The organism is Verrucomicrobiia bacterium, from assembly GCA_036268055.1.
GTDB lineage: Bacteria > Verrucomicrobiota > Verrucomicrobiia > Limisphaerales > Pedosphaeraceae > DATAUW01.
In genome coordinates this window covers 57,672-100,028 of record DATAUW010000004.1, presented here as the reverse complement: position 1 = coordinate 100,028, position 42,357 = coordinate 57,672, and the positions used below count along the sequence as shown (strand labels likewise).

General features: G+C 55.3%; 36 protein-coding genes and 1 tRNA gene (1 of these 37 cut by a window edge). 14 read left to right on the top strand and 23 right to left on the bottom strand.

Features of this window, described 5'->3' with window-relative positions; all coding sequences use genetic code 11:
- The 3 genes from VH413_02070 to VH413_02060 form a co-directional block, all read left to right on the top strand.
- A partial coding sequence (locus tag VH413_02070; protein HEX3797460.1) for a hypothetical protein occupies window positions 1-264 on the top strand: 264 nt, incomplete at its 5' end.
- Window positions 265-965: 701 nt separating this feature from the next.
- The gene (locus tag VH413_02065) at window positions 966-4,901 is read left to right on the top strand and encodes a hypothetical protein (protein ID HEX3797459.1); all 3,936 of its coding nucleotides are present in this window, start codon (window positions 966-968) and stop codon (window positions 4,899-4,901) included.
- Window positions 4,902-5,324: 423 nt separating this feature from the next.
- Window positions 5,325-7,607, top strand: coding sequence for a GH92 family glycosyl hydrolase (locus VH413_02060; GenBank protein ID HEX3797458.1), 2,283 nt, complete (start codon window positions 5,325-5,327; stop codon window positions 7,605-7,607).
- Window positions 7,608-7,722: 115 nt separating this feature from the next.
- Here VH413_02060 and VH413_02055 read toward each other — a convergent pair whose 3' ends face one another.
- The 8 genes from VH413_02055 to VH413_02020 all read right to left on the bottom strand — a co-directional run bounded on the left by VH413_02055 (window position 7,723) and on the right by VH413_02020 (window position 17,368).
- Window positions 7,723-9,885, bottom strand: coding sequence for a choice-of-anchor tandem repeat GloVer-containing protein (locus VH413_02055; protein ID HEX3797457.1), 2,163 nt, complete (start codon window positions 9,883-9,885; stop codon window positions 7,723-7,725).
- A tRNA-Gly gene (locus VH413_02050) sits at window positions 9,849-9,925 on the bottom strand. Before VH413_02050 ends, VH413_02055 begins: the two co-directional genes overlap by 37 nt.
- Window positions 9,926-10,181: 256 nt before the next feature.
- Window positions 10,182-11,801 (bottom strand): hypothetical protein, encoded by a 1,620-nt coding sequence (locus tag VH413_02045; protein HEX3797456.1) that lies wholly within the window; start codon window positions 11,799-11,801, stop codon window positions 10,182-10,184.
- A complete protein-coding gene (locus VH413_02040; protein HEX3797455.1) occupies window positions 11,753-12,946 on the bottom strand; it encodes a hypothetical protein in 1,194 nt (397 codons plus the stop codon). Before VH413_02040 ends, VH413_02045 begins: the two co-directional genes overlap by 49 nt.
- Before the next feature lie 161 nt (window positions 12,947-13,107).
- A complete protein-coding gene (locus VH413_02035; protein ID HEX3797454.1) occupies window positions 13,108-14,820 on the bottom strand; it encodes an SMP-30/gluconolactonase/LRE family protein in 1,713 nt (570 codons plus the stop codon).
- Window positions 14,821-14,856: 36 nt separating this feature from the next.
- Window positions 14,857-15,738, bottom strand: a complete 882-nt coding sequence (locus VH413_02030; protein HEX3797453.1) for a ThuA domain-containing protein — start codon at window positions 15,736-15,738, stop codon at window positions 14,857-14,859.
- A 9-nt stretch (window positions 15,739-15,747) separates the two neighbouring features.
- Complete coding sequence (locus VH413_02025; GenBank protein ID HEX3797452.1) at window positions 15,748-16,476, bottom strand: DUF1080 domain-containing protein; 729 nt, start codon at window positions 16,474-16,476, stop codon at window positions 15,748-15,750.
- 46 nt (window positions 16,477-16,522) lie between these two features.
- The gene (locus VH413_02020) at window positions 16,523-17,368 is read right to left on the bottom strand and encodes a sugar phosphate isomerase/epimerase (GenBank protein HEX3797451.1); all 846 of its coding nucleotides are present in this window, start codon (window positions 17,366-17,368) and stop codon (window positions 16,523-16,525) included.
- Window positions 17,369-17,474: 106 nt separating this feature from the next.
- On the opposite strand from VH413_02020, the gene VH413_02015 reads away from it, so the two are divergent.
- From VH413_02015 to VH413_02005, 3 genes are all read left to right on the top strand, one after another.
- A complete protein-coding gene (locus VH413_02015; GenBank protein ID HEX3797450.1) occupies window positions 17,475-17,747 on the top strand; it encodes an AbrB/MazE/SpoVT family DNA-binding domain-containing protein in 273 nt (90 codons plus the stop codon).
- Between the two features lie 205 nt (window positions 17,748-17,952).
- Window positions 17,953-21,453: a pyruvate carboxylase gene (locus tag VH413_02010; GenBank protein ID HEX3797449.1), complete on the top strand. Its 3,501-nt coding sequence runs from the start codon at window positions 17,953-17,955 to the stop codon at window positions 21,451-21,453.
- 213 nt (window positions 21,454-21,666) lie between these two features.
- Complete coding sequence (locus tag VH413_02005) at window positions 21,667-22,134, top strand: hypothetical protein (protein ID HEX3797448.1); 468 nt, start codon at window positions 21,667-21,669, stop codon at window positions 22,132-22,134.
- A gap of 58 nt (window positions 22,135-22,192) precedes the next feature.
- Here the strand turns inward: VH413_02005 and VH413_02000 are convergent, their stop codons facing one another.
- Together VH413_02000 and VH413_01995 are read right to left on the bottom strand one after the other, a co-directional pair.
- Window positions 22,193-23,056: a S1-like domain-containing RNA-binding protein gene (locus tag VH413_02000; protein ID HEX3797447.1), complete on the bottom strand. Its 864-nt coding sequence runs from the start codon at window positions 23,054-23,056 to the stop codon at window positions 22,193-22,195.
- 60 nt (window positions 23,057-23,116) lie between these two features.
- A complete protein-coding gene (locus VH413_01995; protein HEX3797446.1) occupies window positions 23,117-24,640 on the bottom strand; it encodes a methyltransferase in 1,524 nt (507 codons plus the stop codon).
- A 253-nt stretch (window positions 24,641-24,893) separates the two neighbouring features.
- On the opposite strand from VH413_01995, the gene VH413_01990 reads away from it, so the two are divergent.
- Window positions 24,894-25,718 (top strand): ThuA domain-containing protein, encoded by an 825-nt coding sequence (locus VH413_01990; GenBank protein HEX3797445.1) that lies wholly within the window; start codon window positions 24,894-24,896, stop codon window positions 25,716-25,718.
- Here the strand turns inward: VH413_01990 and VH413_01985 are convergent.
- The 3 genes from VH413_01985 to VH413_01975 are packed head-to-tail and all read right to left on the bottom strand — an operon-like array spanning window position 25,715 to window position 27,249.
- Window positions 25,715-26,035 carry a YhbY family RNA-binding protein gene (locus tag VH413_01985; protein ID HEX3797444.1) on the bottom strand — a complete coding sequence of 107 codons (321 nt, stop codon included), beginning with the start codon at window positions 26,033-26,035 and terminating at the stop codon, window positions 25,715-25,717. The genes VH413_01990 and VH413_01985 overlap by 4 nt on opposite strands.
- Before the next feature lie 7 nt (window positions 26,036-26,042).
- A complete protein-coding gene (locus VH413_01980) occupies window positions 26,043-26,438 on the bottom strand; it encodes a translation initiation factor (GenBank protein ID HEX3797443.1) in 396 nt (131 codons plus the stop codon).
- A gap of 1 nt (window position 26,439) precedes the next feature.
- A complete protein-coding gene (locus VH413_01975; GenBank protein HEX3797442.1) occupies window positions 26,440-27,249 on the bottom strand; it encodes a hypothetical protein in 810 nt (269 codons plus the stop codon).
- A 297-nt stretch (window positions 27,250-27,546) separates the two neighbouring features.
- Here VH413_01975 and VH413_01970 point away from each other — a divergent pair, with 297 nt between their 5' ends.
- Both VH413_01970 and VH413_01965 read left to right on the top strand, forming a co-directional pair.
- On the top strand, window positions 27,547-27,798 hold the full coding sequence (locus tag VH413_01970; protein HEX3797441.1) for a hypothetical protein: 252 nt from the start codon (window positions 27,547-27,549) through the stop codon (window positions 27,796-27,798).
- Window positions 27,782-28,174 carry a PIN domain-containing protein gene (locus VH413_01965; GenBank protein ID HEX3797440.1) on the top strand — a complete coding sequence of 131 codons (393 nt, stop codon included), beginning with the start codon at window positions 27,782-27,784 and terminating at the stop codon, window positions 28,172-28,174. The genes VH413_01970 and VH413_01965 overlap by 17 nt, the downstream gene beginning before the upstream one ends.
- 28 nt (window positions 28,175-28,202) lie before the next feature.
- Here VH413_01965 and VH413_01960 read toward each other — a convergent pair whose 3' ends face one another.
- Entirely contained in the window at window positions 28,203-28,937 is a 735-nt protein-coding gene (locus tag VH413_01960) for a DUF1080 domain-containing protein (GenBank protein ID HEX3797439.1), read from the bottom strand.
- A gap of 51 nt (window positions 28,938-28,988) precedes the next feature.
- Here VH413_01960 and VH413_01955 point away from each other — a divergent pair, with 51 nt between their 5' ends.
- Window positions 28,989-30,116, top strand: coding sequence for a C39 family peptidase (locus VH413_01955; GenBank protein HEX3797438.1), 1,128 nt, complete (start codon window positions 28,989-28,991; stop codon window positions 30,114-30,116).
- 67 nt (window positions 30,117-30,183) lie between these two features.
- On the opposite strand, the gene VH413_01950 is transcribed toward VH413_01955, so the two are convergent.
- Window positions 30,184-30,879 carry a hypothetical protein gene (locus tag VH413_01950; GenBank protein ID HEX3797437.1) on the bottom strand — a complete coding sequence of 232 codons (696 nt, stop codon included), beginning with the start codon at window positions 30,877-30,879 and terminating at the stop codon, window positions 30,184-30,186.
- A 266-nt stretch (window positions 30,880-31,145) separates the two neighbouring features.
- Between VH413_01950 and VH413_01945 the strand changes: the two genes are divergently transcribed.
- Window positions 31,146-31,445 (top strand): Dabb family protein, encoded by a 300-nt coding sequence (locus VH413_01945; protein ID HEX3797436.1) that lies wholly within the window; start codon window positions 31,146-31,148, stop codon window positions 31,443-31,445.
- Between the two features lie 126 nt (window positions 31,446-31,571).
- Here the strand turns inward: VH413_01945 and VH413_01940 are convergent, their stop codons facing one another.
- From VH413_01940 to VH413_01910, 7 genes are all read right to left on the bottom strand, one after another.
- Window positions 31,572-32,507: a hypothetical protein gene (locus VH413_01940; protein ID HEX3797435.1), complete on the bottom strand. Its 936-nt coding sequence runs from the start codon at window positions 32,505-32,507 to the stop codon at window positions 31,572-31,574.
- Window positions 32,504-33,541 (bottom strand): VWA domain-containing protein, encoded by a 1,038-nt coding sequence (locus VH413_01935; GenBank protein HEX3797434.1) that lies wholly within the window; start codon window positions 33,539-33,541, stop codon window positions 32,504-32,506. The genes VH413_01940 and VH413_01935 overlap by 4 nt, the downstream gene beginning before the upstream one ends.
- A 4-nt stretch (window positions 33,542-33,545) precedes the next feature.
- Window positions 33,546-34,589, bottom strand: coding sequence for a VWA domain-containing protein (locus VH413_01930; GenBank protein HEX3797433.1), 1,044 nt, complete (start codon window positions 34,587-34,589; stop codon window positions 33,546-33,548).
- A gap of 16 nt (window positions 34,590-34,605) precedes the next feature.
- Window positions 34,606-35,184 (bottom strand): DUF4381 family protein, encoded by a 579-nt coding sequence (locus VH413_01925; protein HEX3797432.1) that lies wholly within the window; start codon window positions 35,182-35,184, stop codon window positions 34,606-34,608.
- Window positions 35,181-36,098 carry a DUF58 domain-containing protein gene (locus VH413_01920; GenBank protein ID HEX3797431.1) on the bottom strand — a complete coding sequence of 306 codons (918 nt, stop codon included), beginning with the start codon at window positions 36,096-36,098 and terminating at the stop codon, window positions 35,181-35,183. Before VH413_01920 ends, VH413_01925 begins: the two co-directional genes overlap by 4 nt.
- Complete coding sequence (locus VH413_01915) at window positions 36,095-37,084, bottom strand: MoxR family ATPase (GenBank protein HEX3797430.1); 990 nt, start codon at window positions 37,082-37,084, stop codon at window positions 36,095-36,097. The genes VH413_01920 and VH413_01915 overlap by 4 nt, the downstream gene beginning before the upstream one ends.
- Before the next feature lie 65 nt (window positions 37,085-37,149).
- On the bottom strand, window positions 37,150-37,743 hold the full coding sequence (locus tag VH413_01910) for a hypothetical protein (GenBank protein ID HEX3797429.1): 594 nt from the start codon (window positions 37,741-37,743) through the stop codon (window positions 37,150-37,152).
- A 94-nt stretch (window positions 37,744-37,837) separates the two neighbouring features.
- Between VH413_01910 and VH413_01905 the strand changes: the two genes are divergently transcribed.
- Entirely contained in the window at window positions 37,838-38,803 is a 966-nt protein-coding gene (locus VH413_01905; protein HEX3797428.1) for a tyrosine recombinase, read from the top strand.
- Window positions 38,804-39,062: 259 nt separating this feature from the next.
- Complete coding sequence (locus VH413_01900) at window positions 39,063-40,298, top strand: hypothetical protein (GenBank protein ID HEX3797427.1); 1,236 nt, start codon at window positions 39,063-39,065, stop codon at window positions 40,296-40,298.
- Here the strand turns inward: VH413_01900 and VH413_01895 are convergent, their stop codons facing one another.
- Window positions 40,299-40,667, bottom strand: a complete 369-nt coding sequence (locus tag VH413_01895; GenBank protein HEX3797426.1) for a CoA-binding protein — start codon at window positions 40,665-40,667, stop codon at window positions 40,299-40,301.
- A 308-nt stretch (window positions 40,668-40,975) separates the two neighbouring features.
- Between VH413_01895 and VH413_01890 the strand changes: the two genes are divergently transcribed.
- Window positions 40,976-42,357 carry the 5' portion of a hypothetical protein gene (locus VH413_01890; protein ID HEX3797425.1) on the top strand. The gene runs 985 nt beyond the window's last position, so 1,382 of the gene's 2,367 nt are visible here — the first part of the coding sequence; it begins with the start codon at window positions 40,976-40,978; the stop codon falls past the right edge of the window.

Genomic DNA, 42,357 nt, shown 5'->3' with positions numbered 1-42,357 from the left:
CGAAAGAATTTTCCTCTTGGAACCACCGCTCACGCACTCGCCCGCCGCTTCTCATTAACCCCCAACTTTAGTTGGGGGAACACATCTTCCCAAAAACAAACTCTCTATCGAGCGAAGCGAGGCGAGCCCAGGCGAGCATCATCCTATCACCCGCGCGAGTTCACCCCCCGTCAAACGCCAACCCTCATCCATTTGAAATCTATTCAGACGGCGGTTCGTTTTTATCGCGGTAAATTGCCAGCGACGCCAAACCCGATCCTATAACTATCGCTATAATGCCATAGCCTCGCGCGCCGGTTGTGCCAATGACTTCCACGTAATTTCCATTATTAAAACCACGCGGGCCATTGGTCGGGTGAACTAAAACCCCTGCTTGTGGCCATATCACTGAATACAACCCGGCAAAGAAAAGCAGCGCTGCAAGTATCAACAGACTGACCTGAAGTGGTTTCATGGAAATACCTCCCAATGCCTAAAAGCTCCACCTTGCCAGCCAGGAAATCAAACTATAAATTTTACCAGCTCGTGAAAGCAAAGCTACTGCTTCACTTCGTCATCCAATCGGTTTCGCCCATGCCGAAACCCACTTGACATCCCGCGCCCCAGGGATTGGATTATCCACAAGAGCCAAGTCCATTCTGATACTCCACTAGCGCCAACCGCGCCCTAAAATGGGAGGGCGAGCGTACCCGCGAGCCGTAACTAAACTCCGCTCACGAATGAAAAAACTGCCTAAAAGCTAAGCTCTCGCATTGCAAAACGCTTTCCACATTCCTCAAATCGCCCCTGGCAAAAAATCCTCCATTTCCCGCCGCAATAAATTGCCTTTAACCCGCCCACGGTGTAGAGTCTGGATTGGCTTGCAGAAAATATCCTGCATAAATATAGGCATCCACTTCATCCGCATCGGCGTATGATAAAGAATGATGGCTTCCGGGCTTAAATATTTTTCGGAGAAACAAAATATGCGTGCTGTACCATCAAATTCACCGGGCAATCGCGCCGCCAAAATAGTTCGCGCGAACCATATTATAATTGCGATTGCGCTCGCCTTCCTCGCCGCGCTCCCCGCCTTGGCGCAATCCAACCAGGTAGCCGCTTTTACCTGGACCACCTTCGTGGGTAAATCCGGTCGCGGCAGCGTAGACGGCATCGGCAGTGCCGCCCAATTCGGCGGTCCCGCCGGCGTGGTGCTCGACACCAATGGAAATATTTACGCGACGGACAACCCCGACAACGAGATCCGCATGATCACCCCGGCGGGCGTCGTCACGACCATCGCTGGCTACTCGGACACGCAAGGCACCAACGACGGCCTCGGCAGCAACGCCCGTTTCAACAGTCCCTTTGGCATCACCATTGATTCCGCCGGCAACCTGTACGTCGCCGACAGTTATAATTTTGCCATCCGAAAACTTTCTCTGAGCGGAACAAATTGGAGCGTCACCACCATCGCCGGTTTGCCCGGCGTTCAGGGATCAGCCGATGGCATGAATAGCAGCGCGAGATTTGTTCAACCCCGCGGCATTCATAGCGATAGCACCGGCGCGCTCTACGTGACCGACGCCGGTTACTCGGTGCGCAAACTCACGCCCTCCGGCACCAACTGGATCGTGACCACCATCGCGGGCTTATACAATAAATATGGCAACTCCGATGGCGTCGGCACCAACGCGAGTTTTAGCGAGTTGCTCGACGTGACCGTGGACACGGCTGGAACAATTTATGTCTCCGACGGGCTGGACATCCGCCGCGTCAGTCCGGTCGGTGCGAACTATCAGGTGACCACCATCAGTGCGATCGGTTTCGGTTTTGAAGGCATTTACGGCCTGGCCGCCGACGGTGTGGATACGATGGCCGTATCGTCGAGCGAAGCCATCATGCACTTCACCGTTTCCGGCACAACCGGCACGATCACCATCCTCGCCGGCCAAACCAATAACGCCGGTTACGCCGACGGCACCGGAACCACCGCCCAATTTTCCGGAAACCAGGGCATCGCCGTGGACAGCGCGCACAATATTTACGTCGCTGATTTTGGTAATCAATGTATCCGCAAAAGCACATCGGCGGGCGTTGTCCACACGCTTGCGGGATTGGTGTTGTTGCCCGGCAACGATGTGGATGCCACCGGCGGCGATGCTCGCCTGAATTTTCCAAATGCGGTCGCCGTGGACGGCTCGGGAACCGTTTATTTTACCGAAGGCCAGGGCAACAATACCATCCGCGAAATTTCCTCCGCGGGCATCGTCAGCACCGTCGCCGGACAGGACCAGACCACCGGCTCAACCGACGCCACCGGCAATAACGCGCGCTTCGCCAATCCCACCGGCATCGCCGTTACCAATGGCGTCATTTACGTCGTGGATGCCGGCAACGCAACCATTCGTGAAATCACCGCCGCCGGTAGTGTGTCCACCATTTCCGGTTCGGCAGGTCTCTTGGGCACCAACGACGGTCTCGGCAGCGCAGCTCGATACAGCAACCCCTCGGACATCGCCCTCGACCTCAGCGGAAATATTTACATCTCCGACCGCGGCAACCGCACCATCCGGCGCTTAAAGCCCGACATCGTGAGATTCCTTTTTTTCGGCTGGATTTCAACCACGATTGCGGGCATGCCCGGTTCGGGAGGAATTGTTTTCGTTGACGGCACAAACAGCGCCGCGCGTTTCGTCAGTCCTCAAGGCATGGCCATTGATGCAAATACCAACATTTACATGGTAGATGACGATTCCATGGTCAGAAGGATTAGCCCCGTCGGCACGAATTGGGTCGTCACCTCGCTCGCCAGTTTGCCCAACCCCTCGCGCGGTCACGCCAGCATCGCCTTGGACGGCTCGGGAAATCTTTACGTCTCCCGGCCTGACGCAGCCTCGATTATCGAGCTTTCCCCCTCCGGCACTAACTGGGTGACCAACACCATCGGCGGCATCGGCGATGGAACTACCGGCAGCCGTGACGGCGCCGGCATGGTCGCCCAATTCGACTCTCCGTCCGACCTCGCGCTGGACGGCAGCGGCAATCTCTTCGTGGCTGACAGCCAGAACAACACCATCCGCAAAGGCATTTTCACCGCCTTCAATTCCGCCAATTCCCTGGACTACGTCCATCCGCCGCCCAGCGGTTCGTTGACTATAACTTTGACTCCGCCCGAGGCGAACGGCCAATGGCGTTTCCCATGGGAACTTTCATGGCGCAACAGCGGACAAACCGCCAGCAACCTCATGACCGGAAATTATTCCGTCGAATTTCGTTCATTGCCTGGATGGATCGCGCTGCCGCCCAGCCTGACCCTCGCCATCTCCAACAACGTATTTTTGACGAATCAATATCTCCCCACGTCCGTAATTCCCGATACCAACACCGCCGGCACTCTCACCATCACGCTCGGACCGAACCCGCCTTCCGGCGCCGGTTGGCGTTTCCTCGGCGATACCACCGCATTTTACCCCTCCGGCTTCAGCACCAATCTCGTGGCGGGCACATACCTCATCGAGTTCTCTTCCGTCGCCGGCCGCACCAAACCGCCGAACAGCTCCGTGCAAATCTTCCCGGGTCAACCCACGCTCCTGGAGGAAAATTATTTGCTCGCCACCACGCCGCCCGCGATGGTGCAACTTCCTTTCCCCGTTCCGACGAACCAAATCAACGACGTTGTAAATCATCCGTTCGGTTTTGACGGCCAGTTGCAATCCGACACCGGCTACGGCAGCGGCGTCGCCGTCGAGGCCAACGTCGTCCTCACCGCCGCGCACGTCGTGTTCAATGATCAAACACTCTCCTACGTCAGCCAGGCCTACTGGTATTTCCAGCAGGAGGCGGGACTGTTCTCGCCCGAACCCCAGGCGGCGCGCGGCTTTTATTTGCTGAGCGGCTACGCGGCGCAACGCACCAATGATTTGCAAATCTATTCGCCCGACACTTCCACCCCGCAATCACGCAACCTCGACGTCGCCGCGCTTTACTTCCTCTCGCCCGTCGCTGGCGGCGGTTTCGGCGGTTACCTCCCGTCCGACCAGTCGCCCAATCAATGGCTCTCGGGCAGCGCTCTGAAAATGCTCGTCGGTTATCCGGTGGACGGCTCGATCTTCGGCAACGCCAGCATCGTGCCCGGCTTGATGTATCAAACCCTGCCGCAACCGTACCCGCTGACCATCGCCAGCGACCCCGTCGCCAACCAGCGTGTCTATACCGCGCCGTGGTTCCTCAGTTACCCCGGCAACAGCGGCGGCCCGGTCTATGCCCAGTTCAACGGCTACTATTATCCCGCCGGAGTTTATCTCGGAACTTTGTTCAACGGCTCGCAACCCTACGCGTCGCTCGTCCTCGGCATTGACAGCGCCGTCGTGAACCTCATTACGAATGCTTCCTTGCTCGGCGATAACGGCACGAACTTCACCGGCGGCGGCGTCGTGACTGTCATCCCCAACCCGAACGTAAGCCTCGCCAATCCTGGTTATATGCAATGGCATCTCGGACCCTCCTCCGCGGTCCTTGACGGTGCCGGATGGAAACTCCAGGGCGATGCGAATTTCTCCACCGCCACCAATTACACCCGCGTGATCACCACCACAAATCCCGTCGTCGTCCAATTCAAGTCCGTCCCCGGCTGGAACCTGCCCGCGAACCAATCCGTCAGCGTCTCACCCGGAGCCGTGACGACTTACAGCGGGAGTTACACCGTGAGTAATCCCACGATGATCGCGACCAGTTCCGGAATCGGCATCAGCGGCGCCGTCAACACCACCTACCGCATAGACCAGACCACATCGCCCGCCAGCGGCATTTGGACACCCGTGAGTACGAACATGATTACCAACAGCGGATTTAATCTATTCATTCCCGCCCCCGGAACCAACCAACCCGCCACGTACTACCGCGCCGTTTTGATGCAGTGATCACCGTTTCCACCAACCGGGAGGGCGAACGTACCCGCGAGCCGTAACTAAATAAATTCGGCAAGTTAGTTAAAAATTCTGCTGGGAAAAATTCCTTTGGCCGGCTCATTGGAACATCAATGGCAAGACGAAACTGTGAAACCTCCACCACCGTCCCGCAGGGGACGGCAGATCTTAGCCCGGCAATTTATTGCTGGGTTCCCATCCGTCGCAAACCAAGTCCCGCAGGGACGAAAGAAATTCTCGACCTAACCAACGTGCCCCTTCGCCATTACGCCCCACCAACCTAACGCACTCCATCCCTCTCTCCCCACGACCACGTGGGGAGAGAGCCGGAGAGAGGGGCGGCTGATGCTCGAATCCCCATCCCGCCCATTGACGTTAATATTTACTTGCACTCCCATCCCGGTCTAAAATCCCCGCATGACTCGCCATCTTCCACTCAAGCACCTCGCCATTTCTATCCTGCTCTGCGCGCTCGCGGAAAATTCCTTCGCCCAAAAAACTCCCGTCGAATACGCCAACCCCCTCGTCGGCACCGCCTCCCTCGACGACCCCGCGCTGCTCGGCAATGCGCCGCCGCCCGGTGAAGAGACCTACTCCGGTTTCACCTATCCCGGCCCCGCGCTGCCGCATCACGATATTATTCTCGGCCCCATCAACAAAGACCTGACCGAAGCCGCGGGCAATCACGGCATCATTTATCCCTACGTCTATGCGCGCCGCACCATGCTCGGATTTTCCTCGCCCATGCCGCGCCTGACCATCATGCCCGTCGTCGGTGATTGGAATGTGCCGCCCGACCGCGCCTACGCTTCGCCGTACGACAAGACCTCCGAAAAAGCCTCGCCGGGATATTACTCCGTGTTTTTCCCCGACAGCGGCGTCCGCACCGAATTGACCACCAGCGAACGCACCGGCTTTTATCGTTTTACGTTTCCGAAATCCGAACGCGGCACCATGCTCATTGACCTTGGCGCGGGCGAAAGTGAAATTGAAATCACCGGCGACCACACCGTGCGCGGACGCGGACGCCGCGATGGCCGCGGCTTCGTCGCCGAATTTTCCAAACCCTTTAAAAGCTTCGGCGTCTTCCGCCAAAACCGCCCGCAACTCGAAGGCTCGCGCGTCCGTCGCGATGATTTTGTGAACCCCGGCGCGCGCTCCATTTCTGGCAGCTACGCCGGAACCTATCTCGAATTTTCCACGACCGAAGGTGAACAAATTCTCGTGCGCATCACCACCGGTCGCACCTACGAAGCCGCGCAGCAACAACTCGACACCGAATCCCACAACTTCGACGAAGTCCATCAACGCGCCAGGGATGCCTGGAGCGAGAAATTAAATTTGATCCAGGTCGAAGGCGGCTCCGAAAAAGAGCGCGGACTTTTTTATTCCACCCTTTATAATTCCCTCCTCACTCCCCGGCTCATCGTCAAAAAAGGCGACCGCATGCGCGGCGGCGATACCCAAAATATCGCCGAGTACGATCGTTACAGTCCCATCGCTTTCTGGGACACCGGCCGCAATCAAATCGTCTTGCTCACCTTGCTCGAGCCGGATGTGAAGACCAATATCCTCCGCACCCACCTCGAGATGGCCCGCGAATCCGGCTGGATGCACACCTCATTCTACGGCGACCACGCCGTGTTCATGTATCTCGGCGATTGGGAGCGCGGCCTGCCCTTCGATTACGCTTCCGTCTATGAATACCTTCGCAAAAACGCCATGGACCCCGCCGGCCCCCGCGGCGACCTTGCCGAATACCTCAAGAACGGCTGGGTCCACGACGACTTCCAGGAACATCCCAGCCCGCCCTACGCCGGAGGCCACGCCGGTGTGGACAAAACTTTGGAATATAGCTGGGACGATTACGCAATGGCCCTGTTCGCCAAAAAACTCGGCAAGGACGACGACTACAAAATGTTCCTCGCCCGTGCGCATAATTATACCAACGTGTTCGATCCCTCCACCGGCTTCATGCGCGGAAAAAATCCCGACGGCACCTGGATTTCTCCCTACGACCCCAACGAACCCTATTACAACTACATGACCAAGGAAGCCAGCGGTTGGCAAAATTTCTGGCTTGTGCCGCACGACGTTCAGGGCCTCATCAACCTCGTCGGTGGCCGCGAAAATTTCCTCAAGAAACTCGATGCGTTTTTCAACACCCCGTACCACCCGCAAGGCATCGCCCGCGACGTCACCGGCATGATCGGCCTGTACTGCCAGGGCAACCAGCCCGACCAGCAAACCGCCTACTACTACGACTACGCCGGCCAGCCGTGGAAAACCCAGGAACTCGCCCGCAAAATCCTCCGCCTCATGTACGGTAGCGATAAATCCGGCAACGCCTACCCCGGCATGGATGACCAGGGCTCCACCTCATCCTGGTACGTCTTCAGCGCCATGGGATTTTACACCGTTGACCCCTCCAGCCCCAACTACACCATCGGCTCCCCCATCTTCGACAAAGTCACCCTGCGCCTGGGCAACGGCAAAACCCTCGTCATCGAGACAAAAAACAACTCCGAAAAAAACCTCTACATCCAATCCGCCACCCTCAACGGAAAACCCTGGAACAAACCCTGGTTCGCCCACACCGACATCGCCAACGGCGGCCACTTCATCTTCGAAATGGGCCCCCAACCCAACACAAACTGGGGCACCGCCCCGGACGCCGCACCGCCGTCAATGTCTAACTAAAACAGGAAAAATTTGACAAAGTATAAAAACCAAATGGCTTGGTGCTACAACTTTTCATGATATGACGTTAGCGGTGGACAGTGGTGAAGATCATTTGCAGTAATGAATCAAATTGTTAGCGAAGCTGAAGATCATAATATTGTTTTGGAGTAAGTGGACTCATTGGGTTAGTTAAGACAATGGTAAATGCTCCGCTCGTGTTCAAAGTGTTTGTCGCAACCCTCGCCCATTGGCTTAAAGGAAGCGCCAAATTTGTGCTGTTCAAGACATAATAACTCGCGCCGGAAAATCCATTGGCTCCATTAACGATGAGATTGGTGCCAGACAAGCTGATTCCAACAATGTTTGGATGGATTGACACAACACTGATATTATCCAGATAGAAAGGATAACTACCTTGTTCAATCCCAAACTGGAGAAGAGTATTGCTACTGGTCGCTGTTACCTCGAACTGGACATTTGTCCATGCATAGGTAGCGGGATATGTTTGATTAAAGGTGATATTTCCATCCCATACCACAGAAAAGGCACGAGGGCCAAAATCAAAGTCATTTAGCCAAAAAGATATCAAATAGGTTGATCCTGCTTTAGTAGCTAGCGTTTGATAAAGGTATCCTGGCGACGTAGTTGTTCCCAAAAATGCTGAATAGTTGCCTGAGTAGGGCTTGCCTCCCAGGGAACCATCATCAACCACAGAATAGCCGGCATTAGAAAGCGTCCAATTTGAATAACTTCCTGTTTCAAAGTCACCGTTGAGAACTAGGTTTGAGGATACTTCTGTATCAATAAGCGGAGAAATCCCCGCTACATTGATTCCGAGATTATTAATTGCAGCAAGGCGAGTTGCAAAAATTCCGGTAGTTTTGTAAATGTGCACCGGATTTCGTTCGCCGCTGGTGGATCCATCTCCAAAATCCCAGTTCCAGCTAACAAGTGGGATTCCTGTGTCATCGGTGCTTGAAGAAGTGAATTGTATAGTTAGCGGAGCTAAACCATTTGTGGTATTAACATTAACTTTCGCAGACGGTTCCACATAGATACTAAAAATAGTGCTTACGCCTAAACCAGTTGTGCCATATAAAGTATTTCCAGAGCAAACTAGGCTGCCCGGCGAAGCCCCATCGCTGCCATTCGTAAAATCGTGAATATTTACGAAATGAGTGCCATCTGTATTAACGCTAAATATTGTGCCATAACCCGAGGTGCCGCCAGCTGACGTCGTTCCGTAAAGAGTATTGCCTAATAAAACCAATGAAGAATTAGGGTATTCACCATCACTATTAGTGCCATAAGGGCCGCCTATGCCTGAAAGTGTAGAAAAACTATATATATAGCGATAACTATTAGTCTCAATTCCAATGGAAAAGACATCTGCTGGATAACGATTGTCCGTGCCATACAAGGTATTTCCCGATAAGGTGAAGCTGTTTTCGGATCCAAAACCAGTAGGAGTAAAAAGGTTGGTATATTCTGAGCCATCCGTTTTCATTGCAAAAAGAGTTCCGACACCTTCTCCACCAAATTTAGTTGAGCCAAACAGGGTATCTCCGGATAAAACGAGTCCAGCAACTGGATACGATCCGTCATCGTTGAAGTAAGCTCCATCTGTTTGACCAAAAACATGGAGATTTGTAAAACCGGTGCCGTCAATGTTAATTGCAAATATAGTACCAGAGGAATTTGGTAAATCTGGAAGATTTCCCGGTGTTGTTCCATAGAGTGTATTACCAGACAAAACCACGCCACCCAGTGGGGAAGACTCTCCGTTGACTCCCAAGACAAAAGAATGCAGATTTGTGAAGGCTGTGCCATCGGTATTTACTCTGAATACCGTTCCGAAGCTACTGCCCTCCTCTCCGGTCGTGCCGTATATGGTATTTCCCGATATAGTCAGCTGGCCTTGTGGATTACTTCCACCAGTGCCATGTAAGTTGGTATATCCAGATCCGTCAATGTTCAATCTATATATACCGCCTACTGTTGTTCCATATATGTTATTTTCATATATAGTTAAGCCGACCCCTGGCTCTAAAGAATCGGGTGGACCATTTGACCCTCCGAATGTGAACAAAGTTTTGAAAGTCTGGGAACGGACTGGCAAGCTCAAGCTCAAACTGATCGCAAAGGGCATCAAAAAGACCAATTTTCTAAAATGAAATCTCATTGATTTTTTTATTTTAATTTGAACGAACAACAAAGAATCTGGGCATGTTTTAACTGCGGCTGCAACGATTAGAAAAATGGAGCGAGCGAAGGGATTCGAACCCTCGACACTCACGTTGGCAACGTGATGCTCTACCAGGCTGAGCTACGCTCGCTTCCTATGAAGCGACGGAAAATCTAATGGAATCACCCGAAATTGCAAGCACTCATTTTCTTTTTATAAGCGTCTGAGTTGCATCCGAAATTGCGGTCAATTTGCCCAAGCGGGAACGGCTGCCAGTTTTGTCCCGGGGAGCGCACGCGCCCTCGCGTGCAGTGGCTGGCGCCCTCGCCGGCCACATCTTTCCAATCATTTTACTTCAGATCCACACTGAGCAGCAAAATTTTGACCGCAATTCCCTCCGCAAACCATCACGGCGCGACACTTGCATCAAACACCGCAGTTTGCACTTGCCCGCCAGTCTTGAACTGCACCCACACACGGTAATCCCCCGCGCTCGGAAATTCATACGGCAGCGAAATCAGCGCCACCCCATCCTTCGTCAAGTGCGGCATCGCGTGGTGCATTTTGGAATGGTCCATCCCCGCCATGTTCATGCCCTCCATGCCGGGCATCCCGGCCATGCCGTCGCCGGAAGTTTTGTCACCCGATTCGCGGTTCATCTTCGCCTGAAAAAATCCCTGCGCCGCCATCGAAAAATTTCCTGACGGATGCAAATGCGCGAACACCGAGCCATCGCGGCGAAGAACCGCGGCGTGGCTGACCATGCCCATGTAAGGCTCAAGGCTCGCCGCGTGCCCGTCGGCGTCCCAAATTTCAAATTGCAAACCCGCGTCCTGATGAACCCGCAACGGCGGATGCGCGCGCCACACCACGCGTCCGCCGCTCGGCAAATTATAAATCAGATTCGTGCCGTTGCCCTGTTTCACGCTCGCGGCCGGATAAACGGCCCACGAATCATCCGGGTCCGGCGCGAGCGTGATATTAGTCGCGGTAGTTTCCGGCGCGGCGGGAATCTCCACCGTATCCGCGGCGGTGAAACTCAAACCTGTGCGTTCAAAAGTCAGATCGCAGAACATCCGATAACGCCCGGCGGGCAGCGGCGGCACCGCGACCGCAAAAGTCTTCCCACCCGTCCGCACCGGATGAATATGCGCAAACGCATCTTCATCATCCTCGCGAATAAGAAAAAAATGCAGCAGCTTGCCGTGATCCGGCAACAGCGAGAGCGAATAATCCGGTTCAAACGCCTTGTTGCCGATGGCGAGGTCGAGCACGCGCTGAGGCCCGTCCATGCGGACTTTTCCAGTGATGTCAGGATACGCCCCGCCGCGAAGATGTTTGCGAAAATCTTTTTCCTCCGATTTCCACCACGCATTTCCGCCCACAATCATGACCACAAAAACCAGCGTCGTGACCGAACCAGCGATCCAACCCTTGCGCCGGTCCCGCGGCGTTGGTGTGGCGCCGGGTTCAACCGTGGCCTCGCGCGCCGCCCCGACTATCACCGCAATGCCGCCAATGACCAGCACCAACGCCAGCGCAATTAAAATTTTGCCGAGATAGCCGGGGAGGGGAAGCTGGCTGGTGGCGAGAGAATTAACGGGAATCTCAATCGAACCCGAGCCCGCCGCGCCGTGAATTTGCACCTGAATGCTATACGCGCCAAACGTCATCAACCAAAGTTCGCCGCTATAATAATTCGTCTCGCCCAGGATCGGCACGCCCGCATCCGGCGGCGGCGCATTGGACACCGCCGTCTGCGAAAAAACCGGCAGAAACGAAACTTCGACCGGTTGGTCCGCGTCCACATGCACACTGATCTCCGCGCGCCCCGGCACCACCGTCGGCATCCGAATCGTGATATGCGCCGGATACGGCCCGACATTCCCCTCAAAAAAAACATCCGGACTGCCAACGTGCGCGTGAGCCGCGAACGGCGCAAAAATCAAAATCGCAATCAACCAGCGTGTCAGGCGATTCATCGTTTCACCTTTTTCATCCAGCCGCCCCACAGCAAACCCAGCCACGCCGAAAACGTCGCGAACAACAAACTCCATCCGAGCCCGCGCATATTGAGCGGATCAGAATTTTCATCACCGGGATTCACGTGCCAGAATTCGGAACGCCAATGCCCGCGCCCCGAGGCGAAACTCCAAAAACGGTTGCCCGCAAAAAACCAATTATTCGCATGCGGCGTGAGCATGAATTCGGAGAAGAACCATTGCACCGCGACCAGAATCAAAAGAAAAGCCACCCCCAGCGCGACCGCGATGCCAACGCGCCGCCATCCCTGATCGCGCTCGCCCGTCTTGCGCAAAATCAGATCAATTCCCAGCGCCGGAAAAACCACCAGCGCCGGAAACGACGGCGGAACCATGTGAGTGATCGGATTGAAGATCGGCGCAAGCTTCGGCCGCGCGGGAAAGAGCGGCAGTATCCAAATCATCAGGCACATGATGAGCAAATACACCAGCGCCGTGCGCGTCGCGGGCCAGCTCATGCGCCCCGCGCGGCCCATCGCCACCAGCCGTATCACGAATTGCAGGCAGCACACTTCATAAAACCGCGACGTATGCTGCAAATTCGGAAACGTATATTCCATGATGAACAAACCGCTGAGCGTGAGAAAAATTCCGCCGGCAAAAACGAACATCGCGCCGCCCAGGCTTTCCGGCTCCTGATTTTGCCACGACACCGCCAGCAGCAACGCCGCCACGCTGATGCCGAACATTCCCAGCCCCAACACCGCGTGCGGCGGGCTGATGATGCGCACGTCCAGCCCGTAAGCGTTGTGCCACCAATCATCGAACGGCGCGGAAGTGATCATGGCAATCGCCCCCCAGATCGCGACCCACGCACCCAACGGCGCGCGCGTGCCAAACACTTCCACCGAATGTTCCCGTTCCTGCGGCGTCGGGAAAAAAGTATGTTTGATCGCGAGCCAGCCGCCGGTGAACCCGCTCAGGACGCCGCCAAGATAAATCGCCATGTGCGCGGGCGTCCAAAAAGTATCGCGGCCAATGCTCGAGTGCCACGAAATGTCCCAGATGATGCCGATGGTGATGCTCGTCGCGGCCAGCACGAGCAGCAATTCCGGCGCACAACTTCGCGTGCGCGCATGCGCGGCGGACGGCGCTGATAGAATCGTGGCGGCGTGAGAATCTCCATTCATACAATCACGTTTATTACGTTTAAACGCGAAACCGTCCAGCGGAAAAGAGTTACTCGATTGTAACTCAGTGAGAAATTCTTCCGCAAATTAATAACGAACCACTTTCCCAAAACCCGTGTTTCTTCCGTGTTCCATCCGTGGCAAAAAAATAGCCCGCGAAATTACAACTTCGGCTGCGTCGGTTTGACGGCTTCTTCAAAACTCAACACTCCCGTGGTCTTGGTCTTGCGCTTGAAAAGTTTATCACCGCAAGCGACATAAAGTTCATTCCGATTCGCGCCGCCGAAAGCGACCGCCGTGAGCGGCCCGCGCTGCGGCTTGGGGATGATGCCTTGCACTCGCCCCGCCTGATCGCAAATCTGCACCCCCAAATCACTCGTGACATACAGCCGGCCTTCCGTATCCACCGTCATGCCATCGGCGGAACTTTGCATATTACCATCGGCAAGATGCAGGTCGAAATAGCGTTGCTTATTCGTGAGCGAACCGTTGGGCAGAATTTGAAATGAGTAAACGAATTGCCCTTTGTAATCGGCCACGAGCAGGAGACTTTGATCCGGCGTCAAGCGCACGCCGTTGGGATAAGCGATGCCTTCGTCCACAACCCGGCGCTGGCGGTTGGCATCAATGAACCAAACTTTTTTGCTGGCATCATCGGTGTAATAAATCTCGTCGCCGTGAGTGACAGCCAGATCGTTGCACCCCGCATTATCGAATAATACCTCACGTTTGCCGCTGGGATCGTAAGCCGTGATTTTATTTCCGTCGCGTTCGCACGCGTAAAGTTTTCCATCGGGACCGAAAGCAAGTCCGCTGGCCGATTGCCCTTCGACAAAAATCGTCTCCTTGCCATCAAGCCCAATTTTCTTGATGCGCTTGTTCGGGCTGTCATTGAAGAAAATTTCCCCGGCAGTATTCGCAGTGGGACCATCGGTAAATTTATTTCCGTCGCTCGCGATTTCCCAGCTATCGCCAGGAATCAAAATCTCCATAAGCGGCTGCTTCGAGCCCTTGCCCGCAATAACCGGCGTGGGATAATCCTTCCACAACCAGCGCAACGCATCGGGAAAAATCGCCGTCGCCTGCTTGCCGTTATGCGCGCCGTCGCCCCAGATGTGGTTGACTTCGTAACCGGAAAATTCCAGCGCCGAGAGCATTTCCTCATTCGCGAGATGCCAATCGCCGCCGTAAATATTCAAGTCCGCCGTGCCGTCCTGCAAAAAAACTCGCAACGGTTTCGGCTCTGTCTTGCGAATCAGCGTCGGATAAATATTCCCGCCGCGCAAACCGACATACGTGCCGATGGAACTGAAAACGCGATGAAAAGCCTCGGGCCGTTCCCACGCGGCGGTAAAGGCCGCAATCGCTCCTGAACTGCTGCCCGCAATCGCGCGGTCATTGGGATCGGTGCTCAAATTATATTTCTGCGCAACCTCCGGCAGCAATTCATTCAACAGAAAACGCGCATAATTATCACCCAGCCCGTCGTACTCATAACTGCGATTGTAACGGCTGAGCGAGTTCGTCTCAAACGCCTTGACCACGCCCGGCTGAATGAAGATGCCGATCATCACCGGGATTTCTTTGCGCGCGATGAGGTTGTCGAAAACATTCGTCGCCGCCCACGACAAACCGTCCTGAAAAATCATCACGCAAGTGGGTTTGGTGGCGTCGTATTGCTTCGGAACATACACCCAGTAATTCCGCGTGGTGCCGGGAAAAATTTTGCTGTGATCAAAAGTGTAGCGCGTGGTCTCGCCGTGCGGAACTTCCGCCACGAATTTTGAATCAGGCCCGGGAACATAATCATCCGCCGCGCGGGCAGTGAAAGCCACCGTGATGACCAGACTGAGTGCGAGAAAAAATACGCGCATAAATAATCGGAACGGCGATAACAAAAATGACCGCGTTTACTTTCTGGCCGGCTTGGGATCGAGATTTTGTTCGAGCTGTTCCGGCGTGACCGTGGATTGAATTCCATCGGCGGGGACATCACCCTTCGCAATCCAAACGATGGCGTTCAAGACAACCTTGCGAAAATTATCGTTACCCCAATTTTTGTTATAGTGCGCGCCCGTCAGGCCAAAACCGCGCCCGCCGTCGGGACGCTCATACGCCCACGCCACGTCTTCCGACATCCCCTTGCGCGCGCGGACGAACTGATTGCCGCCGTGGGCTTCGTCCGGTTTCTCGCGCGTGCTGTCCGGCGGAACCGCGCTAAGAATCGGCGTGACGCCCGAATCCTGGAAGCGCATGTGATAATACCATTCATCGCGAATCGTGAAAGGCTTCACGCCGCGCGCGATCGGGTGGTCGGGCAATTTTTTGAAGTCCGCCTCCCAAATCGGATTGACCGACCAATAAGTTTCGAAAAATCCGCCGATCCAATTCAGCCATTCCTTGCCGCCCTTGTCCTTGGGAACCTCGACCGCGTAATGCAAACACGCCAGCCCCGCGCCATGACGGATCGCATCGCCCAACTGCGCGAGATGCCCATCCTGAATGGCCGGATGATTATCGCCGCCATCCATATATAACACGATCGCATCCGCGCCCTTAAAAGCATCCGGGTCCTGCGGCCAGCCATTTGTGAACGCGAAAACTCGCAAGCCATCCACTTTATCGAGACAACTTTTCAACAACAACACGCCCGAGTTAAACTCATGTTCGCCGGGACCGTGACTCGGCTTGCCCGCGACCAGCACAATTTTTTTGTCAGCAGCGTGAATGTTCGTGGCTGCGCATAAACTCGTCGCAACCAACAACCACAAGGCGAATTTTAAAATGCGCATGAGTATAATTTATTCGAGTGTTTTAATCCGAATATTTTTGAACTGCGCCATCATCGGATGACCCGCATGGATTTGCAGCGCGACAATCCCCGACTTCGCCGCCGCAGCTTCATCCTCGTCCGTGACATCCACCGTCACGTGGCCGTTCACCGTTTGCACGATATGATTGCCCTTGGCCGTGATGATATAATCGTTCCATCCACTCTTGTTCAGCGAGCCCTCAATCGTCGCCGCGTCGCCGACCGACCCCACCACTTCTTTTTTTGCGCCCGGATGAATGATCACCTTTTCGCCGCGTGTGGCGAGAATGCCGCGCGCTTTTTCCTCATAAAGAATGCCCGTATAAGTCGGGCCCGCTTCCATGTCCGCCTGGTAACCCGACACTACCCAATAACTCGGCTTCACGACTCGGCTGCGATATTGCACACCCGAATTGGCAAAACCGGCGCTATCGCCCGGCGTCAACTTGAACTGGCAGCGCAATTCAAAATCGCTCACCACGCCATTCGTCCAAATGAGAAACGTATTCTCCTTGGCCGGATGTTCGACCGTCGTCTGCCCGGTGATCGCGCCCTCCCTCACCGACCACAACTCCGGGCTGCCGTCCCAACCGGTCAAATCCTTGCCGTTGAAAATGGAATGAAAACCCGGCTCCATCGCATCATCGGCAAAAGCCGAAAGCGATTGCACACAACACACCGCGCCCAAAACCAGGGCGGCAAATAATTTATTTTTCATGATCATGGGGATTTTAATTTAAGCATTGGACACAAAATTCTCGTCATCACTTCAAAATCTTTTTCAAAAATTTCAAGCCCTTCACCGCGATCTCATCACGCGTCGGTTCCATGCGACGCCAAATCGCCGCGGCTTTCGCGATCATCTTGACATCCTGGGTAAACGACTCGATCACCACGTCGCCCTGATAATGGATCGCCTTGAGCGCCGCCGCAATCTCGCCCCAGTTGGTGTGGTCGTTGCCGGGAGTGCCGCGGTCGCTGCCGCACGCGTGAAAATGGCCGAGCGCCTTGCCCGCTTTACGAATCGCCGCGCCGAGATGTTTTTCTTCGATGTTCATGTGGAACGTATCGAGATGAATCTTGAGCGCTGGACTTCGCACCGCGCGAATCATTTTCAACGCCTGATCGCAGGTATTGATAAAATCAGTTTCAAAACGATTGAGCGGTTCGAGGCAGATTTGGCGGCCGCGTTTCTCGGCGTATTTTGCGAGCGTGCGTAGATGTCGGACAACCGTTTTCCATTGCTCACGATATTCTTCCGAAGGCACCGCACCGGCGCGTCCCACCACGGAATAAACCGGACCGATGATGGACGGGCATTCGAGCGCGACCGCCTGATCAATGAGATTGAGAATATATTGAAGCGCGACTTTTTGATCCTCCGATGAACCGCGCAAATCCCGTCCCGGCCCCAACGCCGCACAGAGCGAACCGCAAACCAGCCCGTGCCGGTCGAGTTCACGTTTCACATGCGCGGGATCAATGTGCGAAGGGTCTTCCACCGCGATTTCGACCGAATCAAATCCCCAGCGCTTGAACTTAGCGAACAACTTCGTGCTGTCATTCGTAAACGGTGAGACGAACAAAAAGGTGTTGATGCCAAATCTCATACGGTGTGGAACAAGGCTAGAGCAATGAAAGGCGGAGTCAAAGATATTTGAAGCGGCGTCGGTTGAGTTTTTGCGGACTTGTTTAGGGAAAAAAGAAGCGTAGATTATGGCCATGACGACTACTGTGGGAGATAGCAATCAAGTCAGTATCCCGCCTGATATTGCGCAGAAGTGCGATATTCATCCAGGCACGCAGTTGGAGTGGGTAATGGCGGCTGACGGATCGATCATGGTAAAGCCTCTGCGCAGCCGGGGTGAATTAGCTCGGCAACTTTTGGGCGCGGGCAGGCACTGGCTCAAGCCCGGCGCAGACCCCATCGGTGACTTCATCCAAGACCGTCAGGAGGACGATAAGTTGGATCGCGCTGACGAACAATGACTCACTTGCTGGACACGTCATACATTATTTTCGCGACCCACATTTCACCGCCATTCAGCCGTCTTTTTTAAAGCAGGAAGTCCTTCCTTCAAAATAGTCTGGAACCTGAAATCCAGATTTTACCATCCACGAATCGCTCTTCCGAAAAGCGCATCATTTCTTTGCGTTCCAACCCCCGGTCGTCTATAAAATCGCCCCACAAGATATGACTTTAAGCAAAGCAAAAACGACCGACGCCACCGCCAGCGCTCCGCCCATTCTCGCCGCAAAAAAATTGCTCGTCGCCAACCGCAGTGAAATCGCCATCCGCGTCTTTCGCGCGGCGACGGAACTTGGCTTGCGCACCGTCGCGATTTACGCGCAGGAAGACCGCCTGACCGTTCATCGTTTCAAGGCGGATGAAGCGTATCTCGTCGGCGAAGGCAAAGGCCCCGTCGGCGCGTATCTGGACATTCCCGGCATCGTCGCGCTCGCTAAAGAACACGGCGCGGACCTGATCCATCCGGGCTACGGTTTTCTTTCCGAGAACGGCGACTTCGCGCAAGCGTGCGCCGATGCGGGCATCACGTTCGTCGGGCCGCGCCCGGAACTGTTGCGGTTGATGGGCGATAAAGTGGCCGCGCGCGCCCTGGCGCAAAAAGTCGGCGTGCCCACCTTGCCCGGCACGGAAGAACCCATCGAGGACCGCACCGAGGCGCTGCGCATCGCAAAAGAAATCGGTTTTCCGCTCATCATCAAGGCGGCGTTTGGCGGTGGCGGGCGCGGCATGCGCGTCGTGACCAAAGCCGCCGACCTGGCCGACCTGCTCGATGAAGCGCGCAACGAAGCTGGCCGCGCGTTCGGCAACTCCGCCGTCTTCCTCGAAAAATATATTCCCCGCGCGAAACACATCGAAGTGCAGGTGCTGGGTGATCGCCACGGAAATCTGCTGCATCTCCACGAACGCGATTGCTCGGTGCAACGCCGCCATCAGAAAGTCGTTGAGATCGCGCCGTCCGTCGGCCTTGACCCGCAAGTGCGCCAGGAACTTTGCGATGCCGCCGTCAAGATCGGCAAGGCGATCAAATACGACAACGCCGGCACCGTGGAGTTCCTCCTCGATCTCGATACGAACCAATGGTTCTTCATCGAGATGAATCCGCGCATCCAGGTCGAGCATACCGTGACCGAAGTCATCACCAACATTGACCTCGTGCGCGCTCAAATTCTCGTCGCGCAAGGTTACTCGCTCTTTGCGCCCGAAGTGGATTTGCCGCCGCAAGCCGAAGTGCCGCGCAACGGCTTCGCGATTCAATGCCGCGTCACGACCGAAGACCCCGAAAATAAATTCACGCCGGATTACGGCCGCATATTGACCTACCGTTCAGCGGGCGGTTTCGGTTTGCGCCTCGATGGCGGCATGGGCACGGCGGGCAGCGTCATCACGCCATTTTACGATTCGCTGCTCGTGAAAGTCACGGCATCCGGCCGCAACTTTGACGTCGCATTGCAACGCATGGACCGTGCGCTGCGCGAATTCCGCATCCGCGGCGTGAAGACGAACATTCCGTTTCTCGAAAACGTCATTCACAACCCGACCTTCCGCGCCGGCGGCGCGACCACCACGCTCATTGACACCACGCCTGAACTGTTTCAGTTCAAGCCCCGCCGCGATCGCGCGACCAAATTGCTCGCGTTCCTCGGCGATGTCATCATCAACGGCAATCCGCAGACCAAAGGCTACGTGCCGCGCGCGCCTTTCGCCACGCCCGTTTCGCCCGCGTACGATCGCAAGCAAACACCTCCGCCGGGAACCCGCCAATTATTATTGGAACTCGGTCCGAAAGGTTTCGCCAAGTGGGCATTGAAACAAAAACGCCTGTTGATCACCGACACGACTTTTCGCGACGCGCATCAATCGCTGTTCGCCACGCGCGTGCGCACCTTCGACATGCTCGCGGCGGCGAACGCCGTGGCCGTACGCACACCGAAATTGTTCAGCCTCGAAATGTGGGGCGGCGCGACCTTCGACACCGCCATGCGTTTTCTGCACGAAGACCCGTGGCTGCGCCTGCGCCAGTTGCGCGAGAAGATCCCGAATATTTGTTTCCAGATGTTGTTCCGCGGCTCGAACGCCGTGGGTTATTCCAATTATCCCGACAACGTCGTCGCCGGTTTCATCAAGCACGCCGCCGCGAACGGCATGGATATTTTCCGCGTGTTCGATTCCCTCAATTACACCCCGAACCTCGAAGTCGCGATGGCCGCGGTGCAGGAAACGCACGCCGTTTGCGAAGCGGCGATTTGTTATACCGGCGACATCCTCGATCCCAAGCGCAACAAATACACGCTCAAGTATTATGTGAAGCTCGCGAAGGAACTCGAGAAAATGGGCGCGCATTTTCTCGCGATCAAAGACATGGCGGGCTTGTGCCGTCCGTATGCGGCGTATCAGTTGGTGAAGGCGCTCAAGGAAGAGATCGGCATCCCCATCCATTTCCATACGCACGATACCAGCGGCGTCGCCGCCGCGTCCGTGCTCGAAGCGAACGACGCGCAGGTGGACATCGTGGACCTCGCCATCGCCTCCATGTCCGGTTCCACGAGCCAGCCGAACCTCAATTCCATCGTCGCCGCGCTCCAAAACGGCCCGCGCGATACCATGCTCGACTTGAATGCGCTCAACCAATTTTCCGATTATTGGGAACACGTGCGCACCATCTATGCGCCGTTCGACACCGCGCCCAAGGCGGGTTCGGCGGAAGTTTATCTTCACGAAATGCCCGGCGGGCAATACACGAATTTGAAGGAGCAGGCCGCGAGCATGGGCCTGGGAAATCGCTGGCCGGAAATCGCGCGCACTTACGCCGAGGTCAACCAGCTTTTTGGCGACATCGTCAAAGTCACGCCGAGCAGCAAGGTAGTCGGCGACATGACCATGTTTCTCATCACGCGCGGCATCAAGCCGGCGGATGTGCTGAATCTCGAACCGGGCGCGACGCCTTTTCCCGAGTCGGTCATTGACATGCTCGCGGGCGGCTTGGGCCAACCGGTCGGCGGCTGGCCGAAAAAAGTGCAGGAAGTCGTGCTCGGCAAACGCAAAGCCATCACCGTGCGCCCGGGCAAGGATTTGCCGCCGCTCAATTTCAAAAAGACCAAGGCCGAACTCACGGTGAAATTGAAACGCGAAGCGACGGATGACGATCTCTACAGTTACTTGATGTATCCCGAAGTCTTCGCCGAGTTTGCCAAATACGTCCGCGATTACAGCGATGTTTCCGTGCTGCCGACGCCCGCATTTTTCTACGGCCTCAAACCCGGCGAGGAAGTTTCCGTCGCGATTGAAGAAGGCAAGACGCTCTTCATCCGCCTCATCAACATCGGCGCGGTGGACGTGGATGGACGCCGTACCGTGCTCTTTGAATTAAACGGCATGTCGCGACAAACCACCGTGACCGACCGCTCGGTCCAGGCAAAGGTGAAAGCGCGCATCAAAGCCGACCCGGGAATTCCCGCGCAAGTCGGCGCACCGATCCCCGGATTGATCACATCATTGTCAGTGGGCGTCGGCACAAAAGTCACCAAGGGCGACAAACTCCTCACGCTCGAAGCAATGAAAATGCAGACGACGATTTACGCTCCCTGCGACGGAACCGTCGCCGAAGTCAACGCCAAGATCGGCGATACCGTCGAGAGCAAAGATTTGATCGTGCTGATCAAGGAGTGAAATTTCAGCAATCGGTGGTGAGCGCAAAGAAATGAACCTTTTGTGCCGCTCCTAACGGCGCTTTCGGATTAACAATTGGCTTGTTGGAAGCTCCGTTAGGAGCGCCATGTTTATAAAATGGTTCCGTTAATTCTTTAAGCTCCGTAGGAGCGGCATGAGCCGGAAATTCGCTCCTTAAAAATCCGTACGATTGTCGGCTAAAAAAATAATTAAATGGAAATCTATTTCAGGAAAATGACACTCTCATGGCTTCTGGCAACGGTGCCATTTTTGGGCTTTTTATTATTGGTTGGTTACTGCTCCGTCACCTCAATAAGTTTGCCACCCAATCCGACCATTTCGCACTACATTCTCCTGGCATTTTGCATACTTATATATGTGTCGGCCTGGTGGTTTTGTATCGCGAATTTATGGACGAGCGTTAAACATGAATTTAACGACAAAGTGATCACTCGATATTCTTTTCTTGGATTTTCCCGGACTCGAGTTAGATCGCGAGACGACGTGAAAGAAACAAAAATCATTGAAACTAGCTCGGCTCCTTTTGCCTCCAGAGGCTTTTTTTTGCAGATTGTATTTAAAGATGGCGCAAAAGAGCCGGTATTTTCCGACAAAAATTTTGATAAAGTCCAAGCAATACAGCATCAAATAGAAGCGTATTTAACTGAGGGCAATGGGTAGAAGGTTGCAGTTTGCTAACAGGAATGCTTCACGAGTTTACCAACTCGACTTGCCCAAATCACTTCCCGCTCGGCGACCAGTTACTATTATCCACCAGTTCAATGCCCGGTTTGGTAAACCGGATGCGCCGCGCTTTATAGAGCGTGCCCAATGCTTGCTTGAAAGCTTTTTTACTGACGCCGAAAGTGTCGCGGATCGCGTCGGGTGAACTGTCGTCGTCAAAGGTCAGCCGGCCACCGGCGCGCTCGAGCATTTGCACGATGCGCATGGCCACCGGCCCCGCACGGCGATGCCCCGTTTGTTCGAGGCTCAAATCAATCTTGCCATCCGGCCGCACCGCGCGCACGAAGCCCTTCAATTTTTGCCCGATGGAAATCGGCGCGGAAATCCCCTCGTGATACAGCATGCCGGAATGCGCGTCCTCAACCACCGCCTTATAGCCGAGCGGCGTTTTTTCCGTGATGATAAATTCGACCGGCTGCCCGGAACGAAAACTCGGCGGCACGACATTAAACGCATTCTTCAATTTCATCGAGGCGGCGACGCGCTGGGTTTTTTCATCCAGATAAATCCGCACCACGACTTCCTGCCCCACGCGCACCGGCCCAACCTGCTCGCGAAACGGCAGCAACAAATCCTTGCCCAACCCCCAATCCAGAAACACGCCGACGTTGCGATTGACGTTGACGACCTTGAGCGTCGCGACTTCGCCGACCGTGGCATAAGGAATCTCCGTGGTCGCCACCAGCCGATCCTCGGAATCGCGATAAACAAAAACCTCAAGGCGATCACCCCGCTCGAACTTGCGCGGCACATAACGATTAGGCATGAGAATTTCCCCATGCGAACCCGCATCAAGGTAAATCCCCACCGTGGAATCTCGAACGATCGTCAATATATTGCGTTTGCCGATTTCGGCCATACCGATACGCTACACCAGAGGATTGCCAAAACGAAGCGTGCAAATGGCTTCGATGCCATTCTAACTTTTCCGAAAAATAAAAATATTCCCCGGCAAACGTCCACTGGCATCAAGGCGGATGGTGGTCTCGATGAAAGCGAGTTCGTCAAAATTGTTTTTTGCGCAGGAACGAACATATTCCACAGCGTGGGCGAATCGTCCTGACGGTTGCAACCGGTAGCCGGTGTTGCTGCCCGATTCCGTGCTGACGGCGAGGATGCCACCACTCCGCAAGGCGCTCGCCGCACCGGAAAAAATCGGCGCAAGATCGCCAAAATAAATCAAAACATCCGCAGCCACGATCAAATCGAATTGGCTTTCTGAGCGCCTGAGAAACGCCGTCAATTCTTCGCACGCCACCGCGTCATAAACCGCTCGGCGGCGCGCCATTTCCAGCATCTTCGGCGAAAGATCCACGCCGGTCAGCCGCTTGCTCAATGGCCGCAGCAACGGGCCGCACAAGCCGGTGCCGCAGCCCGCATCAAACGTGTCATAAAGTTTTTCGGGCGGCGTCACGTCGCGAATGGCCGCGCACAGTTTTTCTGGAATGTCGTAACCAAGAGCGTCCACGAGTTGCGCGTCGAAACCTTCGGCGAACGCATCAAAATATTCGACGACATATTCCGGCGTCGAACGATCCAGGTCTTCATCGCCCTCGACCGCTTTCAGCAGATACGTCACGGAGGCGTTGGCCGGCCAAAGTTCGAGTTGCTTGTGACCCACGCGTGCGGCGGCGTCCAAATGGCCGAAGCCGCTCAACAACGAAAATGCCGCGCGAAATAAATCCTGCAAATCCTTGTCCGCATAATTTTCCTCCGCGCGAAAAGAATTTTTAAAAGCCTCAATCGCCGCATCCATCGGTTCGCCGCGCAACATCGCGGCCATGAACGCGCATTTGCGGGCCATGCGTTGATAATGAAGATTCCCCGCGTCGAGCGCGACCGCGCGCGCATAGGCGTCATGAGCTTCAGCCACGCGACCGAGTTGATAACAAAGCTTGCCGAGATTCGCGAGCAGCGCGGCGTCCGCGCCCCCGGCGGCGCTGCATTTGGCTAGGCAATCAATGGCAGTCGCGTAATCGCGCTGCTCTTGTTTGAGGAGGCCGAGAAATTGCCACGCGGCCGTCGAGTTGGGGTCTTGTTGCAGGGCGGCGCGATAAGCGGTTTCGGCCGCTGTGGCATCACCGAGTTTCTTGCGCACCATGCCGAGCAAAAGCCACGTGTCCGGTTGAAGACGCTGCAATTCGAGCGACCGTTCCAGGCAAACGGCGGCATCAGCCGGCAAATTTTCCTGGTTCAACGCCACGCCATAATTTGTCCAGAGCATGGCGTCGCCGGGCGAAAGCGCGAGCGCGGCGCGCAAGACCAGCGCGGCATCCGCCATCTGATTGGCGCGCAGCAATTCCATGGACCAGCGCGTGAGCGCCTGCACAACCGGCGTGCCCGCGCCGATGAGCGCGGCGAAGCGCGGGTTTTTGGTCGCCCACGTTTTGATGGAGTCCGTGACCGTTCGCGCGTCAGGCAGCGGCGGGGTTTTTACTGGCACGACATTGCCTTTGCTTGCCGGTGGAAATATTTTTGATGAGTCATCAAACCGGCCTTAACCGGCGCGTTGTTGTAATCCATCTTTCCCCCGCGGGTCAATTCCCAACACACAAGACCCTTTTGGAATTATTCGTAAAATATATTTCCTTCCCGCCCCCTCGATTCGCTTGAAACCGCCTCGGCAACCTGACACTCTCGACTAAATAATAATTATGAAGACGAACTTGCCATCCATCCGCTTCATCCACCAACTCATGATTTTCTGTGCGGCAATTTTTCTCGCCGCCAATTTGCGCGCGGACACAAATACGCCCGGCTTTAAGGTCATCGCATTCTACACCGGGCGAGATGACAAGGCACACGTCAGTTTCGATCACGAGGCAAACAAGTGGTTTCCAAAAATGGGCGAGAAATATAATTTCACATACGACACCACGACGAATTGGGACAATATGAACGCCGATTTTCTAGCGCCGTACAAAGTCGTGATTTTTCTCGATACTCGCCCCGACGGCCCCGCGCAACGCGCCGCGTTCCAGAAATACATGGAGAACGGCGGCGGGTGGATGGGCTTTCATTTTTCCGCGTTCGCCTTGACGCCTTCGGCCTTCCCGCAGAATTGGGATTGGTATCACGAGACATTTCTCGGCGCGGGCCAATACGTCCGCAACACCTGGCGCCCGACTTCGGCAGTGCTGCGCGTGGAAGACAAGATCCATCCGGCCATGCAAGGTTTGTCCGAGACCTTTACCGCTGCGCCGAACGAATGGTATAAGTGGTCGAACGACTTGCGCACCAACAAGGACATCAGCATCCTCGCCTCGATTGATCCTTCAAGCTTCCCGCTTGGAACCGGCCCCAAGCTATATGAAATCTGGCACGAAGGTTATTATCCGGTGGTGTGGGCGAACAAAAATTTCAAGATGGTCTATTTCAACATGGGTCACAACGACATGGATTACGAGCATCACACCAACAAGCAACTGTCCGACACATTCTCAAGCGATGCTCAAAATAAAATGATCATCAACACGCTCCTGTGGCTGGGGACGGGCAACAAAGCTCCCGCGACAAATTAATTTGGAACAACCGTCTCCGCAGTATCTCCGTGAGCGGATTCCGGCGCGGTTGCTTTCGCGCGATAATAAACCGCCACATTGCCAACGCGCATGATGAGGTGGCTCGACGTTTTTTCCGCAAGTGCGGGCGCCAAAGTTTTTTTCTCGTCCTTAAACTCGACGAATTTCACCTTCACCAAATCATGATGTGCCAAGCCTTCATCTACACTTTTTACGAAGCCGTCGCTAAGGCCGGCCTTGCCGACTTTGAAAGTGGCTTCGAGAGTTTGGGCGCGGGCTTTGAGCTTGCGCAATTCAGGATCAGGAATGGATGCCATATAAATTTTAGCTGACGCCCGCGACGCGAAAACCCTCAGCTTCGAGCAACTGCCGAATGCGGCCGGGTTGATCGCCTTGAATTTCAATCATCCGCTCGCGCGTCGTTCCGCCGCAACCACAGGTAGCCTTTAACTTGCCCGCAAGACTCTCAATATACGCGTAACTGATATTCGGCGCGAAATCGTCAATCACGATCACCGTCTTTCCCCCGCGATGCGCCTTCTCGCGCCGCAAAACCACGCGGCCATATTTTGAAGGCTTCGCAACTTCGTCATTCGCACGAGGCGCAGATGCGGGCGGAATATTTTGACCGGCGGGCAATCCCGAAACTTCCAAACCGGCGAAAGCATTGCTAAGGCCGACGCCGCTGGGCGTGAGATCGAGCTTGGGTTTTTTGGCCATGCTATTGCACCGTGGCGCTGGCCTGGCGGAAATTGCTGGATTCCGAGTGCGTGCGAATAAGCATCGGCTCGAGCAACTTGCGGCCCTCGAAGATGCCATGCGAATCGCTATTGAACCACGAACCGTCCGCGAGACGCGTGCGTTCCAGGGTGAACCGGCAATGACGCAACGTGCCGACCACACCGCCCCAAAGCGAAACTTCGCCCTTGAGATGAATCTCCGCGCGCGCGATCTCGAAATCTTCAGCGTCAATCAACGCCGTGCCCGCCATCTGATTCACGAAACGGTCGGTAAGCTTTTTCACCGGCATGCCGGGCTTGGGATCAAAGCTCAAAATATACGCACGGCGGCCGTTAATCATCTGCTCGCCCGCCAACGTGAAATTAAAACGCTGCACCAAATCGGCCGTGAGAAAATTTTCGCGCTCGTCACCTTTCTGGCCGGGTTTGGCATCGGCAAGTTTTTGGCGCTCGGCAGCTTCGTGATCCGCCTGCTTTTTCAACTCGGCAGTTGAAAGACTTTGGCCATTCATTTCCAGCAGCTTCAAATACGAAAGCCCCGCCGCAACGGACACTTCATAAACGCGTTCCTTGCGCTCCTTCACATGACCTTTGCTGTCGAGATCTTCAGTGACGGTTTTCTTGGTGTAAAAATAATCCGGACGCGCCTCGTGGTTCACCGGCGATTCCGCGCGAGCCACCGCCTTTGCCATGATGTCGTCCGCCGAGAGAGTAGAAGACATCGCAGCCGCCCCCCCCGATACGGGAAGCGCAGCGAACAACAGCAACCAAATATAACGCAGGCGATTCATGAGCTTATGACTTTGCTATAACTATAAATCCAATGCAAGTATGTGTAAATGGGCGCACTCGCAAATTGGATAATTGGATTTGAGGCGTAACATTAACCGTGAGAAGAAGATCGGCAGAAATGGGATTCCACCTAACATTCTTTGTCAGGAAAATGCCTTCATACTTTTCGACAATAATATATAACTCACTGTCCTTCAATCACCTGTTTCTTAAGCATGGCAAGGTCTTATCCTTCCACTCAGCGTATAGCATTGATATACATTGCAAAGGCTCATTGAGTGAGCCATTTTTAAATTGTGAAGGCGAATCTTACAGAAATCGTAAAAGATGGAGAGCAAGTGTTGGATCAAGTGGTCCATCATAACGAGACGGCTGAGATTCAGCAACATGGCAAGACCGTGGCAGTCATTCGGCGTAAAGCTGGCGTATCGGGCAAGGAATTATTGCGGCGGCTCAAGTTAGTTCGATTCACGGAGGCCGAACGTGATCAATTAGCCAAGGCGATGGCCGATGGAGCAAGCTCTCTTTCCCATGCCGGTAGCGATTGATTCCAGTGTCTTGATAGCTTGGGAACGAGCCGGCGGTTTGCCTGATTTTCTTTCCCAGGTCGAAGGGCCGTTTTATGTTCCATGCCACGCCGCAGCGGAGTTTCTTATCGGCACTCATCCGCCCGTTCCTTCCGCCCTTCGTGACCGCGCCAAGCTTCTCTACGATTCTTACATTAAGGAAATGGTGGATTCATTTGATGAAGCTGACGCCGCGCAACTCGCGGTATTGGCCGCCGAACTGCGGGCCAAAGGCCAGCAAATGAAGTTTTACGATGCCGCCATAGCTGCAACCGCCTTGGCGCGCGGCGACCAGCTTCTTACTTTGGATGGAGATTTTGACCGGCTAAGCGACAAGCTTCAGTTGTTGAAATTTTAACAAAAAGTATTGCTCCATCGCTTCGACGTTATTTTGCCGGTAACTCCAATATCTTCACATTCTTATAACTGGCGGCATCGTGATGCTCCGTCAAAAGAATCGGCCCCGTGATCTTCGTCCCAAAGTCGGGAAACTTTTTGAACTTGCTTTGCTGCACCGCGGCCATGACCTCGGGACTGCCCAATTCAAATTCCAAAACCTTCGCGCCATTGAGCCAATGCTCCACATGATTTCCCTTCACCAACACGCGCGAATGATTCCACTCGCCGGGCGGATGCAGCGGCTTGTTCGCGGCGGGCGGAAGCACATCGTAAAACGACGCCGTGCTGCGCTTCGCGGGCTGCGCGGCCTCGATGGTTTCATCAATCATCTGGTACTCCTGCCCGGGCGCGGCTTTGCGCTTTTCCGTCACTTCATACTTGATGCCGTTGTTCGCGCCGGCGGGGATGCGCCAATCCCATTGAAAATCAAAATCCGTGAATTGAGCCGTCGTGATGATGTCGCCTCCATGACCACCCGCCACACAATTCAACAGGCCATCGGCAACTTCCCAGCCATGCTCGGGCGCGGTGGGCTTGCCGTAACTCCGCCAGCCATCGAGCGACTTGCCGTCAAATAGCAAACGCCAGCCCGCCGCTTTTTCAGCATCGGTCAACTGGTTATCAGTCTGCGCAAATGACGTGTGAGTGACACAAACAAAACCTGCGATGATCGCGGCGGTGAATAAAAAGCCGCGGACGTTAAGCGCGAATTGGGATTTCATGACCCAGAGTTAATTATTTTCAATGCGCCGTGTCCATGTTATTTTACAACCGTGAATCGGCGCGCGCATCTCCCTTTTGTTTGGTTGCTGGCATCGTTTATCGTAACGGCCACTCAGGCCGCCACCGCGCCGCCCGGCGACCGCTGCGCCTTCATCGGCCGCAAGGATTTCGCCGACTTCACCACGACTGCTGGCGAAAAACCCGGCGAAGTGGTGATGACCTCACCTGAATTGACCGTGCCGATTGCGTGGGATGAATTGGTCGCGTCATGGAACGTGCCCGCGGGAGTGTATGCGAAGGTCGAGGCCCGCGCCATCTTCCCCGATCACACCACCAAATATTACACGATGGGCCTGTGGTCGGATGACCCCGCCCAACACCCCCGCACGAGCGTCCAACATCAGCGCGACGACGACGGCACCGTGAAACAAGACACGCTCGCCCTCACGCGCCACGGCGGCAAGTTGCAGGTGCGTGTCACCCTCGGCAACGCCGCGACGAATCAAACCGCGTTAAAATTTCTCGGCCTTTCCTTTTGCGATAGCCAGGCCGCGGCCGTCGCGCGCGAGCCCAACCATGCCGCGTGGGGCAAGACCATCGAAGTCCCCGAACGGCGCCAGGGTGAATATCCCGAGCAAAAAGGCTGGTGCAGTCCGACCTCGCTCTCGATGGTGCTCGCCTATTGGAGCGATGCCGAGCATCGGCCCGACCTGAACCACACCGAGCTTGAGACCGCCCACGCCGTTTATGATTCCGGCATGGAAGGAACCGGCAACTGGCCCTTCAACACCGCCTACGCGGGCAGCTTCCCCGGCGTCCGCGCCTACGTCACGCGGCTCGATGACATCTCCGAACTGGAAGATTGGGTCGCCGCCGGCATCGCGCCCATCATCTCCGTTTCCTCCTACCTCACCAACGACCGCCACAGCGGCCAGGACAACGGTCACCTCATCGTCTGCGTAGGCTTCACCGCGCAAGGCGATTTTGTGGCGAACGACCCCGGCGTCTCCGTGAAAAACAACGTCCGCGCCCGCCGCATCTATCCCCGCGCCCGCGTGATCAACGCCTGGAAAAAATCAAAGAACACCGCGTATCTCGTATATCCCGTGGACGCAAAGATTCCAAAGGATGTTTCGGGCCATTGGGAGGATGGGGAATCAAAAGCGGAGATGAAGTAACGAAGAGCAATCTGCCTTTAAGTCCTGTCGTTTGCTTAAGAAAAAACGAAGCGGTGGTTTCCGGCTGTCATAAACCACGCAACGCTCGTGACACGTCGCGGGTTCGAGCAAGCATGAAGTTCCATATTAACCGAGTGAAAGCAACTACAAGCCATGCGAAGACAACAAGCATGACACCGTAGCCTATGGCGTAACCTATGCGTTCAGGAGTATCGCCTTCTCGCAGTTGCCACGCTATTCGTTCATTAAGTTTACGCCAATCGTGGTCGTCAGTCGAGGGTCTTGGATACCAACTGACAGCAGCATAGTACAAAACCGTGGCCTTTAAGCGATTGTCCCGGGCATGCAAGCGACCGAACGCAGTAAGAAACCTATCCCATGCCGAGTCGTAGTTTGGATCCAGTGGCATAGCGCCCGCCGCAACAGGTGACCAAGCGCCACCTTCTTTTTCTGCTCTTAGGTTCGATGCGTAATCTTGCAGTTTCAGCATGGCCTGTGAAAAGTCTTTCGCCGCCGCAGCAAACTCATCGCGGGGAATAATTTGAGGCATTTTGTCGGCGGTCGCGGTGTCCAGAAGATCATCAACGGCCAATTCGACTGCTTGAACGTCTGCCAAAGAATCTTTTGGGTATCTTCGTGCCGATTCATTCCATCCAATCAGACCGCCAAAAAGGCCGATGCCGAATATGACGAGCCATTTCTGCCAGCGGATACGAGGCTTGGTGACAGGTAATGCCTCTACTTCGATTGTCAGCACTTTCATAGACTAGTTGGGTCTTTCAATTTAACGCTCTAAGCAAACGCACTCGTTTCCAAGGCAAAAACCATGCCATTGTGGGATTGAATTTACGCGGAGTGAAAGAGACGGGAAAATCACAATAAAGGAAAAATCCTGGAAAGCCAAGATCAGTAGGATGACTGATTTTAGGACACATTGAATCGGGCTTTAATCTCGGGACAGATGCTGTTCAGATTGACCTTTAGTTCTTTGCAAGGTTAAATGCCCAAAGTTTAAAACAAACATAAACCATGTTTTCACACGTTGTTATTTTTTGGACGGACCCGGCGAATCCCAAGGCGGCGGATGAATTGATCGCGGGGATGAATAAATATTTGCGGCCAATCCCCGGGGCGCTGAGTTTTCACATCGGCAAGATGGCGACGAGTCATCGGCCGGTCGTGGATCAGACGTATCAAGTGGCGCTGAATTTGGTTTTTCCCAACAAACAAACCCAGGACGATTATCAGGTGCATCCGCAGCACCTCGAATTCATCGAGAAAGTTTTCAAGGTCTGCTGCAAAAAAGTAGTCGTTTACGACTTTGAGTAATCCGGCAGTCCGCGAGTCCATGACTCACAGCAAGGTTTATAAGATCAGGCCGTTCTCGGCTGCTTTTTGAATCTTCCTATCAATCCGTGTTTCACCGTGTTCAATCCGTGGCTGAAAAAAAAAGGCCTACCAATCCCGGCCTTTGCGGTCCTTCGGCTTGATCATTTCATTCGTCCCCATCGCCAGCTTGCGATTGCCATCCAGCTTTAACATATCCAGCAACCGCGCCGCTTCCTCCTGCGTCAACTGCATTTCCTTGCCGTCCTTGGGACCGGGTTCCTTCTCGCCTTCCGTCGGGCCCTTGGCCTCTTTTTGATCATCGTCATCATCATCGTCCCCCTTGCCCTTCAACTTGTCGGCATCGCCGCCGGGCATCTTTTGTTTCAGCTTCGCCAATTTTTTGCCGAGATCGCTTCGTTGCTTGACCATCCCCTGCATCGCCATCTGATTGATCTGTTCGCGATCAATCAACTTCGCGATATAACGATCCACTACCTCCGCATTCGTTTTCGCATCCACATCCCCAGGTGACAATTCATGGCTGCTCTTGAAATCACCCGCCGCGCGCTGCCACTTCGACAACACCGCGCCGTAAGTATCCATCGCCTTTTTGACAACGCCCATCGCGTCCTTCAATTCATGGCGCGCACCGCGTCCTTGAAAATACGCCGACAACATCGCCTGCTCGTCCTGGCTCGCGAGCGCGGCATCCACCATGCGAATCGCGTCGCTGCCCACTTCAAGCGCCGTCGCGGTGCGCTCATCCGTGGGCTTGGGCTGTGGCCCTTTTTTCAACTCCTCCGCGCCCTGCCGGAACCGCACCTCGCCTAAATTATATAATGCCGGTGGCTGAATCCTTTCATCCTGGCTGGCGACCGCACCTTGAAAACACGCTTCGGCTTCCTGGAACTTTCCCTTGTCCAGTTGCTTTGTGCCGTCGTTGTAAAGTTGCAACGGCGACGCCGCACGCTCCGGCTCGCTCGCCAAGCCATTAATGCCCGGCAAAACGGCGGTCATCGTCATCAGCCACAAAATCTTTTTTCGCGCGCCTCGAACAATCATAACTTATCACTCCTATCTTCGGCCACCTTGCGCCGCGTGCCAACCAAAGATTCCGCCACGATCAAAAAAATAATTGCCGCCACGGGAAAATAATACCGGTCCACGCCCAGCTTCCGCGCGCGCGAATAATCCGCCGAACTCATCGAAGTCTCGACCAAATGTCGCACGCGATTAAAACCCTCGCCCAGCGAACCCAGTGGCTGATACGTCCCGTGCGTGGCCTCGGCGATTTCCGTCAGCGTGTTTTCGTCCAGATGGCTTTGCACAATATTTCCCGAACCATCGCGCACATAATCCAATTTATTCTGGTCGGTCACGATTTGGATGGGGCTGCCCGATGGCGTGCCGACTCCAATCGTGTAAATCACCACGCCTTTTTCGGACAACGACTTGGCCTCGGCCACCCCGGATTTTTCCAAATCTTCTCCGTCGGTCACGAGGATCATGATCTTGCGCCGCTCATTTTTTTCCATCGCTCGAAATCCCTCGTCAAGCGCGCGGCCAATGTCCGTTCCCGGCACCGGAATCGTTTTGTCGTCGAGCGACAGCAATGCCTCGCGAAAAGCGTCGTAATCAAACGTAAGCGGGCATTGCAAAAACGCTTGCCCCGAAAATGCGACCAGCCCCATGCGTCCGCGCCCGTGTTTTTGCACAAAATCCAGAATCGCATATTTCGCGCGCGTCAACCGGTTCGGCGCAACGTCCGTCGCGAGCATGCTGCGCGAGCAATCCACCACGAACAAAATGTCCTCGCCGAGCGTCGTCGAAACTTCCGTCGTTTCTCCCCATTGCGGACGCGCCAGCGCCACGCCCATCCCCGCGATGGCCACCACCAAAAAAATATTTTTCACGATGCGCCGCACTGGGCTGTGCGAACGCAGCAAGTCCGCCAACAATTCCGGCGCGGCGAAAAGTCCCAGTTGCCGCGTGCGCGCCCAGCCCGCGTAACGCTGCAAAGCCACCAGCGCGAGCGGCGCGAGCACCGCCAACCAGAGCCACGCGGGTTCCGCAAAATGTGGGTGTCGCAAGTCCATTGTATCAAGGCAACCGCCGGTAACGCGTGTTGGCCAAAACTAATTCCAATACGAACAACGCCAGCGCCGCAAGCAACGGCCATTCAAACAGCGGCGTAAAGGTCGTGTAGCGCCTCAGCTTCGCCTCGGTTTTTTCGAGCCGGTCAATTTCGTTATAAACATTCTGCAATTCACCGAGATTTTTCGCGCGATAAAATTTACCGTGCGAGATGCGCGACATCTGGCCGAGCACGGAATAATTCGCCGGTTGAAGTGTAAGTGTAGTGAACTCCACTTCGCCGCTCGGCGTGCGGCGCAGCTTGCCAGTGTCAATGTCGAAGCGCGGCAGCAGGCACGGCTCTTCGATGCCGATGCCGATGGTGTAAATCTTCGCGCCAATCGCCGCCGCGACTTGCGCCGCCGGCACGGGATCAATCTCGCCCTGGTTATTATCGCCGTCGGTCAGCAAAATAATGATGCGGCTTTTGCTGTTCTTGAGCACTTGCAAACGCTTGGCCGCGGACGCGATGGCATCGCCAATCGCCGTGCCGAGTTCGCGGATGATGCCGATGTGGAGGCGATGCAAATTTTGGATAAGCCAATCGTGATTGAGCGTGAGCGGACTCGCGAGGTACGGCACGCCGGAAAACGCGATGAGACCGATGCGGTCATTCGGTCTTTTCGTCACAAAATCTTCGAGCACCGAACTCGCAATGGCAAAACGCGTCGAATCATCGCCCGTTCCGCCCATGTCCAGCGATTCCATGGACCACGACAAATCCAGCACGAGCATGATGTCCACGCCGCTTGCCTGCGTCTCGGTGTGGTCATTCGCGAAGCGCGGTCCCGCGAGCGCAACGATGCACAGCGCAACCGTGAGAAGGCGCAGAAACAAAAGCAACCGTCCCGCCGCCGAACGCGCCGCCCCACCCGCCGCCCGCGCGATGTCCGCGCTTGAAAATCGCAACGCCGACCATTTGCCCGTGCGGCCGAGGAGAAACGCATACAGCGGCAGCAACGCCAGCAGCACCAGTATCCACGGAAATTGAAATTGGAAATGAGAGTTCATTTTTGCCGCCAGCGACTCACGCCGCGACCTCCGGGTTTATGACCGGCGGACGGCTGGCTTCAAGTTGCTCGACTAATTCGAGCGCATTTTCCACCGCGCCCAATTTCTCTGCGGGATGTTCCGGCGCAAATTTCCATTCGTCGCAACGCCGGAGAAAATCACCCGTTGCAGCGGCCAGTTCAGGTTGAACTTGAGGCTGTGCTTGCAACGCGTGGCGGAATTCCGCAGTCGTCAATTCTTCTGGCGGCAATTTCAAAACCGACAGGACGTAGCGCTTGAGGATGCGCGAAACTGTCATCACCAGCACGCCGTCCTCTGGCTGATCGCGCAATTTTTCCAGCGCATGCCGCGCCTGCATCGCCGGGGATGCGATCATCACGGCACGCGGACGGCGCACCCACACGATCACCGCGGCGACGAAGCTGACAAATACCAACGCACCAACCACGCATTGCCAGCCATGCAATTCCCAAAACGTCGCGTGCAATTCAGGATGCGGCGGCAGCAGCGCGGGAATTTTTTCCGGCGGCGTTTGCGCGCGGCTATACGCGGCGGACATCGCCATCGTCCATGCGCACGCGAGCCATTTTTTCACCCGCGCCTCCTTCCGCGCCGCGTCTCAAAAAAAGCCTGCAAAGTTTGTGCGAAAGCGTCGCCCGCCGAGAAGCGCAACGTATCCACACCCGCCTGGCGCAACGAGCGATCCAATTCACTCAACCGTTCTTCATTCGCCTTCGCATACATTTCGCGCACGGGGGCACGCGCCGAATCCAGCTCCAGCAATTCTCCCGTCTCCACATCTTCGACCGTCAACAAACCCGCGTTCGGCAAAATGCTCTCGCGCGGATCGTGCAGGTGGACACAAATCAAATCGTGCCGCGCATTCGTCATCCCGATTTCCTGCACCAGATCCCGGCCCGCCTGCAAACTCCGTGCGCCCGAACCGAAGCTGTGCAAAAAATCGGTGAACAAAAAAACCACCGAGCGGCGCTTGACCGCGTGATTCAAAAAAACCAAAGCTGCGGGAATATTCGTTCCGCGATGTTTCGGCTCGAAGAACAGCATCTCCTTAATCGTGCGCAGAATGTGGCGGCGGCCTTTGCGCGGCGGCAAAAATAATTCCACCTGGTCTGTGAAAAGCAACAGTCCCACCTTGTCGCTGCTGCGCGCTGCCGAAGATGCAAGCGTGGTGGCGATTTCCACGGCGGATTCGCGCTTGCTGCGCCGCGTGGAACCGAACGCGCTCGATGCCGAAATATCCACGGCGAGAATGACGCCCAGTTCGCGCTCTTCGCGAAAGCGTTTCACGAATGGCCGCCCCATGCGGTTCGTGACGTTCCAATCAATGCTGCGGACGTCGTCGCCGGGCATGTATTCGCGCAACTCCTCGAAGTCCATGCCGCGCCCCTTGAAGCGGCTGAGGTATGCGCCGACCATCATGTCATTGACCAGGCGGTTGGTGCGAATTTCCACCCGCCGGACGGTCGCAAGAATTTCCTGGATGGTCACGGCACCGGAACGGTATTGAAGATTTTTTTGACGATGTCGTCGGAGGTGATCGCCTGCGCCTCGGCTTCGTAAGTCAGGATGATGCGATGCCGCAACACATCGGGCCCGATGTTCTTGATGTCCTCCGGCGTCACGTAACCGCGCCCCTGCAACAAGGCCCACGCCTTGGCCGCGACCGTGAGATAAATCGTCGCGCGCGGCGAAGCGCCGAACTGGATGAGATGCTTGATGTCCAGTTTGTATTTCTCCGGCGTGCGCGTGGCGAAGACGAGATGCACGATGTAATCGCGGATTTTTTCGTCCACATGGATTTTGTCCACCAGCTTGCGCGTGTGCAAAATTTCCTCGAGCGGAATCACCGGCTGCACTTCATTCTTCGGCGAAGTGAAGGCCATCTTGTCCAAAATTTTGCGCTCTTCCTCGAAGGTCGGATAACCGATGATGACTTTGAACATGAAGCGATCCACCTGCGCCTCGGGCAATGGATACGTGCCTTCCTGGTCAATCGGATTTTCCGTGGCGAGCACCAGAAACGGCGAGGGCAGGGGCATTGTCTCGCCGCCCAAAGTGACCTGGCGTTCCTGCATGGCTTCGAGCAGGGCGGATTGCACCTTGGCGGGCGCGCGATTGATTTCGTCGGCCAGCACGAGGTTCGCGAACACCGGTCCTTTGGTCGCGTGGTACTTTCCATCCTGCGGATTGTAAATCAGCGTGCCGATGATGTCGGCGGGCAACAGGTCAGGCGTGAATTGGATGCGATGAAACTGCGCGTGAATCGCCGAGGCCAGCGTGCGCACGGAAAGAGTTTTCGCCAGCCCGGGAACGCCTTCGAGCAGGACGTGACCGTTGGCGAGCAAGCCCACGAGCAAGCGGTCCACCAAATATTCCTGGCCGACGATGACGTGGGCGATTTCCTTGCGCAAAGTCGCGACCCACGCCGCGGCTCTTTGCACGTCCTCAGTTGATTCTTGTAGCGGTGCGGGCATTCAGATGAACAATATAGGAGGTTTTGTTTCAGTGTGGAGAAAAAACGAGCGGCTTCGGCTGCGGATCACAATTTCAACAGCCGTTCCCGCAATTCGTTGGGGACGCCGCCCGCGCTGGCAGCGGCGTGCAAAATTTTAATTTGTTGTTTCCACACGCGCTGCAATTCCGCCTGCCGTTTTTTAACGTGCGGCGCGGCGACAAATCCAGGGTCGTTGGGCGGCAACGCCGCGCGGCGCATCGCTTCCATCAGGCGCATCTGGTCGGATTGATAGCCCGAAGTCCAAAAGGCGACGCCATCGCGCTGGGTCAATGCGCGCATCTCAAAAGCCGCTTCCATTAAACCATTATAGACTTCCTGCGGTTCGGCCTGCGGATAATTGGCGCTGCGAATCAATTCCAGCACGCCGTCGCGCTCGGTCACAAGCAGGCATAACAATTCCTGAACGGCGTAGAGAAAAACGTGCGGGCTGGCGCTCTCCACGCTGCCGGCGTGGTCAATCTTGCAGCGGACGATGTAATAATCGCGCGGCCCGATTTCGGCGTCCCAGTTGGCATGCTCGCCCGCGCCAAACCAGGGCCATTGAGCGCCCCATTTCGGCATCGGCATGCCGTTGAAATAAAACGTCCACGGAAAATCTTTCTGATCATAATCGAGCATAGCTTGATGGCCTCACCCTCAACCACGGCTCCCGAAAACGCAAGCCGATTCAAATCTTCGACTCTCCGCGCCTCCGCGTCTCCGCGGTAAAAATTTGCTCCATCCCTTCCCGGGGCGTACACTCGCCACCGTGCAAAACCTGGTGGAAGATTTTTTACAATTTCTGCGGCATGAGCGCGGGCAATCGGAGAACACCCAAAAAACTTACGCCGCCGTTTTGCATCACTTCATCGCGTGGGCTGCGGCGCAAAAAATTTTCGATTGGAAAAATATCGAACTTTCACACCTGATGTCATTTCTCACCGAGGAACGCGAACGCACGCTTATCAAGGACGAGAAGGACAGCGCGCGGCGATTAAGTTCAAGCAGTATTTATTTGGAGATCGCGGCGTTGCGCGCGTTTTATCGCTTCGCTGAAAATGAAAAGTTGCTGCCGGTGAATGCCGCGGAAAATCTTTCACTCCCGCGCCGCTGGAAACGCCTGCCCAAGGCGCTCTCGAACGCCGAGATCACGCGCCTGCTTCAACCGCCTGCCAGCGGAACCGTCGAGACTCCACCAGCGCTTTGTGATCGCGCCATTCTCGAACTCGCTTACGCCAGCGGACTGCGCCTCGCCGAATTGCGCAATGCGCGCCTCGAACAACTGCATCTCGACGCCGGGTTCATCAACATCATCGGTAAGGGAAACAAGGAACGCGTCGTGCCGCTGGGACGGCAAGCCATCGCGGCGATTGGCCGCTACCTCGCGCTGGGTCGGCCAAAACTGGTGACAGCGCGTTCGCCGGCGAATTTGTTTTTGACACATCGCGGCACGCCCTTCGCCGCGAGCACGATGTGGCTGCGGATAAAAAAATCGGTGAAGTTCGCAGGCATCGAGCGCAACGTCACGCCCCACATGTTGCGGCACAGCTTCGCCACGCATCTGCTGGAGCACGGCGCGGATTTGCGCGTCATTCAGGAATTGCTCGGGCACGCGAGCATCAGCACCACGGAAATTTACACGCACGTCGCCACCAGCCGATTGCGCGAGGTGCATAAAAAATATCATCCGCGCGGTTGATTTTTTAATGGACCGCGGGTCTGCGACCCGCAGCAAGGTTCATAAGGTCAAGCGGCCAACGGCTCAGACTTATGCATCATAGAAAAGCCATTTGATTTTTAAAATGATAGTCCGCTCGCAAGCGGCAATCTTTTCATGCGTTGCTGCGGGTCATAGACCCGCGGTCCGGTGGAGAGTCTAGCCTTGCATTAGCGATGAAGTTTTATTCTAGTTGATTTCGATGCCAGCAGCGGTGGCGAGGGCAGGCAGCATTATTAACATGGCCTGCAATTATAAAGAATTCTTCCAACTTTACTTCAGCGAGCTTGAGCGGCGCGGAATTCCTTGTGTCATCATTCATTCCTATCAGGAATATCCTGAGAAAATCGCGTCGGACATTGATTACTCCGTGCCGCAGGAACACCTGCCGGGCCTGCATCTGATCCTCGCCGACCTGGCGGAAAAAAATGGCTGGGCGCTGGTCCAGACTTTGCAACACGGCGTGTTCGCATATTACAGCGTGGTCGTCAATCTGGAGGACCCCACGCAAAATTTACGGCTTGATGCCTGTTCCGCCTACGCGCGCGTGCGTCGTTATTTTGTTCCCGAAACGGTTCTGCTCACGAACCGGGTAAAATATCGAGGCTTCTTTGTGCCTTCACCGGCGGGTGAATTCGCGTACGTGGTGGCGAAAATGTACGACGCGAAGAACCGTTCGCCCGCGCAATATCTTCCACGGCTCAAGCAACTCTGGTCGCAGGACAAACTGGGCGCGGAAAAAAATTTCACTGACTTGTTCGGCAACACCGGCAAGACCGTGGAGCAATGGTTCGACTGTCCGCCGGACGAGTGGCGTCCGCTGGGGCCGATCATGTATACGCGCAAAAAATTCGGCGCGGCATTGCTGTTTCGGGAAGCGAAACGCGTGCTCAAACGCGTGATGAATCCAACGGGTGTGAGCGTGGCGATTCTCGGATTGGATGACGCTGCGAGAAAAAGCTTAGTCGCGCGGTTGGAGGAATTATTGCAACCATGTTTCCGCTATCAACCGTTGCACTTCCGTCCGCGCGGCGATCAGTCACCACAGAATGCCATCGCCAATCCGCTGAAAGCATTTTTCTATTTTCTAAATTATCTGGCGGCGTGGTGGCAGGTCGTGCCGGCGCGAATCAGCAGTCATTTTGTGGTGTGCGAAGGCAGCTTTGATGAATTATTAATCAACGCGGAGCAGGCGGGTACTAAGGGCGAGAAGGGATTTGCGCGATTTCTGCGGCGACTTTTGCCGCGACCGGACCAGACATTTATATTGCTGACGCCCGTGCGGCTATCGCAGCAGCGGCATCCGGGTTCGGCGAAGGACGAATGGGAACGGCAGGAACGCGGGCTGTTGCGCTTGGCGGCCGACCAGCGGTATTACACGAAGATTTCCGCAGAGGAATCGCCCGAAGAATTAGCGCGGCACATTTGGCGGGAAGTGGTCAACGGCATGGCCGTCCGCGAAGCCCGCCGCGCGTGATCAAAGCCCCGACGGCGAAACCCCCACCGCCACAATGCTGCAAGCCTGGATGACCTTCAATCCCAGCCGTTCGGCCTCGGCCAGCACTTCGTCCGATTCGGTGCCGGGATTCAGCCAAAGTTCGTCGCAACCTTTCGCCGCAATGTCCGGCAGAACCTTGAGCAAAATCGCGGGCGGCAAATAAACGCTGATCATCTCGGGCCGCACCGGCACTTCGCGAATACTTTTAAAAGCGGGCAAACCTTCGATTTCGGCTTCCTTGGGATTCACGGGATAGACCGCATAACCTTGCTGCTGGAAGGCGCGGACGGCCTTGTTGCCAAACTTATTCTGGTCGCTGGATGCTCCAATGATTGCCACACTTTTCATAAGGGAATTATCGGCGGGAACGGATAGGATGCAAGTTCTCGCGCCTGTAAACTTTTGCAAAAGCTCGGAAGCCGGGAAAATGTTTTTGATGCATCCAAACGGGATTCTTAATCGAAGACTTCTATGTGGTTTTGGAACGGATGGCGCGGCGGTGTGGAAGTCGGCGACATGAGTACATAAACTTGGTTCTTGCAAGTATAACATACTCTTGTCCATAAATAAACAAAGTGAATTCTCTGTCGGGCATCGCGGGTGCTACGTTGCCACACCAGTTTACTGGAGCGGCATGGACAAAATTCACGGTTCCCTTGGTTATAGCATTCACTTTGGGAGGAGTTGTTTCCACGATTGCGGCGGACTCGCCGAATGTTTCCACCAACGCAGTTCCAGAAAATGCCATTCGGGCAGTGAACGATTCGGCTCTGACGCTATCCACCAACCGTTACCGCCGGGAGTTTAAGGGTAATCCCCCGCAATCCCCCGTCGGTTTCACGCCGGACTCCGGTGTGCCGCCTTACGATCAACCGGTGCCGACGGATATTCCCCAGGATTTGCACCCGCGCATGGTGCGTACCAATTCGCCCAGCCATGTTTTGCCGCCTGCGCAATTCAATCCGGACCCCGGCGCCGTGAATGTAGCTCCAGCGGCACAGCGTCCTTTTTATACCAACGAAATCCAATTGCTGCCCGACTACAACGGCCAGCCAATAGACCCGCGTTTTGCCCTGCCGCGCTCGCCCTTGATGCGCCGGGACATTGAAATACCTTCGCCCACCAACGGCGTGCCATACGGTTTTGATCCACTGGAAGGCGAATACAAACTTCCGCGTACGAATACATTTGAGAATGCGCCCATTAACAAAAAATATGAGTATCCCCAATATGAATTGAGTGCGAAGGGCATGGGTTTTCCGACGAACACCGTGCCGGAGCCAAATCGCTGGCGGGTCGGTTTCGCGCCCTGGCAGCGCTACACCAGCGGCGATACCGAAACTCCCTACGAAGCGCCGGCGACGATGCTGTGGCATCCATATCAGCAAAGTCTTTTGAAGGGCGACTCGCCGATCATCGGCCAGGATATTTTTCTCGATCTGACGGCGGAGACGGAAACGGATTTTGAAGGCCGCCGCGTGCCGACGCCAAGCGGTTTGGATGCCTCGCGCGCCGGTTCAGCGGAAGTCTTCGGCCAGAGTGAGGAGATTTCGGTCATCAATAATTTTTCGTTCTCGATTGATATTTTCAAGGGCGACACGGCGTTTCAACCGGTTCATTGGCTTATCCATCTTCAGCCGGTTTATAACATCAATTATATCCAGGCGAACGAGACCGGCGTGGTCGCCGCCGACCCGCGCGGCGTGGGGCCGAACCACAATGTTCCGCCGCCGAGCAATATCGGCATCACGAACCCGAGCCAGATTCCCGGTTTTCTCAACGGCCAGCTCAGCACCGGCCCGGTGAACCAGACGGGAACCAGTTCCACCCAGCGCACGAAGGAATTTTTGTCGTTGCAGGAGGCGTTTTTCGAATACCACATCAGCGACCTTTCGGATAATTACGATTTCATCGCGTCGCGCTTCGGCAACCAGGTTTTCAACAACGATTTTCGCGGGTTCCTGTTCAACGACATCAATACCGGCGCGCGCATTTTCGGCAACTGGGACAACAATCATTACCAGTATAATGTCGCCGC

Excerpts from the sequence above, each read along its gene's own strand:
- VH413_01895 (HEX3797426.1), bottom strand. The coding sequence starts at position 40,667 with ATGAAAAGTGTGGCAATCATTGGAGCATCCAGCGACCAGAATAAGTTT.
- VH413_02040 (HEX3797455.1), bottom strand. The coding sequence starts at position 12,946 with ATGAATGGAGATTCTCACGCCGCCACGATTCTATCAGCGCCGTCCGCC.
- VH413_01990 (HEX3797445.1), top strand. The coding sequence starts at position 24,894 with ATGATTTTCTGTGCGGCAATTTTTCTCGCCGCCAATTTGCGCGCGGAC.
- VH413_01915 (HEX3797430.1), bottom strand. The coding sequence starts at position 37,084 with ATGCCCGCACCGCTACAAGAATCAACTGAGGACGTGCAAAGAGCCGCG.
- VH413_01900 (HEX3797427.1), top strand. The coding sequence starts at position 39,063 with ATGGCCTGCAATTATAAAGAATTCTTCCAACTTTACTTCAGCGAGCTT.
- VH413_02035 (HEX3797454.1), bottom strand. The coding sequence starts at position 14,820 with ATGCGCGTATTTTTTCTCGCACTCAGTCTGGTCATCACGGTGGCTTTC.
- VH413_01980 (HEX3797443.1), bottom strand. The coding sequence starts at position 26,438 with ATGGCCAAAAAACCCAAGCTCGATCTCACGCCCAGCGGCGTCGGCCTT.
- VH413_01940 (HEX3797435.1), bottom strand. The coding sequence starts at position 32,507 with ATGATTGTTCGAGGCGCGCGAAAAAAGATTTTGTGGCTGATGACGATG.
- VH413_01975 (HEX3797442.1), bottom strand. The coding sequence starts at position 27,249 with ATGAATCGCCTGCGTTATATTTGGTTGCTGTTGTTCGCTGCGCTTCCC.
- VH413_01985 (HEX3797444.1), bottom strand. The coding sequence starts at position 26,035 with ATGGCATCCATTCCTGATCCTGAATTGCGCAAGCTCAAAGCCCGCGCC.
- VH413_01935 (HEX3797434.1), bottom strand. The coding sequence starts at position 33,541 with ATGGACTTGCGACACCCACATTTTGCGGAACCCGCGTGGCTCTGGTTG.
- VH413_02060 (HEX3797458.1), top strand. The coding sequence starts at position 5,325 with ATGACTCGCCATCTTCCACTCAAGCACCTCGCCATTTCTATCCTGCTC.
- VH413_02025 (HEX3797452.1), bottom strand. The coding sequence starts at position 16,476 with ATGAAAAATAAATTATTTGCCGCCCTGGTTTTGGGCGCGGTGTGTTGT.
- VH413_02020 (HEX3797451.1), bottom strand. The coding sequence starts at position 17,368 with ATGAGATTTGGCATCAACACCTTTTTGTTCGTCTCACCGTTTACGAAT.
- VH413_02015 (HEX3797450.1), top strand. The coding sequence starts at position 17,475 with ATGGCCATGACGACTACTGTGGGAGATAGCAATCAAGTCAGTATCCCG.
- VH413_01930 (HEX3797433.1), bottom strand. The coding sequence starts at position 34,589 with ATGAACTCTCATTTCCAATTTCAATTTCCGTGGATACTGGTGCTGCTG.
- VH413_02010 (HEX3797449.1), top strand. The coding sequence starts at position 17,953 with ATGACTTTAAGCAAAGCAAAAACGACCGACGCCACCGCCAGCGCTCCG.
- VH413_02065 (HEX3797459.1), top strand. The coding sequence starts at position 966 with ATGCGTGCTGTACCATCAAATTCACCGGGCAATCGCGCCGCCAAAATA.
- VH413_01960 (HEX3797439.1), bottom strand. The coding sequence starts at position 28,937 with ATGAAATCCCAATTCGCGCTTAACGTCCGCGGCTTTTTATTCACCGCC.
- VH413_01910 (HEX3797429.1), bottom strand. The coding sequence starts at position 37,743 with ATGCTCGATTATGATCAGAAAGATTTTCCGTGGACGTTTTATTTCAAC.
- VH413_01950 (HEX3797437.1), bottom strand. The coding sequence starts at position 30,879 with ATGAAAGTGCTGACAATCGAAGTAGAGGCATTACCTGTCACCAAGCCT.
- VH413_02030 (HEX3797453.1), bottom strand. The coding sequence starts at position 15,738 with ATGCGCATTTTAAAATTCGCCTTGTGGTTGTTGGTTGCGACGAGTTTA.
- VH413_02000 (HEX3797447.1), bottom strand. The coding sequence starts at position 23,056 with ATGGCCGAAATCGGCAAACGCAATATATTGACGATCGTTCGAGATTCC.
- VH413_01965 (HEX3797440.1), top strand. The coding sequence starts at position 27,782 with ATGCCGGTAGCGATTGATTCCAGTGTCTTGATAGCTTGGGAACGAGCC.
- VH413_01945 (HEX3797436.1), top strand. The coding sequence starts at position 31,146 with ATGTTTTCACACGTTGTTATTTTTTGGACGGACCCGGCGAATCCCAAG.
- VH413_02005 (HEX3797448.1), top strand. The coding sequence starts at position 21,667 with ATGGAAATCTATTTCAGGAAAATGACACTCTCATGGCTTCTGGCAACG.